Source organism: Sphingomonas sp. RS2018 (assembly GCF_054489605.1).
Genome location: NZ_JBTMWL010000006.1, coordinates 1 through 57671 on the forward strand (window position 1 = coordinate 1; position 57671 = coordinate 57671).

Below are 57671 nucleotides of genomic sequence, written 5' to 3' on the forward strand. Positions count from 1 at the left end.
GCAGGTCTGCTCATCGCGCTTGCCGCGCACCACCGCGTGCCCCTTCTTGCGCAGTCCGGTCAGCGCAGCGCGGGTCGTGTGCGGCAGCCAGCCGGTTGCATCGATGAGTTCGGCGAGCGTTGCGCCGCCGTCGCGCTGTAGTAGCGACAGCACCGTGCTGCCCTTGGTGACGCGCGGGGTTGCTACGGGTGTGGGGGCAGGGGCAGGGGCCATGATATCATCGGGGCCGTCATCGCAGGCGTCGATGCCGATCGCCGCCAGTCCCGCCTGGGTCACGTAGATGCCGTATCGCACCTCGCCCTCGGCTCGGTATGTGTCCGCCGCCTGGTCCGTCTCGCGCTCAACGAGGAAGCCGCGATCAACGAGGGTCGTCAGCGCCTTTGTCAGGCGTGCGCCGCTCGCGGTAATGGTCGCGGGCAGCGGATACACGCTGCCGCCGTCCTGCTGCGCAGCGCTCGACAAGAGGATGGTCTGGGTATCGGTGAGCCTGGTCATGCTGGTCTCCATCAACGGAGCAGCACGCTGCTGCTCCCATCAGCATCAGCCCCAGCCGACAGCATCGGTGGGGCGGGGCGCGGGGGACCGGCCCGCGACTCAAGGCTCAGCGCTGTTCGCTTCGCTGGCGATGAAAGTCGAGCAGATAAACAGGGAGGATCGCTGACGGAATAAGGGCGAGCGGCGTAACACGTTTTCTGTTGCAACGTGTTGTCAGAGCCCAACCACTTCGCAGGTTCGAACTGAGAACGATGACATAAGTTATAAATACGATAAGCACCGTTCCGGGGGATCACCTGACAATAAATTGAGCAGGTAGAGGCATCACTGGAGCCACGACCTGTTCCTTGCGGTGCAGGACATCGTAGATAAGCGAGCGGTGCCGGGCGACCGATAGCAGAGGGCGTGCCTGCTACCGTGCTTCGCCGCGCAGCTCCGTCAAACCAATTGCACCGTTCGGTGAGCAACGCGGGGTGGGGCCGGACATGCCTCGCCTTGGCAAGCCAGCCTCGCCGTTTTGCTACCGCACTCCGTTATCTGAGGTGATCCGGCTGGCTGTGCTAATGTACAGGCGGGGAAGAGCTTCACGCTGAGTACGCGTGTCCCGTTGTTTTGACAGCACCGTCTAGAACCTAATTTAGCTTTCCCCGATGCGTTTGTAAGGGAATCAGCGGCAGAGCCATTAGATTCGCCGACGAGTTCTCGCGAGTATTAGTGCGCCAAGTAGGCCGGAGCGATTGCCGAGACCTGCTTGGCGGATTAAATCCTCATAGCTGGCTCGATCATGACCGAAGTAGCCCCGTGCAAGCTCAGCCGTGGTGCAACGGACGCGTTCCAGCAAACCACGTGTTTCCATCACGCCACCGCCTAAGACGATCCGATCGGGCGCGATCATCGCCTGCTGCATGATTACCAGCTGTGCGAGATAGAAGGCCGTGATCTCATGCGCCTCGTGGTCCTGGGGCAGCTCGGACAGGGTAGCGCCCCACCGCGCCTTAATCGCAGGCCCGCTCGCCAGTCCCTCGAAGCAGGCGCCATGATAGGGGCAGACGCCTGCGAAGCCCGTGTCGCTAGCGTGACGACCGGGCATGGCGTGGCCCATCTCGGGATGGTTGGCGCCGTGGACAAGTCGCTCGCCCAGCACCACGCCGCCGCCTATGCCCGTGCCAACAGTTATATAAGTAGAAATCGAAGTGCCGGCGGCGGCGCCCCAATGTGCTTCGGCAAGCGCTGCGGCGTTCACGTCAGTGTCGAAGGCTACAGGGCAGTCGAGCGCGCGACCCACCGTCCCGGCCAAGTCGAACTGGTCCCAGCCCGGCTTTGGCGTCGAGAGGATGTGCCCCCATGTTCGCGATCGAGGATCGACGTCGGCTGGACCGAACGACCCGATCCCCACAGCCTCGAATTTTCCAAATTCGGCTTGGGCTTTCGCGAAGAAATCGAGACTTCGGCTGATCGTCTCACTGGGCGTGGTAGTCGGAATGCGCTCAACTCGGAGCACTTCGGCCTGCGATCGCGCGACTCCTACGACGAACTTTGTGCCGCCGGCTTCGATTAAAGCGAAGGAGCCTGTCATCGAGAGGATGAGGGTCTTGAGCGCATTATTATCCTCAAGTCATCAGTTACAAACGGCGATCGATCGATCGAGCTGGCTGCGCGTGGAACGAAAACCGCTTCCAAACGACTGCCGTAGATCAGGCTCGCTCGATAATCAGCGCCTGCCCACCAGCAGGTGCTAAGTGCAAGCTGAGCAGTTCCCCGGCCAGTATTGTCTCGGTAGTGACGGCCACGGGGGTTTGCCACGCAGCGCTGGCGGGCTCCCCATCCGCGAAGCGTCTGACGCGCCACGGCCCAGGCCCGAGCCGGTCTATCGAAACGGTCAGCGTATGTGGTGTTTCTCTGCTGGTGATCGCGCCGACGAACCAACGCCCGTCGGCCGCTCGTCGCGCAACAACGGCATGGTCGCCGATCGCACCCGACAACGCGACCGTCTCGGTCCAGGTCGTCGGACACTCATCGAAGAAGGCAAGCTCTGGCCAGTCGCGTCCCGCGTACTTGGTGGGCTCATCGTACCAGTAGAGGAAGGTCAGCGGATTGTAGTAGATCGAGGCCATCGCGAGCTGATGAGCATTGGTTGTCTTATTCTTCGGATTGGCGAAGCAGATCGTGTAGTCGATCGGCCCGGACAACGCCCGGGTGAACGGGAGGGTGCAGTTGTGCCTGGCCGTGGGAAACTGCTCGTTCCCACGAACGCCTTCCAGCGCGACGTAGTTGGGAAGCGTCCGCTCCAGGCCGGCCGGGCGGAGGTTGTCGTGAAGGTTGACCAGCAGTTTGTGGTCGCCACAGGTTTTCACCAGATCATAGATGAAATCGACGTCGGACTGGCGGCCTTCCCAGACGAACCCGAACTTGATGCCGGCGACGCCCCACGACCGGTAGGTTTTCACGATGGCATCGAGCTGACGCATCGCCGGCACGCGATCGACGTAAAGGATCATGCCCAGACCCTTGCTGCGGGCGTAGTCGATGACCCGGCGGATATCGATGGGCGGAATGGCGTAGGTCGCGTCGCTAGGATCGGTACCGTCCCCGTACCAGTGCGCATCCCATTCGACATAGTCGAGCTTGCGCGCGGCGGCGAAATCGACGGTATCGAGGCCGGCCTGCGTCGTGTAATTGCGGATGCGGATCGCGCGCCCAGGACGGATCCAGCTGGTGTCGCCCAGCCGGTTCGGGCTCGCGAGCGTCGGGATCAGATCTTGTCGCTCGAGGAGAGCGGATGCCGCCGGCGCGTGAATGACCACGCGCCAGGGCGTGTCGAATGGCACCGGCACGTTAAAACGATTTTCGGCAGGCGTATCGCCCGGACCGGAGTATCCCGTAGCGCGGCCTGGAAAGCGCATCAGATAAGTGACGAGACCTTTCGGTCCCGATCGGAGCATAAGCCGCGGGTAGTGCAGGCGATCGGATTCGCTGACGAGGAGCGCGGTTCCGTCGCGGAGTATCGCCGTGACGGGAGTGTCCGCCAGATCACCCTTGTCGCTGCTACCGGTCAGGTCGGGGTGCGGGGCGGGGGCTATGCGAGTTTGGACGGTGCGTTGATATTCGCCCTCGTCGCGACTGACGTACAATGTGGCGTCGGAGGGAAGTCGGAATTCGGTGCACTCGCCGGTCAGCGTCAGTTCGCGGGACGGTGCCGAGAGGAGGCGGTAGCGGATGGCTACTCCCGTGTCGTAAGCCCGTACCACGATCGCGAAACGGATGCGCTGTGCACGGTCGTCGAATTCTGCCACGAGTTCGTTACAATCGCCATCGTAGTGCTTCCGAATGCCGTACAGCGGCGTCCACGAACCCGCGATCCGTTGCCGCTTCGCCGAACGGAACGTCGCTCCCGCGCCGAGGGGCGCGCCGTCTGCGAGTGACAGCGCCAGCGGCGATGGTTCGATCACGCTGCGGCCTCCGACAGCGACCGACCATTTCGGTCCCGACGGATCGATTGTTACGACAGTGCGGCCATCGGGGGAGCTTACGCGGTGCACACCCGCGGACTTTACAGCGGCGGCGGTGGTGGTTGCGCCAGCGACGGAGAGGATCGCGGCGCTTTTCAGCACCGTGCGGCGGGTTGTTTCGGTCACCAGTACGGTCTCCAGTCATGGCGCAGTCGAACGAGCGCTTCGAGGTAAAAATAGTCGCCCCAGATGCAGCATTCGCTGACACCGATCCGTTTGGGCATATGATAGACGCCATCGGCGACGACGCCATTCGATCCGTCGAGCGGGGCGAGATGATCCCGGTCGATCACCCGGATCATGCCCCAGGCGGCGCGAGCGTAGAGGTCGCGCGCGGGTACGGCCTCGGCCAGCTGATCGACGATTTCCAACAGTCCGCAGGCGGCGATCGCCGCAGCGGACGTGTCGCGCGGCTCGGGTCCGTCGGTGAAGATTAGATCCCAGTGGCATACGAGGTCATCTGGCAGCCGATTGAGAAAATAATGGGCGAGCGTGACCGACAGGTCCAGAAGCGCATTGCGACCGCTGTGGCGTCGGCCGAGCGCGAAGCCGTAGATACCCCAGGCCTGCCCCCGTGCCCAGCAGCTGTCGTCCGAGAAGCCCTGATGCGTGGTCCCGTGCGAAGGCTCGCCGGTGCGGACGTCCATGTGAAACGTATGAAAGGTCGAGCCATCGGGTCGGACGAGGTGCTGCGCGGCGCGTGTCAGGTGCGCTTCCGCAGCGTTGCGGAACTTCTGGTCGCCGGTTTCCGCCGTCGCCCAGTAGAGCAGCGGCAGGTTGAGATTGCAGTCGATGATCATCCGACCGGCTTCGGCAGCATCGGTCAGGTCGCCCCATGCCTGTATCACGCCTGAAACCGGATCGAAGCGTTCGAGGAGCAGTTCGGCGGCCCGGATCCCGGTCCGCCTCGCAGCCTCGTCGCCTGTTAGCATGAACGCTGCACAGGCGGATGGCGTGTAGAGGAAACCGAGGTCGTGGTGCGCAACGTTTACGCGTTTTCGGGCGCGGCTATCGAAGCTACGCACCTGCATCTGCGCGGCATCGCGGAAACGGGCCTCCCCGGTCAATTCCCAGGCGAGCCACAGCATTCCTGTCCAGAAGCCGTTGGTCCATTCCACATTCTCGATGGCCGGATAAACCAGCATCTCGCTCGACGGCGCCGGGAAGCGATCCAGAAACTCGGGTAGGGCACGGTCGATGCGCGCGAGGACGTTCCCGATTGCGGAATCCAGTTCCTCGGGCGTAGGAAGGGAAATGTCCCGCAAACGTGCAAGGTCTGCGATCGGTTCGTGGACGACGGACATCAAGGCTCTCACGATCGGACGGGGGCCACGTCGGCCGCAGGCTGCGGCGTGGACGTGGCGGGAATGACGGGCGGATCGAGCGGGCGACCACGCGCATCGGTCCGCGGGGTCGCAGCCAGGCTAAACCATGATGCGATCCAAAAGATCAGGGCGCCGACGGCGATCATCAGATAGGTTGTCGGGAACCCGTAGGCGTCATAGCCGTGACCGACGATCGGCGACAGGATCGCAAGGCCCAGCGAATGGCCGAAGCTGACGCCCACGAGGTAGACGACCGATGCGAAGCGGGCGTCGAAATGATAGGCGATGTACCGGAAGATCGACACGGCCAGGATCGGCAATTCGATGGAGTGGAGCATCTTGCACGCCGAGATCGACAGCGGCCCGATCGCAAAGGCCGAACCGGTAATGCGGACGATCATGATGCCGCTCGCGATCATCAACCCCGTCTTGGCACCGGTGCGCATCACGATGAACGGTGCGATGAGGAGCATTCCCGCCTCCACGAAGATCTGCGCGGAGTTCAGATACCCGAACATCTCGCGTCCCTCCTCCGGTGACGGGTACATCGACGCGAAATAGACCGGGAACTGCTGATCGTAGACGAGGTACAGGTTGGTCACGCCAAAGATCAGCACCATGAAGCCCCAGAATCTGGGCTGCGCGAGGACCGAGAAGGACTCGCGCGGGGTCACGACGCGCTGGCCCGATGCGTCTTCCGGGTCCGGCGTGATCCGTGCCGCCAGGATGATCGGGATGAGCAGCAGGCCGGCGGCAGAGGCAAGAAAGAAGTTGATGCGTGGGTCGATGTTGTAGAGCCGGCCCGAGAAGACCGCCGCACTGGCGAACCCGAGCGATCCCCAAAGCCGTGCCCTGCTGTATTCAAAGCCGTAGCGACGGCCGACGCGGTCAACGTAGGATTCGAGCGCGAAGCTTCCCGCGACGAACGTCAGCCCGAGATAGAGGCCCCCCGCCGCCGCGCCGGCGATCAGGTTGGCGCGCAACAGCGGTGCGTAGGCGAAGGTGAAGAAGAGCCCGCACAGCGTGACCATGACCGCAAGGAACAGGGGCACATGGCGCTTCAGGCCGACGCGGTCGGAAATATAGCCGTAGAGCGGTTGGCACAGCATGGCGGCGATGAAGTTTGCGGAGAACACCGTGCCGGCACCCGCGCCGTCGAGGCCGATCGGCCCCTTGAGCCAAATGGCGAGAAACGACATCGCACCGGCTTGGGCGAAGAAGAAGAGGTAGAGGAAGGCGCTGAGCAGGACATAGTTGCGGCGCGCATCCGATCGGGTCTCGCTCGACATATCCTCTCCGGCACCGTTGCGGTTATCGTTATCAAGACAGCCTGCGCCTAGTGTTTGCGAGGCCGTTGCCGCGATCTTAGGTTCTTGACTGGTATCGTCAACAGATAGATTGTGGCACCGGGTTGGGTGTTCCGGGCAATCCAGTTACGTAACACCGGCGCCATTGCGGCGGGAGAGGAAACGCAGAGTGACAACGGGCTCGAGGGCGGAAAGCGAAATGCTGCGGGACGCCACGGTGACGTCGCCGTGGAAGCGAACGTCCGTCACCGTTCACGACGTGGCACGCGAGGCGGGGGTATCCTCGATGACGGTATCGCGCGTCGTCAACGGGACGAAGGTGCGCGAACCCCTGCGCATCCGGGTCCAGGCCGCGATCGAGGCGCTGAACTACGTGCCCAACGTCGCGGCGCGAGCCGCCCGGTCAGGTGCGACGCGGATCGGCGTGCTGTTCAGCAATCCTCGGTCGTCGAATCTGGGCGATTTCCTGATGGGCGCCTTCAGCCAGAGCGGGCGCGACGGCAGTCAGCTCGTGATCGAGCCGATCGCCGCGCACCCGGACCCGGTCGATGCCGTGCGAAAGCTGGTCGGTCTCGGCGTCGATGGCATGATCTTGCCGCCGCCCCTGTGCGATTCGCTCGAAGCACTCGACATCTTGTGGCAGGCGCGCATCCCGGCGCTCAGCTTCGCGACCGCCGACCCGCGATCGTACTCATCCGCCGTGCTAATCGATGATTTCGAGGGTGCGCGGGCGATGACCAAGCATCTCCTGAAGCTCGGCCATCGTCGGATCGCCTTTGTGCGCGGCGATGTTCGCCACTCGCCCGCGCTTCGCCGCGAAGAAGGGTTTCGTGCAGCGATGGCGGAGGCCGGGGTGCCGTTTGACTCGGTTCGAATGGTGCAGGGCGACTTCAGCTATCGCTCCGGCCTCGACGTCGGGCGCGAGCTGCTCGATCCGGCGGGCGGTGAGCGGCCAACCGCGATTTTCGCGAGCAATGACGACATGGCGGCGGCCATCACCGCCATCGCGCTGGGTCAGGGCTTGCGTGTCCCCGGCGACATCAGCATCGCCGGCTTCGATGACACGCCGATTGCGTCGCTGATGTGGCCGCAGCTAACGACCGTGCATCAACCCATCGCCGAGATGGCATCGACCGCGGTGGAAATCATGAGCGATACGCTCCGGCAGCGACGCAATAGTGGCGAAGGCGCTGCGACGGTGCGTCACCACGTCGCACCGTTCGAGGTCTGCGAACGCGGCTCGACTGGGCCAGCGCCGAAGTGAGCTTCGGGTCTGCAGTCGTCTTTCTGCTCGCCGGCGCGCAGGCGGGAACTGGACCGGTCGTCTATCCCGACCCCCCCGGCCTGAAGCACAACGACGACTTCACGGTTCGCGTACGCGCCCCCGGCGGAGCGTGGCGGGACCTGTTCGAGCACAGCGTGACTGTCGACCTCGACGCGCCGCAGCAGGCGTCAATGGTTCGATTCGACATGGCCGGTCCAGTCGAGGTGGAGGTGCGCCGCAACAATGGCGACGTCCGTTCGGTCGTCGTGCGGCCCGATCGTGCGGGGATTCGCTCGACGCTCGATGGCCGCACCGCGCGCTTTACGATATCCAAGCCAGCAAAGGTATCGGTCGAGTTCGATGGCGACCGGCTTCACAACGTCCACGTCTTCGCCCGCGCGGTCGACCGCGACATTCCGGATCGCGCCGATGCCAAGGTCATCTGGTTCGATCCCGGCATCCACGTGCCGCCGGATCGTCCGGGCAGCGTCTTCTCCTTCCCGTCCGACCGTACGATCTATCTCGCGCCGGGCGCGGTGCTGCGGGGCAAGATCGTCCTCGATCGCGTCTCGAACGTCACCATCCGCGGACGCGGATTGATCGACGAACCGGAACGGGGTGTCGAGGTAACCTACGCCAGGAACGTCGCGATAGACGGGGTCACTGTCGTTAATCCGAAGCATTACACAGTGTTCTGCGGCCAGTCGCAGGGCGTGCGGATATCGGATATGACCACGTTCAGCGCCAAGCCTTGGTCCGATGGCCTCGACTTCATGAGTTGCAGCGACGTCACCGTATCCGACGTCTTCCTGCGCACATCGGACGATGCGATCGCGATCTATGGTCACCGGTGGGGCTTCGCGGGCGACGCCCGGAACTTCGTCGTGCAGGACGCTGTGCTCTGGGCCGATGTCGCGCACCCGATCAACATCGGCCTGCACGGCGGCGGCAAGGACGCGCCGGAGACGATCGAGCGGCTGGCGTTTCGCCGCATCGATATCCTGGAGCAGGACGAGGACGATCGCGACTATCAGGGCGCGCTGGCGATCAGCAACGGCGACGACAATCTGGTGCGCGATGTCCTGTTCGACGACGTGCGCATTGACGAGTTGCAGGAAGGGTCGCTGTTCAACTTCCGCGTCGTCTACAATGCGAAATACAGCCTATCGCCGGGACGCGGCATCGTCGATGTCCGGCTGCGCAACATTCGCGCCGCGGGCGGGGTGTTGAACCCCTCGATCATCGCGGGCTTCGATGCGACGCGCGCGATCCGCGGCGTGAGCATCGAGGGACTGACCATCGGCGGGCGCAGGATCGCCGACGCCATCGGTGGCGACATCCGGATCGAGCCCTTCGCGGAAGATGTGACGATCCGCAAATGACCTGCGACCTGACGGTCAGTCGCCGATCCCGACCCAGTCGAAATCCGCATGGCCGGTGGTGTTCGCGGTGAAGGCGGGCGTTCCGCCAGTCGCCTGCGCGAAGATGCCGATCTGGGCGCCGACCCACCGTCCGGGCCGGCTGACGAAGCCATCGCCCAACGGCACGAAGCGGTTGCCGTCCAGGCTGTATTCGAACCGGATCGCGGCGTGCCGGGAGCGGAGCATCGACGGCCAATAGGGTGAGAAGTCGGGCGGCGGATTCCGCTCCGTCATCGGCCGTGCGATCATGCGCACCCACAAGGCGCCGTCGGCATCCAGCGCCGGGCCGGGCATGACCGTCTCCGTGGCGTCCTTGTCGGCATCGCGACGAACGACCTGGATAACGCGCGATCCCGTCACCGTGCGCTCGGCGCCGATCCATCCATAGTCGCTGCCAAACAGCGCGAGGCCGGCCCGCTCGCCGACGCGCACGGGCGTGAAGTTCATCCTCGCGGTCACGACGAATGACGCCCCCGGCAGCTTCTGAGTGAGCAAATTGCCGACCTCCCACAGGTTCGCGGAGGCGGGCACGGCGTTGAGCCGCAGCCACCCGGTCGGCCCTTGTCCGGTCCAGTCGCCGCGGGGGTTGGCGTTCCACTGCCAGGCGGCATTGGGGGCGCCGTCGAATGAGTCCCCGGCCGGAATGCCGTCCCGCACGGCCTGCAATCGCGGGGCTGCGTGATCCAACACCGGTTGCCCGATGCCGTCGCCGTCCGGATCGGCGCCGATGACCGGCCAGCCATCCTTCCATCGCATCGGCTGAAGGTGGACCTGTCGCCCGTAGCTGTCGGCGTCGGAGAAGTGCAGAAACCAGTCCTCGCCGGCGGACGTCGTGACCCACGCCCCCTGATGCGGACCGTTGACCGCGGTCGGGCCTTGGTCGAGCACGTCGCGCCCCTCCCAAGGGCCGGTCAGCCGGCGGGCACGGAATACGCCCTGCCAGCCGCCCTTCACGCTGCCGGAGGGGGCGAACAGCCAGTACCAGCCGTCCCGCTTGTAGAGCTTGGGCCCTTCCGTCGTCTGCCAGGGCCGCAGGCCGATGCTGGTCCGGACGGGCGGCAGCCTGTCGCCCTCGATGATGCGGACGCCGGCATCGAGGGTCTTCGTGCCGGCGCGGTTCATCCGCTTGAGCACGATGACGTTCTGGAATCCTGCGCGGCTGGCGGCGAAGGCGTGCGCCATCCACGCGGTCCCGTCGTCGTCCCAGAAGGGCGCGGGATCGATCGCGCCTCTGGCATCATCGACCAGCACCGGACGGGTCCAGGGACCGCGCGGATCGCGCGCGGTGACGACGAAGATCCCGCGGTCCGGATCGGGATAGTAGATGCGGAACAGCCCTGCCCGGTGGACGATCGCCGGCGCCCAGACGCCGCCCCCGCGTCGCGGCGTGGCGAAGTGATCGTCGGGCGACAATCGTGGCAGGGCATGGCCGATCAACGTCCAGTGGACGAGATCGGTCGAATGCAGAATCGGCAGGCCCGGAACGTTCGAGAAGGACGAGGCGACGAGATAGAAGTCGCGGCCGACCCGCACCACATCGGGATCGGAATAGTCGCCTGCCAGCACGGGATTGCGATAGGTCGCTTGCGACGGAGCGTCGGCGCGCACAGTCGTCGTGGCGGTGACGAACATGAGGATGGTCATGGCCGCGGTGCGGAAAAGGCGTATCACGTCGGACCTTTCGGAGAAGGCGGCGCCGTCAGCGCAAGGCCAGGTTTATCGCGATGGAGCGGCGCACGCCCGCGCTTTTGAACGGGTAGACGCAGTGGAGCATCCACGACGGCCAAAGGTAGAAGTCACCCACCGCGGGCTTCACCGTGAACAGGTTCTTCACGCCGATCGCCGAGCGGCTGTCGATGAACTGCAGGCAGCCGGCGGTGTTCTGCCTTGCCTTGTCCGCCGCGAACTCGGCGTCGTAGCCGTCTGGAATCCGCAGAAAGCCGACGCTGCTGAAATGGCAGCCCTGATGGAAGTGGACCGGGTTGTAGTCGCCCGGCAGCATGTCGTTGATCCAGCCTTCCTTGATCTCGATACGCAGCTTCGTGTCGCGCAGCCCTTGCGTTTCCTCATAATCGGCGAAGTGGAGCAGGGCGTTTTCGCAGCGGTAGGTGAAGGTGCGGGCGATGTCGTAGAGGAAGTCCGCGAAGACCGGCGTGGCATGGATCACGTCGGTGACGCGGATTTCTCGGCTGACCACGCCGGCGAGATAGCCCGACCAGTCGCGCGCCGCGACCTCATCCTCTCGCCCTGCGATCTCGTCGGCACGGGCATTGAGCGTGGCGACCGCCTCGGGCGGGATGGTCGCCTTCAAGATCGACGGGCTGAACGGCGCGACAAGCTGGAGATTGTGGTCGGTGGACATCGTTACCTCGGGCGGGGCGGCACACATCGACTGATCGCACGAACGCGAGGAAGCGTCGATCCGCCCCCTCGCGCCCATCTCACCCGTCGGTCATTTGAAATCCTGACGGACCGTCAGCCAGAAGGACCGCGGCTGGTTGCGCTTCAGCAGGAACAGCGATTCCGGGAGTTGCTGAACTACGTCGTACGCCTGGATGCCGGACGGCAGCGTGGTCTGCAGCGCGGCATCGTAGGACGAGATGTACTGCGTGTCGGTCACGTTGCGGATGTCGAACGTCACGCGGGTCGTGCGGCGCGGCTCCCACTGGATCGAGGCGTCCAGATTGTCCTGCGCGGGCAATCTCCGGAAATCGACCGTTCCCGTCGATAGACGGCGCGCCGACATCCAACGATGCCGCAGGTTGAAGCGGAAGTCGCCGAGGCGATAGGACGCGACATTGCTGATCGTCCATCGCGGGGTGCGCGACAGCTCACCAGAATCGATCCGCAGGACGTCGTCCGATGCGCCCAAGCCATTCGCGCCGGTGTTTAGCCAGACATAGGCCGCCTGCGTCCGTCCGTTCAGGAAGGTGACCGAAGGGGTCCATTCGAAACGCCGGCTCAGGCGCAACCTGGCCCACGCCTCGACGCCGCGCGTGAAATAGCGGTTGAAGTTTTCTGGAAGCAGGTAGGTGGTGACGTTGTCGCTATCGATCGCGGTCGGATAATCGTTTACCGCGAAGTTCTGCTTGAAATAGGTCACCGCACCGGAAACGAATCGGGTGTCGAAGGTGTAGGCCAGCTCATAGCCCTTCACGTACGCCGTGGGGCCCAAAGGCCGCACGAGCGTGGCGGGGGTCGAGTAGCGCGTGACCACGCCCAGCGCCGGCTGCTTGCCGTCCGTGTACCGCGCATAGAACTTGTGCTGCGGGCTCAGGTTGAAGCCGACGGATGCGGTCCAATTCAAGACGCCGACCGAGCGCTGCGCCTGAACGATGCGGCTCGGCACCAGAACGGTCGTGAGATTGTCGTAGACGGTTAGCGGATTGCCGTCGAGGCCGCCATTCGTCAGCGATCCCGCTGCGGAGTTTCGCTGGTCGTAGACGTTCGAGTTGGTCGTCGCCGAGAAGTGGTCGTACTTTGCCGCGACGTTGAAATCGAAATAGCGGTTCGGCGACCAGCTGAAATCGGCGCGCGGGGCGATCTCGGTGATGGTGGCGCGCTGGTTCGCGGTGCCGAAAGTGCCGGCACCGTAGAAGCCCCAGCCTTGCGCGTCCGTCAGCTGATAAGTGGTCCCGGCCTGCGTGACGTAGTTCACGACCAGGTTCTGGACCTGACCGTCGGCCCATGGAGCAAGGCCCTGTCCATTACCCCAGGTCTGATTCAACTGACGCGCGCGCGCGACGTAGAGGCCACCGTTGAAGCCGAACTTCTCGGAGCGGAAGCCGACGGTGAAATCGCCCATGATATCTGTAGACGACCGGTAGCTATCCTCCACGCCGGTACGCAGCAGCAAGTCGCGCGACGAGTTGCTCAGCGGAAGCGTCGCCGTCACGAACGTGCCGTTGGACTGCGCGACGGCGCCGGTGACGGTACCGCCACGCAGGTCGATGTCGCGATTGGGCAACCCGTTGTAGGTGACGCAAAGGCTGTTTGTCTGGAACGTCGTCTGCGTCACGCGAGGGCAGGCAAGCCCTGTGCGATAGTCGGTGCCGAGCTGCGACCCGTTCACGTTGTTGGCGACGCGAGCCATCAGCGAGCCGTTCTGGTCGCGGAACTCGTAGAAGCCCGGCGTACGGTCGAGGTTGTTGATGTTGAGGCCGTAGCGTTCACGCTCGGCTTGGGTCTGAGCAAGTGATACCGGGTTGGTAATCTTGAAGCCCTGACCACGATACGTCGAGCGCTGGCCGCGAACCGCGGCACCGAACGACCAGCCGCTGTCGGTGGTGTGTGTCCAGTTCATGTTCACCGCATCCTGACGGTACCGATAGCCTTTTGTCGGATCGAGAGTGTGCGTGCCGGAGTCGAAGTAGTTCGGCACCGTCTGGACCGGTCCGTCGAGGTACAGGTTGGCGGTCCGGCCGAAGCCTGCGATTTCCTCCTGAGCTTCGAGACCGTAGACCGGCTGGGCGTAGGCGGTCAGCTCGCCGTTGCGGTCGTCCAGGTGCTTGTAGCCCACCATGAACATGCCGCCGCCGTTATCGGTCGTATAGGTCTTGGTCCCGCGCAGACGGACTTGACCGCCGGCGTTCACGTCGAAGCCCGGATTAACCGGGCCGTTTGACCGGCGGTAGAATCCGCTGATACCGAGGCCGAAATCCCCTTCCTTGTTTGTCCACCCGTACTGTCCGTCGATTTGTTTCCAAGAGAGATGCGTGTCCTCTCCTTCGAAGCCGATGCGGACCTGGACGCTTCCGCCTGCCTTCACCGGACCTGTGATATAATTAAAAGTTGCGCCGACGGACGTCGACACCGACGTCGCGGTTGTGCCGCCACGAACCGCCTCGACGCGGCTGGTCGAGATGTCGGCCCGGTAGAAGTAGCCGTCCTGGAAGCCGCCGAACTTGAACGGTATGACGGGTAAACCGTCCTCTAAAATCGTTGTCCAAAAGTAGCCCGAGGTGTTCGAGCCCGTTCCGATCGTCATGCCACGAGTAAAGACCTCGTTGCGCGCGACGCCGTCGTTAGTTTCGACCACCACGCCCGGCATGTCGCGCAACATGTCGTCGGCGCTGATCGGGGTGAACTTCGCCATGTCCTCCTCCTTAAGGACGGAATAGGCGACGTTGGCCTTGCGAGCGGATGAAGCCGCCCCGACGCCGGTCACGATGATATCGTTGATCTGTCCCTCGCCAGAGCTTTCGCCGGCACGCTCACCATCGGCATTAACCTGCGAGGCGACCGGAACGGGTTCGGGAGCGGTTGTTGCAGCGGCCTGCGAGCGCGCCGACGCCGGCGGCACTGTTTGCGTGGAGGCCGTGCCGCCGTCCGCGACATGCGCCTGCGCCGTCTGAAGCGCGCCCATGGATACGGTCGCGAGCAGGAGTCGCATTGCGCGAGAAGCAGTCGCTTGATGGCGACCGAACGAACGACGCTGAATCTTCATGGCCCTTAAACTCCCCTCCATGGTGCCGTCCCTCCGTTCAGGGACGATATTTTCGCGGGTCCGAATCCACGGTCCTCCGCATTACAGATATCGTTACCCGCAAGTGTGGTGTCTTTGCAAGACGGTTTCCGCCGATATCCCCTTTGCTTAAACTTTCATCTGTAGCGATTAACTCTTTTCCATTGGCGCGGCGTCTGTGATATCGTTACCGAATGCAGTGCGACGAGGATCGTATTGATAGCGGGAGAGGGTCGGTGAAGAGCCTAGTGTGGAAGCATGTTCTGCTGGCCATCGTCGTGGTGGCCGCGACGCCAACTGTCGCGCACGCCTCCTCCGCCCGCCTCGCGTTTTCGGATGCAAACGTCGATCGCCTCAAGCGGGCGATTGCCTCTGATCCGGTGGCCGCCCAGCGCTGGAATGCGCAGCTGATGATCGCGAAAGCGGCGTTGGCGAATGCCCCGACCGCTGATCGACGTGTCGATGATTCCCTGAAGGCGCTGGCGCTGGCGTACCGCGTCACCGGCGAGGCGATATACGCGGCGGGTGCTCGAGATCTGCTGCTCAAGCGGGCGGCGAGGACGAGTTGGTTGACGGATCTGCCGCTCACCAGACGCGACCCGCCCTGGACCTCGGACTTAGGAATGGGCTACGCCGCGGCGGCCTATGGTGTCGCCTATGATGCGATCCGCGACACTCTGTCAGCGCAAGAGCGGCGGACGATCGTCGCCGGCCTCGTGCATGGTGCGATCGAGCCGATCCTGAACGACTGGATCGATGGACGGCGGCGCATCCATGCGCTGGATACGATGGGGCACAATTGGTGGGGCCATATCGTCTTCGGCGGAGGGGTGGGGGTTTTGTCGATCCTCCGCGACGATCCCCGTGCCGCGGAATGGGCACGACGCATCGACGCGGCCAGTGTCGAATGGTTCGAATTCGGCGGCTCGCGCTTCGAATCGAAGCCGCCGACCTACGGCAGTGACGGCGCCTATTCCGAAACGATCGGCTATGCGGAGCTTGGCCTGCACAGCCTCTTGGAGTTCCGACGCGCCTATGCCGAAGCGTTCGGCAAGCCGGCCTCGCCGATTCCGGCGCTTGCCCGCACCCCGAACTATTTCCTCGCGGCGGCCTATCCGCGCTCCGCCGGCTGGGTGTCCCTCAACTTCGGCGACAGTCGACCGCCGAGTTGCGGTTGCTTCACGCTCGCCGACCTCTGGATCATGGGCGATCGCAACCCGGCCTATCTCAGCTACATCGATGGCTTTGCAGGCGTCGAAGGGAAGGACGCGTGGGGCGACGCGATCAACCTGCCGTTTCTCCCGACACCTGAGGAGCGGGCGAAGGCGTCCGTAACCGACGTGTCCGGCGCCGCGATCTTTCGCAGTCAGGGCCTCGTCACGATGCGGGACGGCTGGCGGGACGACGCGACGATGTTCGCGCTGAAATCCGGATTCACTTGGAACCACAACCATGCCGACGCGGGCAGTTTCATCCTGTACCACCGCGGCCGGACGCTGCTCTCCGATTCCGGGCATTCGAGCTACGCGACGCCCGAATATGACGCCTATTACCGGCAGAGCGTCGCCCACAATGTCGTCACTATCGACGGAAAGGCCGAGCCGCAGCGCGACACCTATGACGGTTCCCATTTCATGGGGGCGGTCGACCATCTGATCGATACGCCGGGTTTCCGCTATGTCTGGGCCGACGCCACGGGGCCGACCGCGCGCAACTTCCAGCGCAACTTTCGCAACATACTTTGGATCGGCGACACCATCGTCATACTCGACGATGTGCGCAGCTGGGACATCGGCCAGTACGAGTGGCTGCTGCATTACGAGGGGTCGGCGAAGCGCGACGGACAGGTGGTCAGGGTGACGGACGGCGATGCGTCCGCCGCGGTCCGGCCGCTGTTTCCCCAGCCTCTGCCGGATGGCGGACTTCCGACCGACTATCCCGAGGCGATGCGACTGGTCGAACATCAGGGCCTGAAGGACGCCGATCCCAAAGTCGCGCAGACCTACCTCGGTTTCCAGCCGGCCGAGAAGCGCGAGCGCGAGAAGTTCGTCGTCGCGATCCAGCCGATCTCGCCGGGGCGCGTGCCGTCGCGCATCGAGCGGATGGAAGGCGCGAATTGGATCGGCGTTCGCATCACGGACGAAGCGCGGGTCACCGAGGTGTACTGGAATCTCCTAGCGGACGGTCGCATCCGTCACCGCAACGCCAGCACGACGCTGGGCGGGTACGACACCGACGCCTATCTGCTCGCGCTCAGCCGGCCCGCCGGGGCGGCGGCGGGATCGCGGCCCGACCGGATCTTCGTCGCGAACGGCAGCTACATCCGCAAAAGCTCCGAGGTCCTGCTCGATTCGCTCGCGAAGGTCTTCGCGCATGTGGACCGTACGACCGGCAAGGTCGCCATCTCGCGTGAGGGCAATGCGTCGATCCGCGTCGCCTGCGACCGGCCGGTCGAGGTCGATGGCACACGGCTGGCCTGTGCCAACGGAACCGCGACGATCTCGCGGAGCATGTGAGCGCCACACCGGCTCGAAATCCATCACAAGGGGGGAATGCAATGCGGCATCTGGCTTGGCTGGCGGCGACCGCCGCGACCTTCGCGATCCTGCCGGCGACGGCGCGCAGCCTCGATCACGTGCCCCTGTCGCGCGAGGCCGCGGGCGGAGCGCATGACGTGCGGATCGTCAACGGCAGCGTCTCGGCCGGGGGGCTCGGTCAGCCCGCTTTGCGGATAGCGGCACCTGCGGATGGCGGCTGGAAGGGCGGCGGCGTCGGCTTCCGGATCAAGGTCGATCCGGTGAAGACGACATTCTTCACGACGCGCCTCTGGGGCGGCGAAGCCGTGGACGGCAATCTCACCCTGATCTGCGACGGCAAGCAGGTCGGTGATCGGCTGCTTAGCGACTATGACCAACTCGACTTTGGCGCAAAGCATCCGCAGTTCGCCGGAGCCTTCTTCTACCGGACCTACCGCCTTCCCGATGCGGTGACGAAGGGCAGGACGTCGATCAACTGCATGATCGAAGCCAGCGGCGCGATCTTCTCCTATGCCAGCGAATTCGCCAAGTTCCAGGGTGCGATGAAGAGGCCGTCGCGGGGGCTCTACGACATCTTCACGCACGACGATCCGTGGCTCGACACGGGCGGCATGGTCGATGGTACGGTGACGGTGCCGGCCAAGCGCGAGGGCGCGGGCCGGATCGCGCCGAAGGTGCCCGGGTCGGAAGTGCTGGCCGCCATCCGCACGCGCGTCGAGACCACCGCCAACGGGTTGATCAGCGCACCGCGCCCTCTCGGCCAGCACGAGATCGCCTTCCTCGCCCATCTCCGGACGAAGGGCTGGACGAAGATGGCGAAAGATCCGCGCCTGGTCGCCGCGATCGTCAAGGGCATCGACGACTATATCGCGGCCTATGCCAAGTATCCCGACCTGGTGAAGTGGGACAAGACCACGTGGAATCCGGACTGGTTCGGCTTCGGCCCGCTGGCGGAGGCCCTCGTCACCGACCCGACGCCCTTCGTGCCGCTCCTGGATCGGGAGGTGGCGTGGAAGGACGGCGCGACGATCACGCGCCGCGCCGCGCTGACCGAGATGTTCCTGGCCAGCCGCGAATGGCTCCGCACGCATCGCCGCTTCTACACCAACCAGTCGATGATCGTCGATTGCTGGGGCATCTATTACGCCAACCGGGGCATCGCCGTGGTCGCGCCCGACACGGCGATGCCCGAGGACAAGGCGCGCCGCTACCTCTACGAGGCGGTCGGGATCGAGGAATGGCGCGGGGACGATCTGCCGGACGGCGGCAGTTCCTACGATGCCGGCGGTCCCGACGGGACGAAAGGGGCGCCCTACAAGGTCACCCACGGCTATCATCTAGTTACGCGAAAGGGCCTGACCCGCGAGCTCGGCTATGTCGGTAATTATGGCGAGGTCCAAGGTTGGGTCGGCGCGATCTACAACGCGACGCGTCCCGCGCCCGGACAGCCGGGCGACCCGAAGATCCAGGAACAGCTGGCGAAGATCGCCGCGGCGCGGGCGCCTTTCCGCTATCCCGCCACGGATGACGAGGGCTTCGCCGGAATGCGCAGCATGGTCGACATCGGCTGGCGCGACCTGAAGGCGCCCGGCGAACTGGCCTATGTCCAGGTCGGCCATTCGGGCCTGTCCAGTCCCATCGAGGCCGCCGTCCTGACGGCGGACCCCCGGCTGGTCGGCTATGCGCAGCAGATGGTGCAGGACAACCAGCTGTGGCCTTTGCTGGCGGCGGCGTCGACCCGTCCGGGATTTCGGGAAGCCTACGGCCTGCTCGACCTGATCGATCACGTCGACGCGCTCGGCAAGATGCCGCCGCAGGCCGCCCGACTGCCCATGACCGATGGCCAGCCGGACTTCGCCTTCGCCGATGCCGAGGACGGCGTCGTCGCGATCAAGCGTGGCGACGAGCGCTTCTACGCCTCGCTCTGGTGGCGCGGGAACCGCGGCGTGAGCAAGCTGGGCAAGGTCTGGATGAGCGGCCCGCGCGGAAATCGCATCGCGACCGTGCCGGTCGATACGCGGTTCGAGCCTAGCGGCGCGTTCTGGACGCGCCCGGACAAGACCGTGCTGCTGAAGGGCGAGTCCTTCAATAAGGACTATGGCCTATCGCTCGCCGAAGCAGGGGAGAAGGTGCCGGTAGCGAAGGCGCCCGCGGGCATCACGATCAAGCTGGGCGAGGACAGTATCTATGCCGGGCGCGGCGACAGCCACGTCATGTCCTACGCCGGCTACACGATCGCGATCAACATGAGCGACACCAAGCCGCTCGAATTCACGGTTCCGAAGCACGACGGCAACGAGCTTCTGTCGAAGCGGCCGTTCGAGGCCGGAACCGTGTTGCGGATGGCGCCGCGGACCGCCGCAATCTTCTTCGATCCGGCCGTGGCGGCGGGGCCGTCCGCCGCCAAGTGACGCAAGGGCGAGCAAGGCGCTGTCAAACCTAACGCATCGACCTTCAGAGTACCTCCGCTAACAGGTTCTTCAGGGGTGGTGAGGCACACCGGGCGTGCTGTCAGTGCCGCGAACCCGCTCGGCTATGTTCTGAGAACAAAGCCGTTCGCCTGCAGATGGGCAAGCGAACGGGGCATAAACTCGCATCTGGTGCGTCCGGTGCGGTTGCTTTGACAGCGCCCCCTGGCCAAATGATCCCTCAGCCCGCGCGGAGCGAACGCTTGTGCCGTCCGTTTGCCGCAAATGACCAGGCCGCCCAAATCAGACGTCGAGGACATCAAGGCGGCGGATGCGAAAGAGCTTCACCATGCGGTGCGCGAAGAAGGCCAGGTGGAGCTCGATCGGCCCGCAGCATCGCTATTGTGGTCGGGGATGGCGGGCGGGCTTGCCATTAATGCCTCGCTGGTGGCCGAGGGCGCACTGTCGCAGGCCGTTCCTCAGGGTTCATGGCATTCGCTGATCGTCGGACTTGGGTATCCGTTGGGGTTCATGATCGTCGTGCTCGGCCGGATGCAATTCTTCACCGAGAGCACGATCACCGCGATGCTGCCGCTGGCCACGCCGCCATCGTGGATGACGGCGCGCAGGACCATACGGCTCTGGCTGCTCGTACTGGTCGCGAACCTTGCCGGCACGGCCCTGGCCACGGCAGGTTTCGTGACGTTGCCGCTGGTCGGCGGGTCGCTGCGTGACGGCATGATCGCGGTATCGGCGGTGATCCTGCACCATGATGCCGTCGCCACCTTCTGGACTGCGATTCCCGCCGGCTTCATGATCGCGGCAATGGCTTGGCTGCTGCCCAACGCGCGCGAACAATCCTTCTGGCTGATCTTCGTCATCACCTATGTCGTGGGGATTGCCGGCTTCAGCCATTCGATCGTCGGATCGGCGGAAGCCTTCACGCTAGTCTGGGCAGGTAAGCTTGACGCGGCGTCGGCGCTGTTCGGATCGATCCTGCCGGCGGTTCTGGGCAATCTGATCGGCGGCGCGGGTCTGTTTGCGCTGCTGGCGCACGGACAGGTCCGACCAGAAATGACGCGGGGAGATCTCGATGCGCCGCTAGAATAGGGAAGGCCGGTCCGCCGTCGCTCAGCGTGCTCCGTCGTCGTCCCGCAGTGATCCCGTCCGCCACGTCGACAAGACCTTGTCCGATGTCGGGTCGGCGATCGCGACCTCCTCCAGCGATACTTGGAGAAGGCAGACCGGGCGCTGATCGGCCCCGCCCGGCTGCCGGCAGGCAACCGCGCTGCCGGTCGGACCGGCGACGACGCGACCTGAGAGACGCAGCCCCAGCCCGCGGCTTCCGTCGAATTCCGTCCGGGCCATCCTCAGCACCGACGCGTAGGCCTTGCTGTCGCGACGCCCCTGCCGCGCGTCGTCGGCACCAAAGACCTGTCCAATTGCGAGCGTCTGTCCCGCCAGCGTGATAGGCTCGGCTCCGGACGGCGCGATCGCCGTTGGCGCGGCCGGGCATACCTCGCTGCGCGTCCAGGGTCGAAGAATCCAGAAGCCTTCGATCGTCTCCGCTTTAGACGACGAACCATCAGCGAACCACTCGTCAGGTGACCACCTCACCGGCGTCACGTTCAGTCGCAGCGCGCCCGCTGCTTCATCGTAGCGCCAGTGCATCGGCGCCTCGCTGTCGGCGTCGACCGGCCCTTCGCAACCGAACGGCAGCGTGATCGCGAACGACTTGCCGACCGCATCGCGCACGCCGGCCGGCATCGCATCGCCGCGAGCAGCGGCATCGGCGGCTTCGCGGGCGAGCGTCAGCATTTCCGCGCGACCCAGTATTTCCGTGCGACCCGGTGCGGCGAGGGTATCGGCGGCGGGGGAGGGTGACGGCGCGGCACCGACCGCAACCGGTTGGACGGCGCTCTGCTGATCGATCGCCGAGCGCTGACCGAGCAGGAAGCCACCTCCGCCGACGACCGCTACAGCCATGACAGCGGCGGTCAGGGCCAGGCGACTGGCACGCGGGCTTGGTTCGTTCATGGATACGGCATAACAACTTCCGGCAATGGCTTCATCATCAACATGACGATTCCCGCACAGCCACCGCCGGCCGCGCTTCAGTGAACGTCGAACAGATCTTGACGCTGGTCGTGCTGGTCGCTGTCGTCGCGGCGCTGATCTGGGACAGGGTGCGGTCCGACGTCGTCGCCTTGGCGGGCGCCGCGGTGCTACTCATGACAGGCGTCGTCCGCCCGGTCGAGGTGCAGGGGGCCTTTGCCAGTCCCGCCATCATCGCCCTCGCCTCGCTGTTCGTCATCGCCTACGCGCTCGAGCTGTCTGGCCTCCTCGATCACGCGATCGAAGCGGCGGTCAGGATGTGCAAGCGGATGGGCGCGGCCGGGCTCTGGGTATTGCTGGGTGTCATCGGCTGCTTTTCCTGCTTCCTCAACAGCACGCCCATCGTCGTGATGGGGGCGCCGGTCATCCGCGACGTCGCGACCGCGTTGAAGCTGCCGCCTAAACGTTACCTGATGCCGCTGTCCTACATCACCGTGTTGACCGGCTGCTGCACGCTGATCGGAACGTCCACCAACCTGCTGGTAGACGATATGGCCCGTGTCGCCGGCCAGCCGAGATTTGGGTTGTTTGAGATTACGCCTGTCGGTCTCCCACTGGCGCTTGCGGGCGGGCTCTACCTCTTCCTGTTCAGCGGCAAGCTGATGGGACGCAGCCTCACTAGCCCCGCGATTGACCAGCGTGCTCCCGATTTCGAAGCGCCGGGAGCGCAGGTCGGCGATGTTGAGCTGTTCGCCGAACGCCGGGCGTTTCAGCCCGCGAAGGCGGCGATCGCGGGTGCGGTGTTCGTCGGTGCGATCGCCACGGCGGCGCTCGGCATCGCGCCGATCGCAGCGTCGGCGTTTGCGGGAGCGGTGCTGCTAATCTTGCTGCGGGTCATCACCGCGGACGAAGCGTACGGGGGTTTGCGGCCGCAGATCCTGATCCTGATCGCGGGCATGGTCGTGATCGGCATCGCGATGGAGGAGAGCGGCTTGGCCGCTGCCGCCACCGGCGCGCTGGTCGGATCGCTGCATGATTTCAGCCCGCTGGTCGCGTTGATTGTTCTGTACGGACTGACGATGATCCTGACCGAGCTGTTGTCGAATGCGACCGTGGCGGTGTTGGTAACCCCGATCGCGGTGGCGCTGGCCGAAAGCCTGGGAGTCAGCCCACGACCCTTCCTCGTCGCCGTGATGATGGCGGGAAGTGCGGCGTTCGCCACGCCGTTCGGCTACCAGACCAACGTCATCGTCTATCAGATGGGCGGATACCGCTACATGGATTTCGTTCGTGTTGGATTACCGTTGAACATAATTACCTTCGCCGTTGCGATCGTTGCTATCCGGGTGTGCTTTCCTTTTTAAAAGCGGCGGCCAGGGGCGTCCTTTCAACAGAAGGGAGTAAGTTTGACCAAGAGCTGCTCGCACAGCTCGGGTGAACCGGCGCAGCAATCTTGATGAGGAGCAGCGTCAGCGCGCGCCATCCGTCCAGATCCTCGTGATAGACGATTGAGCGGCTATCTCGTGCGGATCGGATCAAACCGCTTCGGGCAAGAAATGTCGAGATGCGCCGACATCGTATTTTGCGGCACGCCTAGCTGACGAGCAATTTCGCCTGCGGCCATACCGTCCGGTTCATGCCGTACCAGCAAGCGAAAGACGTTGAAGCGTGTGCCTTGAGCCAAAGCACCTAGCAAAGATAGCCGGGTCCTTTTCAATATATATTCAGCATAAAGGATGGATCATTGCTTGCCAGCTTCGTTTGCGGCGGGAGGGTTGTCTCGTTCCCGACCCGATGCGATAGCTGTTGGTGGGTGTTCTGTTCCGATCCTCGGGCAGGCAGGTTTTCACGCTGGTCGGGCCGCCAGCGACGCCAATCTGCGGGCACCGTGGCGCATGTCTGTGAGAACCGGGCAGCTGCTGAACTCTCGCTTTCATATGACGATCTTGCCGCACGCGACGGCGCGTTCCTGCTTCACCTCGGCCGACGCCCGCTTGAAAATGCTTTAAGCCAGTCAACAGGCGCTAAATGCAACTTTGTGCACTGCACAATGGTTCAAGATCGATGACAGCAAAACCAAACAAGAAATCACTGCCTTCAGTATCGAACGAGACTTCTTATACCGCTCGCCCTCGAAAAAATTCCGTTGCGTTCGCTTGGTTTGGCGCAACTGCCGCCGCGCTCGTCGCGACCGCAATATTCAATCGCGTGCAGACACGCCGCGCCGAGGCAGAGACGCCGCCGGTCGGCAAGTTCATGGAAGTGGACGGCGTCAGGCTTCATTACGTCGATCGTGGCACTGGGCCAGTCGTCGTGCTGCTCCACGGCAATGGCGTGCTGCTGCAGGATTACGAAGTTAGCGGCGTACTTCCGCTTGCCGCCGAGCGGAACCGCGTACTGGCTTTCGACCGGCCGGGGTTCGGTTATACCAGCCGTCCGCGAACGACGGCATGGACGCCCGTTGCTCAGGCCAAGCTCATCGCCGCCGCGCTGGAGCAGTTGGGCGTGAAGCAGGCTGTCGTGGTCGGCCACAGCTGGGGAACGATGGTCGCGCTTGCGATGGCACTCGATCACCCGAAACTGGTTTCCGGCCTCGTGCTGTTGTCTGGATATTATTACGGCACCGCCCGTCCCGACGTTTTGCCCGCAGCACTTCCGGCACTGCCTGGCGTGGGCGACCTGATGGCGCAGACGGTCCTGCCGATCTCAGCATTGCTTACCGGCCCGTTGGCCATGAAGGCGTCGTTCGCGCCAGCGCCCTTACCAGACAAGATGGCACAGTTTCCAATCGCCATGACATTGCGCCCAGCCCAGATGCGCGCCGCGGCAGCGGAAGGCGCGATGATGATCCCCGCCGCCATCCAGTTGTCGCGCCGCTATGATGAACTCAGACTACCGATCATCGTCATGGCCGGAGACGGGGACCTCATCACCCATCCGAGCAAGCATGCGGAACGCCTTGCTCGTGATGTCGCCCAGGCCGAACTGCGCGTAGTGGCCGGACAGGGCCACCTTCTCCACTTCGCAGTCCCCGAGCAGGTTGCGGCCGCAATCTCCGAGCTCAGCGGGCCGGCGGACACAGCATCGCCTCTGGCTGCGTGATCTGGCAGCCATGCGTCAGCATTCTCAGTCGATATCAAGTCGAACGATACATAGATCAAATTGTTCTTCGAGCAGCATTCACGGAAAATTGGCGCAGGGACGATCATCGAAAAAAATCTGACGGGCCCATATAGATCGCACCGGCGTTGCTTTGTCATTACCATCATCGTCGGCCGATCTCGATAATTGGCCTACGGGGCGGCGACCCTGCATAATAAAGGAAATAAGATGCCCGCTCCCCAGGATTTTCAGGAAATCTATATCGACGAGCTGAAGGATCTGTGGTCCGCGAACGACCAGATGCTGAAGGTAATCAAGAAGATCACCGGCAAGGCGAGTGACGCCGCGCTCAAGGATATGCTGGCCAAGTCGCACGAGGGCATTACTTCGCATACCGCAGTGCTTAAGGATCTGATCGCAGCCCATGACGAGAAGGTCTCGAAAGAGCATTGCAAGGGTATGGAAGGTCTCGTCGCCGAAGCCACTAAACATGTGCTGGAGGAAGGCCCCGAGAAAGGCCCGCTGCTCGACGTTCTGATCATCGCGCAGTACCAGCGCATGACGCATTACGGGATCGCCGGGTTCGGCACTGCCTCAGCCTATGCCAAGGCCCTCGGTTTCAAGGACGATGCCAAGGCGCTGCGCGCCGCCACCAAGGAAATTTATGGGGGCGACGAATACATGACAAAGCTGGCCGAGTCCGGCGTCAACCTTCAGGCCGAAGCCGCCTGATCGGATCGCCCGCCGCACACGCGCGGCGGGCGATTGCCATCCCATGTTCGAGGTGACGCCAGACGATGTTCCGCGCGATCCTCTTCGACATCGACGGCACGCTCGTCGACAGCAACGATCTGCACGTCCTCGCTTGGGAGGAGGCGTTCGCCCAATTTGACGCGACGGTTGATCGACAGGCAATCCACGATCAGATCGGCAAAGGACGCCGATATGCTGATCCCCACGCTGCTGCCCGGATGAAATGCGGTCGAACAGAGAGCAATGGGTTCCGCGCACGACGCCGCTTTCCGAGGCCATCGCGATCGAGTGCGTCCGTTTTCCCACGCGCACGACCTGCTCGCCCATGCGGTCGAGGTCGGACAGGCGGTCGTCTTGGCCTCATCTGCATCGCAGAACGATCTGGATTGTGCTGTCAAACCTAACGCACCGACCTTACGAGTATCTAAGCTAACGTGTTCTTCAGGGGTAGTGGGGCACGCCGGTCGCGCTGTCAGTGCTGCGAACCCGCTCGGCTATGCTCTGAGGACGCTGCGGCTTGCCTGCCGATAGGCGGGCTAGCGGGGAAGAACTTCGCGGTGAATGCGCGTGGTGCCGTTGCTTTGACAGCACCTCGACACACACTGTCGATGATGGCGAGCATGGATACGACTGGACAATACCGTCCCGCGTTGTCCCTGAAACTGTTAGACCGTTGCAAGACCACGAGGAGCGTAACGTGCCTAGCAAGACCCCTGCCACCCTCGAACTACGCATTGCCGTTCCAAGCGACGTTCCAGGCATCCTGACGCTGATCAGTCGCGCCTACCCCGGCATCGAGAATTACAGCGCAGGTCAGATCAGCGGCCAGATAAACAATTTTCCGCAAGGCCAGTTCGTTGCGGTCTTTGAAGGAGCGATCGTCGGATATTGCGCCTCTTCCCGAATCGATGAGGCGGTTGCACTGGCGCCTCACGACTGGGCGACAATCACCGGCAACGGCTTCGGCAGCCGGCACGACCCGACCGGTGACTGGCTGTACGGGATAGAGATGGCAGTCGACGAACGGCACCGCGGGCTGCGGATCGGCAAGCGCCTTTACGAAGCGCGTCGCGCGCTCGCAGAGCGATTAGACCTGCGCGGCATCGTTTTCGGCGGTCGGATGCCGGGTTTTGCCCGAGTAAAGGCCAAAGTTACGGGGCCGGACAATTACCTTACTCGGGTTGCTGCGGGCGAGTTCCGAGATCAGGTCATCGGCTTTCAACTTGCAAATGGCTTTACGCCTATCGGGGTGCTGAAGGGCTATCTGCCCTATGACAAGGCGTCGGGCGGGTTTGCGGCGCACATGGTCTGGCGCAATCCCTACGTAGATCCGAACGAGCCCCCTGCGTTCCGGGTGCCGCGTGACGTCGAGAGCGTGCGCCTGGCCACCGTCCAGCTTCAAGCCAGGGCGGTCGACGATTTTGCAGGCTTCGTGAAGAACATCGAATATTTCGTCGATGTCGCGGCCGACTATCGTTCCGATTTCGTCGTGTTCCCCGAGCTCTTCACCATGTCATTGTTGTCGTTCGAGCAGGACGCGCTGTCGCCGATGAAAGCGATCGACCGCATGACCGAACACCGCGCGCCGGTGGTCGCCGAACTGTCCCGGATGGCGCTGCGTTACAATATCAACATCATTGGCGGGTCGCACCCGACCCGCGTCGAGGATGGCAGCATTCAGAACGTCGCCTATGTTTGCCTGCGCGACGGATCAATCCACGCACAGGAGAAAATCCACCCCACCCCGAACGAAGCCTATTGGTGGAAGATCAAAGGAGGCAGTTCGGTCGACGTCATCCAGACCGACATCGGCCCGATCGGCGTGCTCATCTGCTACGACAGCGAGTTCCCCGAACTCGCCCGCCGCCTGGTGGATGAAGGCGCCCGGATCATCTTCGTGCCGTTCTGCACCGATAACCGCCAGGGCTATATGCGGGTCCGCTATTGCGCTCAGGCCCGGGCGATCGAGAACCAGTGTTTTGTTGTCCTGTCAGGTAACGTCGGCAACTTGCCCGGCGTCGATAATATGGACGTCCAGTATGCTCAGTCCTGCATCCTCACGCCGTGCGACTTCCCGTTCGCCCGGGACGGGATTGCCGCGGAGGCGAGCGAGAATATCGAGACGTTGACAATCGCTGACGTAAACCTTGCCGACCTGACCTGGGCCCGGGCCGAGGGCACGGTGCGCAACCTGGCTGATCGTCGCTTCGACCTGTATCGCATCGACTGGAAGACCGGCAACAATCAGGACGCGACGCCGTCGGAGAGGCGGCCCCGCGGCACCAAGGCGCCGGGCGGCGGCTGATTGCTGAAAGTAAACCGGTCAGGCGCCGGTGATGATCGCTACCGTCGGATTTCAGGGCACTCGGCGTCGACACAGGGCGTGGCGAGCTATCGGGGAGACCCGGAATCGGAGGTGCAGCCGCATGAAACTCGTCCCCGCGAGCGACCGTTCGTTCATCTCGACATGGGCTGGCACACAGGTCTGCGTCTTCCGCTTAGCAAATGCATACGGGAAATTAGCAATTTGTGCCCATGCTGAGCCGGATGGATGAGATCGCATGAGCGCGTGTGACGGTTGCCGGAAAGGGCAAAAGCAGTTCGACCTGGCGATGGCCTTTCAGCCAATCGTCGACGTGGAGACGGGGCACGCCTGGGCGTACGAAGCACTCGTCCGTGGAGCGGAGGGTCAAGGTGCGGCGGAGGTTCTAGCCTCCGTGAACAGCGAGAACCGCTACGCTTTCGACCAACAGTGCCGCGTCGCGGCGATCGAGCAAGCCGTAGAGGCAGGCATCATCGAGACCGGAGCACAACTGTCCATCAACTTTCTACCTAATGCGGTGTACTCACCGCTCGCCTGCATTCAGCTGACACTGAAGACGGCCGCGGCGGTCGGCTTTCCTGCCGAACGGCTGATCTTCGAATTCACTGAAAACGAGGAAATGGCCGACACTGCACACGTCGCCAACATCATCGAGACCTACCGCCGGATGGGGTTTGCGACGGCGCTGGATGACTTTGGCGCAGGCCACGCCGGCCTGTCGCTCCTGGCGCGGCTGCAGACGGACATCATCAAGCTCGACATGGAGTTGGTTCGTGGCATCGACATCAGCATGCCGCGTCGCATGATCGTCGAGGGCCTGGTTGCCATGTTCGCCCGCATGGGCATCACCACGGTGGCAGAAGGGATTGAAACGATCGCCGAGTACGAAGTGCTGCGTGGCATGGGGATTCGCTACATGCAGGGCTACCTGCTGGCTCGACCCGGCTTCAAAAGCCTGCCCGAGCACATCCTGCCTGAGGTGATGGCGTTTAAGCGTACCGCATAAATGCCCGCCAGACCTGGCAGCGGTTCGTGCCGCCTACGCAACAGCCGCGCCGCCGCAAGGACGCAAAACCAGTCATTTGGTGCTGTCAGCGTGATGCACCTACACCGCCGCAACCAGGGGCTGACGATATTTTCATCGGCGCTCGGGCATGCAGACGGAGCTGTCAGTGCTGCGAACCCGCTCGGCTATGTTCTGAGCACGCTGCCGCTTGCTGCCGATAGGCAGGCAAGCGGGGAAGAACTTCGCACTTAACGCGCGTACTGCTGTTGCTTTGACAGCACCCGATTCGAGCTTATCGCCCGGATCGGGCTTCAGGCTCAGTCGCGGGAGGACCCTATGCCTCTTTCGCGACCCCAAACAACAGCGCCGCTGCGGCGGTTGACCCCGATCTTGGCGTAGACGCGCGCGACATGATTGCGGACGGTATTGCGGGAGAGCGCGAGACGGTCTGCGATCATGCCGTCGTCCAAATTATCGCATATGAGTTCTAGGATTTCGCGCTCACGCGGCGTGAGATCGACGGCCGGCGCGGACGGCGCAGGCTGACGCAAGGTGGCCAACTTGTCGAGGATCGATCTGCTCAGCCAGCTGGCGTCTTTGAACACCGCATCGATCGCATCCGCGAGTTCCCGCTCGCGGTTCAGCCGCTTCGTCACGTCCTGCAGCAGCCAGAGGATCGAGTGCGTCCCGATCGTTTCGGCAGAGACCAGGCAGTCGATCGTCCCGCCATCCGTCGTCGATACGCGGATTCCGCGATCACGAAGCGTGCCTTGCTTACTCAACTCCTGCTGCAGGGCCGTTCCTTGCTCGCCGTCCGGCCAAAGGCTCAAACGAGCCGTTCCGGTAGCGTCGTCCGAATCTGACTTGGAACCCGTCAGCGCGCGAAACGCGGCGTTGGTCGCTGTAATCGAATGATCGACCCCTTTCGTGATCGCCATCGCAACGGGCGCCATTTCAAAGACCGCGGAAAGATGTCGCTCGCTTGCGGCAAGTGCCGTTTCGGCCAGCCGTCGCGGTTCAAGGTCGGCGAAGGTCATCAGCAGGGCATCGTCGTCCGTCACATCGACCGGCTGGCCAGCGAACACCACCAGGCGCCGTCCTCCGTCGGCGACCCGCAATTCAGCCTCGCTCTGGGCGACGACATCGCCGGCTTCGAGGCTGTGACGGGTCGTGTCCGGATCGGCGACGCCCCGTAGCAGATCGAGTGCGAACAGGTTCTTGCCGACCAGCTGTTCCGGCGGGAAGCCGGTAAGCGCGAGAAACCCCGGATTCACCTGCAGGATGCGATGATCGCCCATCCTCACGATGATCGCCGGCGCCGGGTTTGCGCGGAACATCGCTGCGAAGCGGGCCTCCGCATCGAAGCGGTCCGAAACGTCGCTGATGACGAGCGCGAGGCAATCCGGTTCGCCGCCGTCCTGGTCCAACACGACGTCGCGAACCTTATGCACCCATCGCACATCGTCTTCACCGGCCGGCGCGACCTCCACCGTAACGTCGGGCACGGAGTCGCCGGACAGCAGACGGAACAGCGGATATTCGCGTTGCTTGAGCAAGAGATGATCCGCGGACCACAGGGTGAATCGTCGGGCATAGTCCTCGGCGGTCGAGCCCAGCCCGGCCAGATCGGTGACGCCATGCATCCTGAGGGCGGCAGGATTGGCGCTGAGTATCACGCCCGACGGATCGATCAGGATCACGCCGTCAAGCAACTGCGCCATCAACTGTTCGAGATGACGGAGCGTCGGCTGGAGGCGGGGCGGAGACGGACTCATCACCGTCCAGCGCACCTCGCGGTCACCGGTTCCGCAGTCGAATACCACGTGTTCTGGTATTTCCGCACTATACCAAGCCTGCGCTGCCCATCGTCTGGATTGAACATCCGCGGTCGCCCGCTGGTTAGGTCGATCTCCAGTAACATTCGAAAGGGAGCAATCATGGGCCTCATCGTCCTTCTCGTCGTCGGCGGTCTGATCGGCTGGGTTGCCAGCCTAATCATGCGCACTGACGGGCAGCAGGGGATCATCCTCAACGTCGTCGTTGGCATCATCGGCGCACTGCTGGCCGGCTTCATCGTAACGCCGCTGATCGGCGGCGCACCGATCACCGGTGGCGTCATCAGCGTTCAGTCGGTGCTCGTATCGCTGGTCGGCGCAGTCGTCCTGCTCGCGATCATCAACCTCTTTCGTCGCGGCACTGTCCGCTAACTTAAGGAAATCCGAACATGACACAGTTGGTATCAGCAATTTTCGACAGCAATGCAGAAGCACAGGCGGCAGTCGCCGACCTCCGCAACGAAGGCGTGTCCGATGGCGCGTTGTCGGTCGTCACTCAGCAAGGCGGCGTCGCCTCGACGGTCGACGGCGACGGTGAAGCTGTCGGCGAGGAGCACGGCAGCGTCCTCCGCGGCATTCTCGGCGGTGGTGCTCTGGGCGCCGGACTTGGCATCGCGGCACTCGCGATCCCAGGCGTTGGTCCCTTGGTAGCGGCTGGCGCGATCGCCGCCGCGGCGGTCCCGGGCGCTGCGGTTGTCGGCGCAGCCGTCGGTGCCGCGGCCGGAACGCTGAATGAGACGCTTGTGAAGCACGGCGTCAGCGAAGACGACGCCAGTTATTATGGCGAGCGGCTCGGCGGCGGTGGGGTGTTGGTGACGGTCGATACGGGACGAGACGGAGTACCTGCGGCGTCAGTCACCGATCTCCTTTACCGGCATGGCGGACATAATACGTCAAAGGCCCGCGTCGCAGCCTATTGAGAGTAACCTGACGGAGGGGGCCATGTCCCCTCCGTTCTTGCTTGTCTGGCTCGACAATAAACAAGCGTCGTGCTGCGGGTTCGAGGCTATCAATCACAACCTCGGCTGTCGCAGGAACGCTTGACCGACAATGTCAGTTACCGCGCCGAAGGGGACAATGATGAACGCAGGTCCGAAGCTGACGATGTTGACCCGGCTGGGGTTTGCCGCGCGCGGTATATTGTACCTCGTCATCGGCTTTCTGATTATCGGCACGGGCCGCACCGAGGACACCTCCGGTGCGCTTCAATATCTCGCCAGTGGGGGTGGTCGCGTTCTGATGCTCGTCATGGCGGCCGGATTGATCGCCTACGGCGTGTGGCGGCTGGTTGACGCGACGCTCGACATCGAACGACATGGCCACGATCGCAAGGGCGTGTTGGAGCGTGCCGGCGCCGGACTGAGTGGCGTCGTCCACCTGGTTCTGGCCTGGCAAGCGGTACAGTTGATCCGCGGAATCGAAGCGACCGGCGGTGGCGCGCAGGGCGGCGCTCGGGCCGCGCTCGACATACCTGGCGGCCATATGCTTCTGATGCTTGTTGGCGTCGTGCTTGCTGCGTTGGGCGTTGTGCAGTTGGTCAAGGCCTGGAAGGCGAAGTTCCTGCGCTATCTGGAACCTCAGGTCGCGAACCGGGCATGGGCGCTTTGGAGCGGGCGCGCGGGCTATGCGGCACGCGGTTTGGTGTTCATGATCAGCGGCTATCTGCTGCTTCAGGCTGGGCTTCACAAACGCGCCAGCGAGGCGGGGGGTATGGAGGAATCCTTGACATTGCTGTCGAGCCCCGCCGATGTCGTCATCGCTGCTGGGCTGTTCTGTTTTGGCGTCTTCAGCCTAATCGAGGCGCGGTTCAGAATATTGCATGATGTTCCCGTCGACAGCCTTGCACACAAGGCGATTGGCGTAAGATAACGATGGGCGCTGTCAAACGTACGGCACCTACGCCGCCGCGACCGGGGCTTACGATTTTTTTATCGGCGTTCGGGCATGCAGACGGAGCTGGCAGTGCTGCGAACCCGCTCGGCCTTGTTTTGAGAACGCTGCCGTTGCCTGCCGATGGGCAGGCAAACGGGGAAGACTTTCGCACTGAGTGCGCGTGGTGCCGTTGCTTTGACATCCCCTGCTGAGGTCTGTGATCACAACCGACCTGCCGTCGTCACCTCGCACGAGGAGAGCGCCCTCTATCTTGGCGTCTGCCCGCTTCTCATGACGTGGATCGGTTTCCAGCCAGGTCGGCAACGTGCTTCATGAATGCTCCATGCCGGCATGGTCGCCCGCAGCACTGACGAATCCGTCAATGCTGGGCCGTGCCACTGCGCCGGTGGCTTTAGACTTCCCAGCAGGCAGGCCGGTTGATCAGGTTTAATGCTGCCAGCATGGTGGTTGGGTAGCTTGCGATATTCGAGGGCAGGGGGTGCTTTCGATGGAGGAAGCCATGCGCGAGGAAGACGTCGCTTACTATGCGAAGCGAGCCCGGCAGGAACGGGAAAAGGCCAGCGCCTGCCACGACAACGCGATCGCGCTGGCGCACCTGCGGATGGCTGACGGATACGATCGAATGCTCAGGGGCGAACCCCGCGAATCGTTTCTATTGCAGCAGAGAGGCGATCCCGCAGCCTATCCCATACAGCAGCGACCCGCTGACCAGCACGGTTAGGATTCAAAACTCAATCGCTACATGCTTCGGTGTCGGCTTCATTGGCTCATTGGAGCAGGAAGCGCACGTGTAGTACAGAGGGCTCCGTCAAACCAAATGCACCGGTCGGTAAGCATAGCTGGGTAGGGGCCAGACATGCCTCGTCCCCGCAAGCCGGCCTCGCCGTTCCGCTACTTCAACTCGTCCCCTGAAGTGATCCGGCTCGTGGTGCTGATGTACGTGCGTTTCCCGCTGTCGCTGCGGAACGTGGAGGACCTGCTGTTCGAGCGCGGGATCGACATTTGTCATGAGACGGTGCGGCTCTGGTGGAACCGGTTCGGGCCGCTGTTTGCCGGCGACATCCGCCGGCAGCGGGTGAGCCGCATGCGCGGCTTCCGGCATTGGCGCTGGCACCTGGATGAGATGTACGTGAAGCTGAACGGCGAGATGGTCTACCTCTGGCGGGCGGTGGATCACGAAGGCGAAGTGCTCGAGAGCTACGTCACCAAGACCCGCGACAAAGCGGCAGCACTCGGCTTCATGAGGAAGGCGCTGAAGCGCCACGGCTCGCCGGAAGCGATCACGACCGACGGCCTGCGCAGCTACCGCGCCGCGATGAACGAGCTCGGCAATAGCGAGAAGCAGGAGATCGGCCGCTGGGCGAACAACAGGGTGGAGAACAGCCATCTGCCGTTCCGACGAAGGGAGCGGGCGATGCTCCGCTTTAGGCAGATGAAGACGTTACAGAAGTTCGCCTCCGTCCATGCCAACGTCCACAATCACTTCAGCCTGGAGCGTCACTTAATCGATCGACAAACCTACCGGGAACGACGCTCCGCCGCGCTGGCGGAGTGGCAGGCGCTCGCCAGCTAGGCTGCCATCCTCAAAGCCCGAGGCGCATCCTGTGGAGAGCAGTTCGCTTTAGACTGACAGCACCGCAGCGCTTCCTCGGCAGCGAGACCGTGCTGACGGAACGGCCCCTGCGGCTCGTCCTTGACCGCCGACCCTTTATCTGACGCCCGATGGAGCCCCAAATTGCGACTGATCTTGCCCCCTGCCCTCGTCCTGCTCGCCACCGCTGCGTCCGCGCAGACAACCGGGCCAAGCATCGGCGCGAAGCCGCAGCTGCCCGCCCCCTATGCGACCGGATCGGTGGTCAACACACCGAACACAACGCCGTTTCACCCCGGTGCCGAGCTGAAGGTACCGGCGGGGATGACGATCAATAAATTCGCGGACGGGCTGGATTCGCCGCGCAACGCAGTCGTGCTGGCGAACGGCGACGTGCTGGTTGCGGAAGCGCGGACTGAGCGGAAAAACGAGGACTCGACGTTCCGCGATGTCGGCAAGAACCGCATCCTTCTGCTGCGCGACACCGATGGCGACGGGCGCGCGAACATGCGCGAGGTGCTGATGGCCGGTCTGCAGCAACCTTATGGTATGCAGCTGATCGGCAAGCGGCTGTACGTTGCGAATGCGAACGGCGTGTTCTGGATACCCTACACGCTAGGACAAACGACCATCGCGGCGGATGCGACGAAGACGTGGATCACCCGGTTCGACCCCACTGGCTACAACAATCACTGGACTCGCAACCTATTGGCCAGCCGCGATGGGCGCACGCTCTACATCGCGGTCGGATCGGCCAGCAATGTTGGCGAATATGGCATCGCGAAGGAGGAGCGCCGCGCCGCGATCCTCGCGATCGATTTGAAGACCGGCCGCGAGCGCGTCTTCGCTAATGGCATCCGTAATCCCGTCGGCATGGCGTTCGAGCCCGTCACCGGCAATCTGTGGACATCGGTCAACGAACGCGATGAGCTGGGCGACGATCTGGTACCCGATTACATCACTTCGGTGAAAGAGGGCGGTTTCTACGGCTGGCCGTACAGCTATTGGGGAAAAACACCCGACCCGCGGCTGAAGGGGCAGCGGCCCGACCTGGTCGCGCGCGCAATCACCCCCGACTTCGCGGTCGGCGCGCATGCGTCCGCACTCGGCATCTCGTTCGGCGCGGATACGAAGCTGCCGGCGCATTACCGATCGGGGGCGTTCGTCGCGCGGCACGGCTCGTGGAACCGCTCTACCCTGCTCGGCTACGACGTCGTGTTCGTGCCGTTCCGAAACGGTCGTCCTTCGGGTGTGATGGAGCCGTTGCTTACCGGCTTCACCGACGGCCCGGGCCATGTCCACGGCCGCCCGCGCGCGCTGGCGACGGCGGGCGACGGATCGTTGCTGGTCGTCGACGACAAAGGCGGGGTCATCTGGCGGGTCGCCGCCGGGGCGACGCGAGGAAACTAGGGCGCGAGAACACCCGACAGGCTTGAGAGGAATCAATGATCGTTAATCGCCGGACCACCTGTCATCAACCTCTGGCGGCGGCGCTCGCCGCGGTGCTGGTCGTCGGCGGGATACCGGCGGCGGCACAGCCTGGCACTCGGCAGGTGACCACTGCCGAAGCGGCCGATGCGCTGAAGTGGGCGCGGCGTGTCGCCGACTGGCAACTGGCGCGCCGTGGCGACTTCACCACCATCCCACGCGCAGGCCCGGAAACCAAAAGCGCGCGCGATTGGCAGCAGGCGGCGTTCTACATCGGCCTGACCATGCTGGCCGACCGGACGGGCGAGCGGCGCTATGTCGATGCCGTGCTGGCGAACGGACGCACAAATCGCTGGGGCCTCTCCCCGCGGACCTTTCACGCCGATGACCAGTCGATCGCCGCGACCTATATTTGGGCGAGCCGCCACGGCGCCCCGCCAGAGGCAGTCGTCGCGATCCGCGCGCGCGCTGATGCGATCATCGCCGCCGCGCCAAAGGACGACCTGACCTTTCCCGAAGCCGAGGGTCAGCCCGGATGCCAGCGCCGCTGGTGCTGGTCCGATGCGCTGTTCATGGCGCCGCCGGTATGGTTTGCGCTGACCCGGGCGACGGGCGACCAGCGCTACGCCGACTATGCCGACCGCGAGTTCCGCACGGCGACCGCATTCCTTTTCGACCCGCAAGACAGGCTCTACTACCGCGACAGCCGCTTCTTCACACGTCGCGGGGCGGACGGGGAAAAGCTTTACTGGGCGCGAGGCAACGGCTGGGCGTTCGCCGGGCTGACCCGCATTCTGGACATCCTGCCGCCGCGCGATCCGCGGCGCGGCTATTACGAGGCGCTGTTCCGGACGATGGCGGCGCGGCTGATCGTTCTGCAAAAGCCCGATGGTTATTGGGCACCGTCGCTGCTCGCAACCGGTGTGACGGCGCCGGAATCAAGCGGTACCGGCTTCTTCGTTCATGGTCTCGCTTGGGGCATCAACCACGGGCTGCTCGACCGCCGCGCGACCCTGCCCGCGGTTGAGCGCGGCTGGCAGGCACTGACCCGCGCGGTGCAGACGGACGGAATGGTTGGCTGGGTGCAGCAGGTAAGCGACCGGCCCGACGCCGTGGCAGCGACCGACACGCAGTATTACGGAGTGGGCGCCTTTCTGCTCGCTGCTACTCAGGTTGCCGACCTGTCGCACAACGGGGGCCGCAGGTGAAAGCAACGTTTCGCTGCCTGATTGCCACGACTGCAGTCTTAGCCGCCGTCGCCACGGCCGCGCAGACCCCGCCGCCGAAACCTGTTGCTCCGCTGTCGCGCGAGGCGACCCGTTTCCCCCCCGACCGACTGCCCGATCCGGCCCGCGTGCTAGCGTTGCTAGACCATAGCGCGGCTGCGCAGATCGCAGTGCTCAAGGCCCGGCCACACGCAGTGCCTCAGCGGGGGCCGGGCATCAGCGCCAACTGGATCACTGCGACCTTCCTGATTGGGCTCGGCAAGCTGTCGGCCGTATCGGATGCGTCGGGCGCGCGGCAATATGTCCGCGACGTTGCCGAGCATTATAATTTCGGCATGCTTGGCGGCTGGTCGCCGCGCAACATGATCGACGCCGATAATCTGGCGATCGGTGCCGCCTATCAGGACCTCTACGCACGCAGCGGAGAAGAAGGCGAGATTGCGCCGCTACGCCAGCGGCTCGACTATAACGCGCAATATCTGACGATGACGCCTCCGCCTAAAAAGCTGGTGTGGTGGTGGTGCGATGCGCTGTTTATGGCGCCGCCCGTATTCGCGCGAATGACGGTGCAGACGGGTGATCCGTCCTATTTACACGCGATGGATGTGCAGTGGTGGCGCACCTACGACCGGCTGTGGTCGAGCGAGCACAGGCTGTTCTGGCGCGACGAGCGGTTCCCCACGCGCCGCACGCGGAACGACAAGCCGGTGCTGTGGGCGCGGGGCAACGGCTGGGTGGTTGCGGGCATCGCGCGCGTGCTGGAAACCATGCCGCAGGATTTCGCGAGTCGCCCGCGCTACATCGCGGTGTTCCAGACGATGATGGAATCCCTGTCGAAGCTGCAACGCCCCGACGGACTGTGGCCCGCCAGCCTGCTGGACCCGAACGACCCGCCAGGCGGAGAGACGACGGGATCGGCCTTCTACACCTATGCGATGGCATGGGGGATCAACCACGGCATCCTCGATCGCGCGGCGTATCGGCCGCGCGTGCTGCGCGCGTGGTCGGCGCTGGCGGACAAGGTACAGTCGAACGGCCTGCTGGGCTTCGCGCAGCGTGCCGGGGACCAGCCGGAGCCTAGCACCGCGTCCAATCACGAGCTGTATGGCAGCGGTGCGCTGCTGATGGCCGGGGTGGAGATGATGACGTTGGGTCAGCCGGTCCGTGCGCTACCGGTCGCCGAACCACAGCGCGACCCGCCGGGGCCGGTGCGCCTGCCGATGGCGATCCTCGTCGCGCCGCCCGGCGCGACACCGCAGCAAATCGCCGGTATCGCGCGGCACCAGGCGGAGCGGCAGGCGATGGCCGACCTCGGTTACGACCCGCGCGAGGATGCGCCGCCCGCCACATCCTTCAGGAGGCCCCGACCATGATCCGCCGCATCACGCTGATCGCTGCTTGCGCGATCGTGACCCCGTCTGGCGCGCAGACGGCTGGCGATCCGGAGGGGTTGAAGCGCCACCCGTTCCTCTATTGCGGTGAATATGAGAAGGATGCCGACCAGCAGACCATCCACCTGATCCGCGGCGGACAGCAGGTGTGGTCGCACAAGATCAAGTTCCGCGTGATGCGCGGCGGCAAGCCCGACATTCAGGAACTCGGCGACTGCACGCGGCTGTCGAGCGGCAACATCATCTTCACCACCCGCTTCGGTGCAGCGGAGATCACGCCCGACAAGACGATCGTCTGGCAATATATCGCGCCCGACGGGACCGAGATCCACTCGCTGCAACCGCTCGGGCGCGACCGCGTGCTGCTGGCGCAGAACGGGAAGCCCGCCCTCGCACTCGTGATCGACAAGCCCACGAACACGATCGTCCAGCAACTGGAGGTGCCCGTCGCGAAACCCGACGAGGTTCACGGCCAGATGCGGCGCGTGCGGATGACGGCGGCGGGCAACTGGCTTGTCGCGCACATGGACAAGGGGACGGTCGTCGAATACGATTCCGGCGGAAAGCCGGTCTGGTCGGTCGATGTGCTATCCCCCTGGGGCGCCGTCCGGCTTAAAAACGGCAACACGCTCATCTCCTCGAACAAGGGCTTCGTTCGCGAGGTCACGCCGGCGGGGATCACGGTGTGGGAATATGGTCGCGCGGAGGCGAAGGCGGCGGGCATTGACCTGTATAATGTGCAGGAGGCGCAGCGGCTGGCGAACGGCAACACGGTCTTCACCAATTGGGTGGCAAGCGCGATGAAGCCTGAAGAATGGGCCGGAACGGTGCAGGCGCTGGAAGTGACGCTCGACAAACGCGTCGTGTGGAAACTCTCCTCCTGGTCGAAGCCCCGGCTGGGGCCGGCCACCTCAATCCAGTTGCTCGACGAACCAGGCGTACCGGAGGACGGCGCTTTGCAGCGGTAGGGCGGGCTCCGTCAAACCAAATGCACTTGTCGGTAAGGAAGGCAGCTTAGGACGCCGACACGCTCGACGACATGGGCGAGACTTTGCGGCGGTGGCTGACCGGGCAGTTGACGACCGGGTGGTTGGTACCACCCGGTCGAGTTTTGTTAAACCGTTGCGGCCCGTGCCTGCGAAGAGGAATGACCGCCATTACGATATAGGACGTCCTGAGCTTGGCTTCGGTCAACAGCGCCGGAATTCACAGTGACCAGAACGCCACCACTTTTCAGGTGATCGCCGTAGTATGCGGAATCTTCGTCGCTCACGCCGTGCTTTTTCAGCGTTTCATTGAAGGTACCTGCTGCCGCGCCTGCGACCGCACCAATCGCAACCGCTTCAGGAATTGCAGAAGCCGCGATCGCACCGATTGCCGCAAGCGGGCCAACTCCTGGAATAGCCAGAGCCGCAACACCGAGCCCCGCACCAAGGGCGCCACCGCCGAGAATGCCGCGTAGATAGCTAGTGTGCTCCTCGTCAGTGACTTCACCACCGCCCTCACGGGTTGTCATCGTGCCCTTCGATTGCGCGATCATAGAAAGGTCGGAATCATTTACACCGTGCTGGCGTAGCTCCGCCACCGCGGCTTCCGCTTCTGAGTTGCTGTCGAAGATCGCCGATATGACCCCGGTTCCGCCTTGTAAGCTTTGCTCGGTATGGTCTGCTTCCATGGCGCCAGACAAACCGCCGCTATGGCCGGTGGCTGCGTTTGCCGCGCGGTCTAGAGGGCCGCGATTGGGGTCGTCGAAGCCAAATGCACTTTTCTCATTATTGCTATCGTTCATAGCTTCTCTCCTTGTACGCCTACTTGCCGCAGGGTTGCGAACCTTCGGCGTTTCATGCCGGTTGGTCGCTCTATCGGCGAGTTCTGAACTCGCGACGATGCGCAAGGTTCAGCGAGTTGATACGGGTTGGTCACTAACTGCCGGCCCCTAATAAATCTCTGGGCATCTCATTGAAAAAATTGGCTTTATTGGGGTGAGATTAGTTGTTTCCCGAATGTCCAGCTCTCTGGGATCACGCGAATTAAACGTTGACGCGCTGTCCGTCGGTCTCGATGAACGTCCCGTGCGCTACGGCGATCGCCATCGCCGCATTGATCGCGGTCAGCAAGCTGCCGCGGATACCGATCAAGCCCGCCGGGATGAACCGCAGAGGGTACTGTCAAACGCGCACCGTCCTTCCGAGCACCTGAGCTAACGTGTTCTTCAGAGGTAGTGAGGCGCGCCGGTCGTGCTGTCAGTGCTGCGAACCCGCTCGGCTATGTTCTGAGGACGCTGCCGCTTGCCTGCCGATGGGCAGGCAAGCGGGAAAGAACTTCGCGCTGAATGCGCGTGGTGCCGTTGCTTTTGCAACCCCATCACTCGTGATCAGCCGAGCACTCGACTGGCAAACCGCGTCGCCTTTTCGAGGCCATCCTGACCCACGCTATGCGCGATGCCCGTAGAGGCGTGCGTCTGTACCGGCACCCCTTCGGCTTCGAGAGCCTCCGCAGCCAGAGCCATCGAGCGAAACGGGACGACGTCGTCCTGGGTGCCGTGGATCAGCAGGACGGGTGGTCGACTGCGGATCTCCGCCGGCAGCACGTCCGGCGCGACGAGCATGCCGGAGATGCCAACGATCCCCGCGACGGGCTTCTCACGGCGCAGACCCACATGGAGCGCCATCATCGTCCCCTGGCTGAACCCGACGAGCAGCAGGCGATCGCTCGTCAGTCCGGCCTTCCACAGCTCGTCCGAGATGAACTTGTCGAGGACGGGCGCCGCCGCCGCGGCGCCAGCCGCGCGCTCGGCCATCGAGAACGTCTCGATCGGCCACCACTGGTGGGCGGCGGCTATATGCGGGATCCGCGATGGCGCGTTGGGCGCGACGAAGGCCGCGTCCGGCAAAGCCGGGCGGATCATGGCCGCAAGCGAGATCAAGTCGTCCCCGTTCGAGCCGTAGCCGTGGACGAGGACGATCAGCGATTCGGGTCTACCACCTGAGAGCGGAGCGAGGCGTGGGCCGTCGATTGGCACGGTAATCCTTCCGGTTCGGGATCAACCTGCTTTGCGTCATGCGCCCCTTAATGCACACGGGGCAGATGAAGGTCTTCCTCGATTTCGAAGCATCGTCTCTAGCCGACCGGAGCCACCCGATCGAGGTGGCTTGGGTGTTCCAGAGCGGGCGCCACGAAAGCCACCTGATCGCGCCGGCGCCCAACTGGACCGACTGGGACGTGCGCGCCGAGGCGATCCACGGCATCAGCCGGGATCAGCTGGCGAGCGAGGGGGAACCGCACGACGAGGTCGCCCGTCGGGTCGTCGAGGCGCTGACGGGCCACGACTTGTTCGCGAGCGCGCCGTCCTGGGACGGCAAGTGGCTGAGCGCGCTGCTCCGCTCCGCCGACCTTCCACGCCATGCGCTGCGATTGCGAAATACCGACGAGGCGTTGCGCGAGGCGGCAGGCGAAATCCTCGCGGAGGTGTGCTCCGGGCATCGCCTCGACAAGGAGGTGCACAACCTCGTCGCCACGGTGGCGTCTACCGTGACGGGACCGGTTGCCCACCGGGCGTTGCCCGACGCGGTGGCGGAATATGACAAGTGGGTCCGCATCCGGGAAGCGGCCCGGGCGCTGGTCATCGCCGAAGGGTGATGCGGCCGAACGGCACGACGGCCAGCCCCGACGGGCCGCCTTGCCACCCGCTGGCTGCGCACCACCTTAGCGGCGCAAAGCCTCGGAGACCGGAACCGTGACCCAGAACCTGAAGATCGACTTCGTCTCCGACATCTCCTGCCCGTGGTGCGCGGTCGGGCTCGGCGGGCTGGAGACCGCGCTTGAAAGCATGAAGGACGAGGTGGCCGCGGACATCACCTTCCACCCGTTCGAGTTGAACCCGGCCATGCTGGCGGGTGGTCAGAATGGTTTCGAGCACATCGCGGAGAAGTACGGCATGGCGCCCGCGCAAATCCGTGAAGGCCGAGAGGCGATCCGGGAACGAGCTGCGGCCGTCGGTTTCGCGATGAACACTTCGGACGACAGCCGGATCTACAACACCTTCGATGCCCATCGGCTGCTGGCCTGGGCCAAGGAGGACAACCGCCAGATCGAACTCAAGCGCCGCCTCCTAAAGCTGAACTTCACCGATCAGGCCGATCCGGGAAACACCGAGGCTCTCGTCGCGGCCGCGGAACAAGTCGGACTGGACGGCGCCACCGCCCGCGAAGTGCTCCAGTCGGATGGCTACGCCGATCAGGTGCGCGCCGAGGAGGAGCTGTGGCGGGGTCGCGGGATCAACAGCGTCCCGGCGGTCATCGTAAACGACCGCTACCTGATCTCCGGTGGACTGCCGCCCGAGGAGTTCGAACGGCAGCTCAGGGGCATCGCCGCCGAGATGGCGGCGGCCTAGGGTCAGGACTCGTTGATCACAGCCAAAAGATGACGGTGGCAGCGAGGGCGACGGCGGAGAAGAAGGCGGTAGGGCAGCGGTCGTAGCGCGTGGCGACCCGGCGCCAGTCCTTGAGGCGGCCGAACATGATCTCGATGCGGCTGCGGCGCCGATAGCGGCGCTTGTCGTACCGGACCGGCTCGTTGCGCGACCTGCGGCCTGGGATGCAGGGCTGGATGCCTTTGGCCTGGAGGGCGTCCCTGAACCAGTCGGCGTCGTAGCCGCGATCACCAAGCAGCCACTGCGCCTTCGGCATGTCACCGAGCAGCGCTGCCGCGCCGGTATAGTCGCTGACCTGGCCCGCGGTCATGAAGAAGCTCAAGGAGCGCCCGTCCGCATCGGCGATGGCGTGGAGCTTGGTGTTCATGCCGCCTTTGGTGCGGCCGATCAGGCGGCCGAGATCCCCTTTTAACCCGCAGGCTCGATGCCGTGCGGTGAGCCTTCAGGTAGGTTGCGTCGATCATGACCGTCTGCGGCTCGGCACCAGCTGCAGCCAGACCTTCCATCATTCGAGTGAACACACCGGCCGCGCCCCAACGCTTCCACCGATTGTACAGCGTCTTGTGCGGGCCGTACTCGCTGGGTGCATCTCGCCAGCGCAGCCCATTGCGGTTGACGAATACGATGCCACTCAGCACCCGCCGGTCGTCTACCCTCGGCCTCCCGTGGCTCTTGGAAAAGAACGGCCGCAGTCGCTCGATCTGCTCATCCGTCAGCCAAAACAGGTCACTCATCCCGGTCTCCTTGCGGAGCCTGAATCAGATCGCGACGCTCACATCAATGGGTCCTGACCCTAGGTCGACGGCGGGCCACCGTTTTGGTGGTGCGGGGCAGCGCGATTGTTTGCCATTTTCCGTCAACTGCCTTGATCCGCCAGGGCGGGATTCGATAATAAAGCCTCTAAGTACATGACCGGTGAGCCCTTCTCGGTATCACGTCGGCCGGTTGGACAAGCGTTGATAGCACGAAGCGTTAAACGACGTGTATGGGTGCGTTCGGTTTCGCCTTCGCACGAGGGCATAGCTGACGCAGGTCGGACGCAAGTCCAGGGAAGCTCGGGTGATCCACGTTCGAGGATCGGCGCCGGAGCCAGATAGGCGGCGGTCCGTTGCCCGGCCCTACGTCCTAAGCGCGACCGGAAGTGCGATACTTCCGGTCGCTCATCGAAGTTAAAACCCCGTGGTGCGCGGGTTGCTTACGTTGTGCCCACCGTTACGGCGCAAGATGCCGCTGACGTCCGCTCTTGACGATGATCCGCTAACCGTGACGAGCACACCGCCACCGGTCAGGTGCTTGCCGTAGTAGGAAGCGTCTTCGTCGCTGATCCCGTGACCCTTCAGAGCCTCGTTGAAGGTGCCTGCTGCCGCGCCTGCCGCGGCGCCGATTGCCATGGCTCCCGGCACTGCTGAAGCCGCGATCGCACCAGCCGCTACGAGCGGTCCGACGCCTGGGATCGCCAGCGCAAGCACACCGAGACCTGCACCAAGAGCCCCACCGCCAAGGATACCGCGGGCGAGGTTCTCGTGATGCTCATCGGTCACTGCCCCATCGACATCACGAGTGGTCGTCGTGCCGTTGCTGCGGGCGATGACCGAGAGCGCGTTCTCTTCGACGCCGGCACTGCGAAGATCTGCCACTGCCCGCTGTGCTTCAGCCTCGCTGTCGAACATCGCTGAGATGGTGGTAGTGCCGAAATCATCGGCGGTTCCGCCGGTTGTTGCTGCCGCGACCCCGCCCGCGCCGCCGGTCACGCCATTGGCTGCGCGGTCGAGCGGCCCGCGGCTGGGATCATCGCGGCGCAAGGCTGCGCCGACGCCGCCAGTGCCGCCGGTGATGGCATTCGCTGCACGGTCGAGCGGGCCACGATTGGGGTCATCATGCCCATCGAGGGCGCCGGCCGTGCTTCCCGAGAGGTCACGTTCCGAGGCAGTATCCCCGTAGCCGCTTCGATTGCCATCACTCATGTCATCTCTCCAAGCCGGTTTATACTTCCGAGCGGGAAGCGATTGATGCGCCAAGGTGCATCTTCTTGGTTCCGCCCGGGACCCCTCGAACGTTCGGGATAGTGCATGGTTCACTGTATATGGCCAAAAGTCTGTAGAGCCCCAAGGCGAACGCTACAGCTTGCCCTCTTTCGTGGGGATCGCCGTTGCCGTTTCACCCAGCGCCTCGCCAATGATTCTTGGTGCGACATCAGCCTACGTCGTGCATGCCACACGCATCGCAGGGGAGGATGAGCAATGGAGGACGACGAACTCTCGATCGTGGAGGAAGTTCGGGCTGTGATCGATCTGGCTGCCGCGGAGCTGGGCGTCTCGAGCGAGCAGTTGCTCACGACGACGATAATGCGGCATCTCTCCGGCGGTGACGATGCGCCAAACGTGCTACGCAGCCACTCTCGCGAGATACCGACGCATAGCGACCGTCTAGGTCGCCTGACATCGGCTTTGGATGCAAACTGCTGAGGCGAGGTCGCGCCGTTGACTGCCCATTGAGCTAAGGCCGTCTTCGTCCCGGCAGCGGTAGCCTGCAAGGGCGTCCTACTCGGTCGCCATGAGCTGGTTGATGCTCGCTGCGAGCGTCTCGAGCTTGTATGGCTTGCGCAGGATCGGGAACTCGCGCTGGTCCTTCGGTATGAACTGCTTGCTGCTGTAGCCGCTGGCAAGAAGCACAGGGACTCTGCTGCCCGCTTCCTTGAGCCTGGTCGCCAGCTCGAAGCCGTTCATGACCGGCATCACGATGTCCGAGAACACCAGGTCGACCTCATGCCCTTCGCTTCGCTCCAGAGCTTCTAGACCGTTAGAAGCCTCGATGACGTCGCAGCCCAGGTCATCGAGCAGCTGACGCGCGAAGTAGCGTACGTGTTCGCTGTCTTCCACCAGCAGTACGCGCAGACCTCTGGGAATGGTGATGCGAGCATCAGTTGGGATGTGGCGTGTCGCTTGCTTGCTCGTGCGGGGAAGCCAGAGCTCGACAGTGGTGCCTTCTCCCCTCTTGGACTGGATCGTGGCCGTTCCGCCGGACTGTACGGCGTAGCCATGGATTTGAGAGAGGCCGAGCCCCGTTCCCTTGCCAGCAGGCTTGGTCGTGAAGAACGGCTCGAACACGCGCTTGAGCGTTTCGGGTTTGATGCCTTCACCCGTGTCCGCGATGGACAGGAGGACCCCGTCGCCTTGCGGCAGCGAGGAATTCCTGGTCGTGATAGTGATGCGACCACCTTCGGGCATGGCGTCGCGGGCGTTAAGGACCGCGTTCAGCAGGGCCGCTTCCAGACCAGTGGGATCGAGCTCGACCAGCCAGAGCTCCGGAGTAAGATTGAGCTGCAAGTCATACAAGCTGCCAAGCGTGCGCTGAAGCATCTCTCCCATTGCATCGAGGCGGACGCTGAGGTCGATGACTTCCGGCTCTAGCGGCTGGCGGCGGGCGAAGGCGAGGAGCTGCGAGGTCAGGCTCGTCGCGCGTTCGGCTGTCTCGAGCATGACGTTAAGGTAGCGGTTGCGCTTCTCGAGCGGCAGGTCCGGCTGCTTCAGCAGGAAGTCGGCCGAGCCGCGCATGACGGTCATCAGATTGTTGAAGTCGTGCGCGATGCCGCCCGCCAACTCGCCGAGCGCCTGCAGCTTCTGCGACTGAAGCAGCGCCTCCTGGGTTTGACGGAGCTCCTGCTCCGCCTGCTTCCTCTCGTCGATGTCGCGCGTGATCTTCGCAAAGCCGACATGCTCGCCGGCCTCGTTGAAGATAGGGTCGATCAGCACATGCGCCCAGAACAGGCTTCCATCCTTGCGCACGCGCTGAGCTTCGGCCTCGAACTTGCCTTCGCGCAGGGATGTCGCAAGGGCCGCTGCTGGTGCCCACCGTGCGCGGTCCTCTGTCGTGTAGAAGAGCGAGAAGTGTTGACCGACGGCCTCTTCCTCCTCGTAGCCCTTGATCGCTCGCGCGCCTGGGTTCCAGCTGGTGATCGTGCCGTGGGTGTCGAGCATGTAGATGGCGTAGTCGCGCACCCCCTGCACCAGCATCCTCAGTTGCAGTGCGCTTTCATAGTTGGCCTGCTCGAGGCGACGCTTCTCGGTGATGTCGCGGGTGATCTTGGCAAAGCCAACGAGACTGCCGTCGTCGTCGTAAATGGAATCGACGACCACGTGCGCGAGGAATTTTTCTCCGTCCTTGCGCAGGCGCCAGCCTTCCATCTCGAAGCGCTTTTCTTCTGCCGCGGTCTTGAGGATGCGAGCGGGCAGACCCTCCCGCCGGTCCGCGGGAAGGAAGAAGCGGGAGAAATGCTGGCCGATGATCTCGTCGGCCTCGTAGCCCTTGAAGCGACGGGCGCCGGCGTTCCACGTCGTCACATGGCCCTGCAGGTCCAGCATGTAGATGGCGTAGTCCTCGACGGAGCCGACGAGCAGTTGAAATCGACGCTCGCTCTCGCGCAGCGCACGCTCCCGCTCCTTCCGCTCCGTCACGTCACGCGTGATTTTGGCAAAGCCCAGCAGCGACCCGTCTTCGTCACGGATGGCATCGAGAATGGCGTGCGCCCAAAACCGACTGCCATCCTTCCGGACGCGCCAACCTTCGGCTTCGAACCGGCCCTCGCGGGCGGCAGCCGCAATTACGTGGGCGGGAAGGCCGGCGTCGCGATCCTCCTGCGAGAAGAAGCGCGAGAAATGCTCGCCGATGATCTCGTCCGGCGCATAACCCTTGAAGCGCTCGGCCCCCGAATTCCAGGTTACGATCCGACCATCCGGATCGAGCATGTAGAGAGCGTAGTCGGTGATCGCGTCGACGAGCAGCTGGAAGATTTCTCCAGAAGGCTGCTGCCTGGCTTCGAGTGAATGCAAGACCTGATCCCGTGCTGGCCCCCCGGCTCTGACCACAGCCCAAAGTCCATATCGAAGAAGGGGAAAGGCGCAACAGGATTCGGTGCGGCATCTGAGAAGTCGGTGCGAACGAGGACCGTTAGAAGCCCGCCTCGATAGCTAGGCGCATCGCTTCGGCAGGCGTTGCAACGCCAAGCCGCTTCACGAGCGCCCCGCGGTGCATCTTGATCGTCTTCTCCTTGAGGCCGAGTTCCTCGCCGATCTGCCGATTGCGCAGGCCGTGCGCCATTAGCCTAAGGACTTTTTGTTGCTGCGACGTGAGCGCGGCGACCCGAGCTGCCGCAGCGGCCCGAGCAGGATCATGCAGTTCCGGATCGACCGCCATTTGGCTCCCGACGAAATAGACCAGTTCCCCCTCCTCGTTCAGCACGGGGGCGATCATCACAGCGTTGACGAACGTGCTACCATCCTTGCGATAGTTGAGCAGCTCAGCAACCACTGGCGTTGCATTGGCAACGGCGTCACTCAGGGCGGCAAGCGCCGCTCGATTCGTTTCCGGGCCTGCAAGGATCCGGCAGTTGCGCCCGACGAGCTCATCCTCCGTATATCCGGTCAGACGTTCGAATTGCTCATTGACAGCGATGATGGGATTGTCGGCGGCATTGGGATCGGTGACGATGGAAGCGATTGGCGAGAGCCGGATCGAGCGGATCAGCTCCTCTCTGTCGTCACTTCCCACTGCCAAGTCGCTTCTCTTCTTAATCCTGTTCGTAGCTCCTTAGGCCATCCCTGCACGGCAGTGCTACTGTTGTCGTGAGCAGCCCCCACCGGGTGGTCCGGGTTTGTTAGTTAGTGCATTGTCGTCTTGAGCCTCACCCCTTCTCTGGTCCGGTCTATATGAGAAAACCGGCTCTCTTTTCGTCAGGGCAGGCATGCCTGCCATGACGACAAAGCACGCTCCATCGGGGTCTGGTTGCCGAGGGAACTGTGCGGACGGTGCTCGTTGTAATCGCGCCGCCACGCCTCACATTTTACCCGTGCGTCGTCCAAGCTCAAGAACCAGTATGCGTTGAGGCATTCGGGTCCGCACCCGGCCATTGAATGCCTCCGCGATTGCATTGTCGGTGGGCTTGCCAGGACGGCTGAAGTCCAGCACCACATCATAATGGTACGCCCACATGATCGAGATCCTTCGAGATGAATTCCGGGCCATTATCCAGACGAATGCGCTTGGGGAGACCGTGTGCCGCGGCAATGCGGTCGAGGATATCGACCACGTCAGAGCCGCGGTAGCTCGTCCGTACGTCGAGCGCTGGCGACACACGGGTGATGTTGTCGACGATCGACAGCACCCGGATTTAGCGCCCGTCGAACAGCTGGTCCGACAGGAAATCCATCGACCAGCACTCGTTGGGCGCCGTCGCCGGCGTCCGGTCAAAGCGCAGCTTTGCTTTCACCTTGCGCTTGGGTGTCTTGTTGCGCAGCTGCAGCCCGAGTTCGCGATACAGCCGATGAGGGCGCTTGTGGTTGATCTCCCAGCCCTCCCGCCGGAGCAGAACATGGATGCGTCGATACCCGTGAGCCGAACACGGGTCGCAGCCAACTCCTTGATCCGCATCTTGAGGCCGGCCTGATCGAGGCGGCGGGACTGATAGCGCTGGGTCGATCGATTGATCAGAAACGCGCCGCAGACTCGCCGTCGCTGACCTGGTAGCGCGCCTGCAAATAGCCGACGATCTCCCGGGCTCGATCAGGCCTTACACTTTTCGGCGGATGACATCATGCAGCATCCCTTTGTCGAGGCTGAGGTTGGCCACCAGCCGCTTCAGCCGGACGTTCTCCTCCTCCAGCACCTTGCGGCGCTTCATCTCCGACGGCATCAGCCCTCCGTATTTGCTGCGCCATCAATAGTAGGTCTGGATGGAAATGCCCGCCTTCCGGCAAACCTCCTCGACGGTTGTTCCATCCTCAGCCCGCTTGAGGATGAACGCTATCTGCTGTTCGCTGCACCTCGACTTTTTCATCGGTGAATTTCCTCGTCCGGCAACTGCCAAAACGAACCGGGAATTCCCACAAAGAACGGACCAATCTGAAGGGCTCAGGTTACATCACAGCCGCTATTTCAGTCCTAGATTAGAAAGGTTACTGCCACGAGATACGAAGACGCGAGTTCGCCGCGACATCGAACGTGCGGCTGCCTGTTGTCGTCGTCCCTTTCATCATTCCATCCGGGTCAACGATGACTTCGACACCCTTCAGCCCTGTATCGGCTTTATCCATAAGCCTTACCTCAGCACGACCCGCCGGGTCGCCGCAAAGTTGTATCGTCAGCGAACACTCCCCGGTCCGATCGCTCGCAAGCAAGAACGTGTCGCAGAAGAGGTCGAAGGGGGCGTCGTCGATCCTGTGGAACGCGCGCGACGCGAACACGAACGCGGCCCCCGCGCCGTATATTTCCTGCCCGACCTGCCCCGCCACATCGCCGCCCACGTAGAGGTCCTCCAGCGGAAACGAGAGATCGGCATCGATATGGCCGTTCCGCGGCTTGGCGCACAGCATCTCGGCGGGTAGCGCATCGGGATAGTAATACCAGGCCCGGGTCAGCGCGAAGCGGCAATAGTCGCTGACCATCCGCCGTACGGCGGGATCCAGATCGGGACCACTATCCTTTAGATAGCGTTCGAACGCCCGGAAGCTGTCGAAACACTCGTACAGCGCCATGTACGGACCGTCATGAAGCGCGCTCACTGCAAGGAAAGTCTGATAATTCGTTGCATCGCCGATCTGCGAATTCCAGAGCACACTGTTGTGGAAGAAGCTCGCAAGATAGACGTAGCTCTGGTCCAAATAGCGCCGCTGGTTGGTAATCCGCCACAGTCGCATGCATGCCGCCGCCCCCCAGGCCGTCAGATTTGCCTGATAGTTCAGGTCGAACCGCATGCCCCGCGCTGCGTCAATGGCGGTGCGCGCTTCCGCCAGATATTTTGGATCGTCCGTTAGTTCGAACGCCAGCAGCATGACATGGGCATAGATGCCACCGACGTCGGTCTGGCCTAGGTCGGTATCGCCACGCGCCTGGGTGATCACCGAAAAGTCCGTAACTTTGTATTGGATCGGCCATCGATAGTCGAAGTGGCGCGCAGCGCGGATCGCGAAGTCGAGCGACCCCTGGAATAGCCGTCGCGCTCTCGCATCACCACCCAGCGCCAGCGTGCCGAGCCCGATCAGCGGATGGTACAGATACCAGCTGTCCACCGCGTCGCGATCCTTGTCGTCGCCGACATTGGGAAGATAGCGTCGGATCGACGGCAAGGCGGGATCGAAGAACCGGTTCAGCCCCGCAGCGAGTTCCGCCGCAAGCGGCACGTCCTCGCCACGCCACAAACCATAGTCGTATATGGCGGCGAGAAGCGACACCTGCACCATCGAATCCGGGTATTCGGACGCGGTGTAGGGATGGACGTACAAATGGCCGTAATGCCGGATCGTCGCCGCCGGCGACTCAGCGAGGTCGCGCAACGTCCGTTCAGCTCTCCCGGGCCAGTCGTGGAATTCGGGCGCTGGCTGGTCGAGAAGCGGATAGATGCTGCCCAGCAGTTGCAAGAATAGTCGCGCCGAATGCACTTCATTCAGCGGCGGATCGCGATGGAAGGCGATTAGCGCATCCGACAGGCAGACATCTTCGCCGCCTTGTAGCGGACTGGTCGGCGGCGTGCCGCTTTGCGGCGGTACCGGGGGCAGATAGCCGAGTTCCGGCCATTCGCCGCCGACCGCGCCGTCCGGCTTGGTATCGGTGTCGTTGTAATAGGGGTTCATCGCGGTGAGGTTCTGGAGATACAGGAACGTCCCCGGTGTCGGTCCGTCGAGCCGGGCGTATAGCAGTCCCCCGTTCAGGCCGCGCTGCGCCGCTTCGACATGGCCCCGCGCTGTCAACGGGTCGTCTTCCGGCCCCAGCGGATAGAGATCGCGCGGTAGATAGGGCACCAGCAGGTCCTGCGACGGGGTCAGCCGGGTCGTGATGCGCAGCACCGGATGAGCCGTGGTGTCGACACTGAACGTAACGACGTGCCGGCCGATCGCGCTGGTCAACGCCACACGCATTGACTCGCCCTTTCGCGGCTTGAGCCGGCGCGCCTTTAGCCCCCCGGGGCTGTATGCCGTGCGGATCGCCATCCGCGCGCTATCGCGGCCGCCTATCGCCCAGAGTGAATCATGGCCAAGCGCGACAGTGATCGCATGCCCTTCGACGTCGAAGGTTCCGATCGTCCGCATGCGTCCGCTGCGCAACTCCGCACGCAACGCCAAGACGCATGGTCCGGCAGCGGGGGGCGTATCGACAGTCACATGATCCTCCAATCCAATCTGCCGCCGATGCGAACGCTGTTTGACGGCGACGGTTGCGACGGATCGGAGGGAGCACGAGACGTTCGGCGATGCTATTGTTTTATCGGGCGGAACTTCGCGCCTGCGCGCGACTTGGCACGTCGACCAAAAAGGAGACGCTGATGCCCCCCGTCGCCGATATCACAAGCGAAGTCATCCCTGTGCAAGGCCGCCGCGCGATCGTTACCGGTGGCACGACTGGGATCGGTCGCGCCATCGCGCGGATGCTTGCAGTCGACGGGGCGGATGTCTTCATCTGCGGACGCGACCCTCAACATCTGCAAGATGCGCTGGCGGATGTCAGCGCCGTGAGCCAGGGAAAGAGCAAGAGCGACGGCATCGCGATCGACTTGGCCGAAGCCGATAGCACCGGCCGCCTCTTCGACGCAGCGCAAGTTAGCATCGGCACGCCGGACATCGTCGTCCTCAATGCCGCCATCGCGGCCGGTGCGCTCGGCGAAACCAGCGAAGCCGACCTCCGCTATGCCATCGCAACCGATTTCACCGCCTACCTTCTCGGCGCGCGGATGGCGGCCGAGCGGTTGGGCGAGCGCGGGGACATCGTCTTTATCGGTTCGATGAGTGCCTACGTCCTCGGGCCGGGATCAACGGTCTATGCCGGCATCAAGTACGGGATCCAGGGCTTTACCCAGGCGCTGCGACGCGAACTCGGGCCGAAAGGCATTAGGGTCAGCAACATCGAACCCGGCAAGACCGGATCCGACATGCAACTTCCCGACATTCCTACCGAGCAGCAGTGCGCGATGATCGAAGCCGAGACGATGTTGCGCGCCGAGGACATTGCAGCCGGCGTTCGGTTCGTCCTTACTCAACCGCGGCGGTCCGTCGTCCAGCAACTCACTCTCGCGCCGCGCATGGAGGCCGGCGAATGACCTATGGCGTCGACAAGCTGATCCTGGTCCCGGACGACATCGACTTGTCTCGGTCGCCACTGGCGGGGCAGTTGGGGGTCGAGACCTATGTACTGGGCGCGTTCAATCCGGCATTGACCCGGCTGCCCAACGGCAACCTGTTGATGATGGTTCGCGTGGCCGAGGCGCTACGCAAGCCGATATTCGACGGCCATGTCCACAACATCCGCTGGGACGATGGCCGATATGTGCTCGACGCCTGGCCGCTCGGTGCGGCCAATACCGCCGATCCACGCAAATTCCTTCTCCAGGGCAGCGGCTGGAAGGTGATGGCGCTGACTTCGCTCGCCTGGCTCTTGCCGGTCGAGTTGACTCCGGACGGACTGGCCGTGGTGACCCATCACTATGACAAGGTGATCGCGCCGCACGCGGATTTCCAGATGTATGGCTTGGAGGACGCGCGGATCAGCAAGGTGGAGGACCGCTGGCTGATGACGACCTGCTCGGTCAGCCCCGAACGCGATTCGACGACGCTTTATTCTTCCGACAACGGCCTCGACTGGACTTTCGAGGACATCGTACTCGATCATCAGAACAAGGACATGCTAATCTTCGAAGGACGGATCGACGGTCACTATTGGGCACAGACGCGGCCGCTCGGTGACCTCTATTTTGCTTATCCGCCGGGCAGCAAGTGGCGCGCCGGGCCGTCAATCAATCTGGCCTCTTCCCCTGACGCCCTACACTGGAAACCGTATCGCAAGCCCGGCATCCGCGCGCATGCTGCCACGGTCGCGACCGCCCGCATGGGCGGCGGGACCCCGCCGATCCTGACCGATCGCGGTTGGCTGACCCTGTGGCATGGCGTCGAACCGAAAGAGATCGTCGGCGTGTATCGCACCTATTGGTCGATCCTCGATCGCAATGATCCCGGCATTACGGTCGCAACCGATCACGTACCTTTACTCGAGGCCGATCCAAAGCTCACCCGCCCGATCGAGCATCAAATGTACGTGCGCGACGTGGTCTTCACCACGGGCATCGTGGACGGCGGCGACCACTATATCGTCGCGTCCGGCGAAGGCGATCTGGCCTGTCGGATAACACATATTCCAAAGGCCTTTTTCAGGTGAGCGTGGCGACTGGGGCGGTCTACGCGGTCGTGCCTGGCCGTCCGACGTGTCAAAAACTTCGATCGTCTGAGCGAACAGCAATCTGCATCAACCAGAAAGATATCAACCTAAACGCTGTCCCGGAGTTCTACCCCCACGAACGACGTCATCGGTCGAAGCGCATTCCCGGCCGTCACCCGTCGTCCATTTAGGAGAAGAGACATGAGCACCCGTCCAGAAATCCTGCACGAACTGTTCGTCACCGGTCTGCGTAACGCCCATGCGGTCGAGAAGCAGGCGCTTTCGATCATGACCCCGCAAGTCGAGCGAATCACCAATTATCCCGAGGTCGCCGATCGCCTGCGTTTGCACATCGATGAGACGCATGGCCAGATCGCACGGCTGGACGAGATCCTCGCCGACATGGATTCGTCCGGATCAGCCCTCAAGGACGCGGCGCTCAGCCTTTCGGGCAGCATGGCGGCAATCATGCACAGCGTCGCCGGGGACGAGATCGTCAAGAACAGCTTCGCCAATTACGCCTTCGAGCATTTTGAAATTGCCGCCTACAAGTCGCTGCTAACACTGGCCGACGATGGTGGCTTCGAACAGGCTACCGCGGCGCTGCGCAAATCGCTGGCGGAAGAAGAGGCGATGGCGGCCTGGATCGACGATTCCTTGCCGATGGTAACCCGCCGCTACTCTGCATTGCGCGCCGAGCAGGGAACCCACGAGGCGAAGGTTTGACCACCGTCCGTTGGCCAAAACAATTGTGGATCGTGCGTCATGGCGAGAGCGCGGGAAATGTCGCGCGCGACCGGGCGCACGCGCTCGGCGTCGACCGCATCGACCTCGCGGCCCGCGACGTCGACATTCCACTGTCGGCACTCGGTAAGGAACAGGCGCGGGCCCTGGGGCGGTGGTTCGCGGACCGGCCTGCGGCGGAGCGACCCGACGTGCTGTTCGCCTCGCCATATCGTCGAGCGCTGGAGACAGCGCGGTCGCTACGATCGGCAGGCGGGCTTGATGGCGATCCGGCGATCTGCATTGACGAGCGGCTGCGCGAAAAGGAATTCGGGATACTCGACGGTCTGACAACCAGCGGTGTGGCGTCCGTCTACCCGGAACAGGCCCACCTAAGGCGGCTTCTCGGAAAGTTCTACCATCGACCGCCGGGCGGCGAGAGCTGGTGCGACGTAATATTCCGTCTGCGCTCGTTGCTCGACACGATCGCGCTGCATCACGCCGGCCAACGGGTGATGATCGTCGCGCATCAGGTGGTAGTGTTGTGCCTGCGCTATGTCGTCGAACGCCTGACCGAACAGGAGATCTTGGCGATCGACGCCGAGGGCGATGTGGCAAATGCCTCCGTTACGGAATATCGCTTCGATCCTGCCGCCGGCACTCATGGGTCGATGGCCCTGGTCCGCTACAACGCGCTGCCGCATTTGGCCGGCGACGATACGGCGTCCGTCACGAGCGAGCCCGAACGCACGCCAGGCGTACGGGGATGAGCAAAGATCCGATCCGGCTGGACAGTGAATGGATCGCGGCGAACCCGCCCCCAGTGCACGGGCGGGGCACGACGAAGAACAGTCGCGGTCGCGTGCTGGCGATTGGCGCGTCTCGGCAGGTCCCCGGCGCCCTGCGGTTGACCGGAGAGGCGGCGCTGCGGGTCGGCGCCGGGAAACTGCAGCTGGCGGTGCCGACATCGATCGCCTTGCCCTTGGGGCTGCTCACGCCGGAGGCCGGGGTGATCGCGCTCGCCGAGAGTATCTCGGGCGAAATCGATATGGCGGCAGCGCCGGCCATGCTCGACGCGCCTCTCGACGCCTGCGACTCTGCGGTGATCGGGCCGGGCATCAGCGATCCCGGGACGGCGGACGGGCTGATACGGTATGTCGCTGGCCGTAACACCGCGGCGATGCTCGTGATTGATGCGATGGCGATCGGCTGCCTGCGTGACGTGCAAGCCGAAATTGCGGCGTTTGCGGGACGGATCGTCCTCACGCCCCATTACGGCGAAATGGCGCTGCTAACCGGCATGTCGGAGGAGCAGGTAGCGAATGATCCGGTCACAACGGCCGTAGTTGTCGCAAAAGCATATGGCGCGATCGTTGTGCTGAAGGGATCGGACACGCTCATAAGCGCGCCCGACGGAACGTCGCTCCGCTATGGCGGCGGCGGAACGGGGCTTGCCACCGGCGGTTCGGGCGACGTCCTCGCAGGCGCGATCGGGGGGCTAATCGCTCGTGGCGCAATGCCACTGATCGCTGCCTGCTGGGGGGTCTGGTTGCACGGGCAGGCAGCGAGGAGGGTAGCGACGGTCCGCGGACCGATCGGCTTTCTTGCGCGAGAGCTGGCCGGCGAATTCCCGAAAATTCTGCCTCAATAGGACGCCTCTGGTTGGTGAATTGGTTACACTAGGAGGAAAGTGGACGAGGCCCCGTTGCGCCGGGTTTGCGGATGATGCTTGCGCCCGGGGGGGCTCGGTCGACCCATTTGGTACACAGCTGAAGCCGAGCCACCTCGGAATTTGGCATAAACTTCGTGCTATACCGGTCCGGTGAGGGATCATCTCGGAGGGTACCCAGTACGGTCAAGATGCACGGAGACGCATTTACGAAAAGCTGGCAAGTCTCTTCGTTATCACCCGGCAATCAACATGGCGCTTTGGCGAGCCAAACTTATCGAGGAAGCGATCCTGCGAAAGTGGCTGCTGTTTTCGACGAACGCTAGAGCCACGGTCGCCCATCTGCTTTGCGAATTATACGTGCGGGCCGCGATCGTCGGCCTGGCAGATAACGGTCGATGCGAGGTTCCGCTCACTCAGGAGGAGGTGGGCGACGCGCTCGGCCTCACGGCCGTCCATGTAAACCGCGTACTCAGACGGCTTCGCGAAAGCGGTTCTGTCGAACTGGCGCATCAGGAACTGCTGATCAAAGATGCGAAACGCCTCACCCATGAAGCACGGTTCGATCGAGCTTATCTAGAACCCTGGCTGAGCGAGAACGACGTTTCGACACTTGTCGATAGCCTTACCGTGCCCCTAAACCATGCCGCTTCTGTGACTTCAAAATGATAAAAACGTAAGACCTATGCACTCAGGTCTATGGTTATTGTCCGGACTAGAAACGGTGCCGCCGCTAGGTCGGCGGCAGAATTCCTCTTCATCGAGACCGATGATAAATTCGACCTTCCTATTGATCTGTGTGCGGCCAGTGTCGAACCAACCTGGTTACCCCAGTTCGAATGGTCGTACGAAGGTGCGGGAGGGTTCGGATTCCAGAACTATGTCCGAAGGTTCCCCATGGGCGCGGTCTGTGGTCCGTGTTCCTTCTTCCGCCGCGGTGAGCGGCTCCGCTTTGACGCCGGCTGCTCGGCCGCAAGCCGTATCCAAGTTGGGGCATGGTCGCTGGTCTTCTCCCAGCCACGCACCTGCCTGTCCACCTGCGCATCCCCCAGCCGATCGGCGAGGGAGGGACTGAGCAACAGATGATCGATGCGGAGACCAGCGTCCCGCCCATAAGCGTTTCAGAAATAGTCCCAGAAGGTGTAGATCGTCTCATCGGGGTGAAGTGTGCGGAGCGAGTCCGTCCAGCCCTGGTCGACGAGCCGCGCGTAGAGCGCCCGGACCTCGGGTGCAAAAAGGGCATCTTTGGTCCATCGTTCCGGTTTGTATACGTCGGCTTCGGTCGGCATGACGTTGAAGTCGCCGGCGAGCACCACCG

The 57671-nt window shown here is 63.5% G+C and carries 47 protein-coding genes and 3 pseudogenes (1 of these 50 running past the window's edge); 29 read left to right on the forward strand and 21 right to left on the reverse strand.

Annotation, left to right across the window (positions count from 1 at the left end):
- The 5 genes from ACX40P_RS14515 to ACX40P_RS14535 form a co-directional block, all read right to left on the reverse strand.
- The coding region (locus ACX40P_RS14515) for a DUF3489 domain-containing protein (protein ID WP_459127080.1) at positions 1 to 495 on the reverse strand (495 nt) is incomplete at its 3' end.
- A 682-nt stretch (positions 496 to 1177) separates the two neighbouring features.
- The gene (locus tag ACX40P_RS14520; protein ID WP_459127081.1) at positions 1178 to 2071 is read right to left on the reverse strand and encodes an ROK family protein; all 894 of its coding nucleotides are present in this window, start codon (positions 2069 to 2071) and stop codon (positions 1178 to 1180) included.
- A 118-nt stretch (positions 2072 to 2189) separates the two neighbouring features.
- Positions 2190 to 4130 (reverse strand): glycoside hydrolase family 97 protein, encoded by a 1941-nt coding sequence (locus ACX40P_RS14525; RefSeq protein WP_459127082.1) that lies wholly within the window; start codon positions 4128 to 4130, stop codon positions 2190 to 2192.
- Positions 4127 to 5308 (reverse strand): glycoside hydrolase family 88 protein, encoded by a 1182-nt coding sequence (locus tag ACX40P_RS14530; RefSeq protein WP_459127083.1) that lies wholly within the window; start codon positions 5306 to 5308, stop codon positions 4127 to 4129. The genes ACX40P_RS14525 and ACX40P_RS14530 overlap by 4 nt, the downstream gene beginning before the upstream one ends.
- 8 nt (positions 5309 to 5316) lie before the next feature.
- Entirely contained in the window at positions 5317 to 6618 is a 1302-nt protein-coding gene (locus tag ACX40P_RS14535; protein ID WP_459127084.1) for an oligosaccharide MFS transporter, read from the reverse strand.
- Positions 6619 to 6835: 217 nt separating this feature from the next.
- On the opposite strand from ACX40P_RS14535, the gene ACX40P_RS14540 reads away from it, so the two are divergent.
- Together ACX40P_RS14540 and ACX40P_RS14545 are read left to right on the forward strand one after the other, a co-directional pair.
- On the forward strand, positions 6836 to 7900 hold the full coding sequence (locus tag ACX40P_RS14540; RefSeq protein ID WP_459127085.1) for a LacI family DNA-binding transcriptional regulator: 1065 nt from the start codon (positions 6836 to 6838) through the stop codon (positions 7898 to 7900).
- Positions 7897 to 9282, forward strand: coding sequence for a glycosyl hydrolase family 28 protein (locus ACX40P_RS14545; protein WP_459127086.1), 1386 nt, complete (start codon positions 7897 to 7899; stop codon positions 9280 to 9282). Before ACX40P_RS14540 ends, ACX40P_RS14545 begins: the two co-directional genes overlap by 4 nt.
- 15 nt (positions 9283 to 9297) lie before the next feature.
- On the opposite strand, the gene ACX40P_RS14550 is transcribed toward ACX40P_RS14545, so the two are convergent.
- The 3 genes from ACX40P_RS14550 to ACX40P_RS14560 all read right to left on the reverse strand — a co-directional run bounded on the left by ACX40P_RS14550 (position 9298) and on the right by ACX40P_RS14560 (position 14713).
- Complete coding sequence (locus ACX40P_RS14550) at positions 9298 to 10965, reverse strand: glycoside hydrolase family 43 protein (RefSeq protein WP_459127087.1); 1668 nt, start codon at positions 10963 to 10965, stop codon at positions 9298 to 9300.
- Between the two features lie 55 nt (positions 10966 to 11020).
- Positions 11021 to 11683 (reverse strand): putative 2OG-Fe(II) oxygenase, encoded by a 663-nt coding sequence (locus ACX40P_RS14555; RefSeq protein ID WP_459127088.1) that lies wholly within the window; start codon positions 11681 to 11683, stop codon positions 11021 to 11023.
- A 90-nt stretch (positions 11684 to 11773) separates the two neighbouring features.
- Entirely contained in the window at positions 11774 to 14713 is a 2940-nt protein-coding gene (locus ACX40P_RS14560) for a TonB-dependent receptor plug domain-containing protein (protein WP_459127089.1), read from the reverse strand.
- 308 nt (positions 14714 to 15021) lie between these two features.
- Between ACX40P_RS14560 and ACX40P_RS14565 the strand changes: the two genes are divergently transcribed.
- The 3 genes from ACX40P_RS14565 to ACX40P_RS14575 all read left to right on the forward strand — a co-directional run bounded on the left by ACX40P_RS14565 (position 15022) and on the right by ACX40P_RS14575 (position 20840).
- A complete protein-coding gene (locus ACX40P_RS14565; RefSeq protein WP_459127090.1) occupies positions 15022 to 17301 on the forward strand; it encodes a heparinase II/III domain-containing protein in 2280 nt (759 codons plus the stop codon).
- A 41-nt stretch (positions 17302 to 17342) separates the two neighbouring features.
- Positions 17343 to 19733, forward strand: a complete 2391-nt coding sequence (locus ACX40P_RS14570; RefSeq protein WP_459127091.1) for a hypothetical protein — start codon at positions 17343 to 17345, stop codon at positions 19731 to 19733.
- 282 nt (positions 19734 to 20015) lie between these two features.
- Positions 20016 to 20840 (forward strand): formate/nitrite transporter family protein, encoded by an 825-nt coding sequence (locus ACX40P_RS14575; RefSeq protein ID WP_459127092.1) that lies wholly within the window; start codon positions 20016 to 20018, stop codon positions 20838 to 20840.
- A gap of 21 nt (positions 20841 to 20861) precedes the next feature.
- Here the strand turns inward: ACX40P_RS14575 and ACX40P_RS14580 are convergent, their stop codons facing one another.
- Complete coding sequence (locus tag ACX40P_RS14580) at positions 20862 to 21716, reverse strand: hypothetical protein (protein WP_459127093.1); 855 nt, start codon at positions 21714 to 21716, stop codon at positions 20862 to 20864.
- A gap of 131 nt (positions 21717 to 21847) precedes the next feature.
- Here ACX40P_RS14580 and ACX40P_RS14585 point away from each other — a divergent pair, with 131 nt between their 5' ends.
- Positions 21848 to 23149 (forward strand): SLC13 family permease, encoded by a 1302-nt coding sequence (locus tag ACX40P_RS14585; protein WP_459127094.1) that lies wholly within the window; start codon positions 21848 to 21850, stop codon positions 23147 to 23149.
- Between the two features lie 23 nt (positions 23150 to 23172).
- Here the strand turns inward: ACX40P_RS14585 and ACX40P_RS14590 are convergent.
- Positions 23173 to 23505 (reverse strand): annotated as a pseudogene (locus ACX40P_RS14590) (ArsR/SmtB family transcription factor).
- A gap of 344 nt (positions 23506 to 23849) precedes the next feature.
- Here ACX40P_RS14590 and ACX40P_RS14595 point away from each other — a divergent pair.
- Positions 23850 to 24887, forward strand: a complete 1038-nt coding sequence (locus tag ACX40P_RS14595) for an alpha/beta fold hydrolase (protein ID WP_459127095.1) — start codon at positions 23850 to 23852, stop codon at positions 24885 to 24887.
- 228 nt (positions 24888 to 25115) lie between these two features.
- Positions 25116 to 25619: a ferritin-like domain-containing protein gene (locus tag ACX40P_RS14600; RefSeq protein WP_459127096.1), complete on the forward strand. Its 504-nt coding sequence runs from the start codon at positions 25116 to 25118 to the stop codon at positions 25617 to 25619.
- Here the strand turns inward: ACX40P_RS14600 and ACX40P_RS14605 are convergent.
- Positions 25601 to 25846, reverse strand: coding sequence for a hypothetical protein (locus ACX40P_RS14605; protein WP_459127142.1), 246 nt, complete (start codon positions 25844 to 25846; stop codon positions 25601 to 25603). The two genes, ACX40P_RS14600 and ACX40P_RS14605, sit on opposite strands and share 19 nt — an antisense overlap.
- Here ACX40P_RS14605 and ACX40P_RS14610 point away from each other — a divergent pair.
- The 3 genes from ACX40P_RS14610 to ACX40P_RS14620 all read left to right on the forward strand — a co-directional run bounded on the left by ACX40P_RS14610 (position 25739) and on the right by ACX40P_RS14620 (position 28969).
- Complete coding sequence (locus tag ACX40P_RS14610) at positions 25739 to 26044, forward strand: hypothetical protein (RefSeq protein WP_459127139.1); 306 nt, start codon at positions 25739 to 25741, stop codon at positions 26042 to 26044. The two genes, ACX40P_RS14605 and ACX40P_RS14610, sit on opposite strands and share 108 nt — an antisense overlap.
- 293 nt (positions 26045 to 26337) lie before the next feature.
- The gene (locus tag ACX40P_RS14615; protein ID WP_459127097.1) at positions 26338 to 27945 is read left to right on the forward strand and encodes a GNAT family N-acetyltransferase; all 1608 of its coding nucleotides are present in this window, start codon (positions 26338 to 26340) and stop codon (positions 27943 to 27945) included.
- Between the two features lie 256 nt (positions 27946 to 28201).
- Positions 28202 to 28969 (forward strand): EAL domain-containing protein, encoded by a 768-nt coding sequence (locus ACX40P_RS14620; RefSeq protein WP_459127098.1) that lies wholly within the window; start codon positions 28202 to 28204, stop codon positions 28967 to 28969.
- Positions 28970 to 29286: 317 nt separating this feature from the next.
- Here ACX40P_RS14620 and ACX40P_RS14625 read toward each other — a convergent pair whose 3' ends face one another.
- Positions 29287 to 30744, reverse strand: a complete 1458-nt coding sequence (locus ACX40P_RS14625) for a PAS domain S-box protein (protein WP_459127140.1) — start codon at positions 30742 to 30744, stop codon at positions 29287 to 29289.
- A 162-nt stretch (positions 30745 to 30906) separates the two neighbouring features.
- Here ACX40P_RS14625 and ACX40P_RS14630 point away from each other — a divergent pair, with 162 nt between their 5' ends.
- From ACX40P_RS14630 to ACX40P_RS14670, 9 genes are all read left to right on the forward strand, one after another.
- Positions 30907 to 31176 (forward strand): GlsB/YeaQ/YmgE family stress response membrane protein, encoded by a 270-nt coding sequence (locus ACX40P_RS14630; RefSeq protein WP_459127099.1) that lies wholly within the window; start codon positions 30907 to 30909, stop codon positions 31174 to 31176.
- Positions 31177 to 31193: 17 nt separating this feature from the next.
- A complete protein-coding gene (locus tag ACX40P_RS14635; protein WP_459127100.1) occupies positions 31194 to 31724 on the forward strand; it encodes a hypothetical protein in 531 nt (176 codons plus the stop codon).
- Positions 31725 to 31884: 160 nt separating this feature from the next.
- Positions 31885 to 32673, forward strand: coding sequence for a DUF1206 domain-containing protein (locus ACX40P_RS14640; RefSeq protein WP_459127101.1), 789 nt, complete (start codon positions 31885 to 31887; stop codon positions 32671 to 32673).
- Between the two features lie 523 nt (positions 32674 to 33196).
- Complete coding sequence (locus ACX40P_RS14645) at positions 33197 to 33418, forward strand: hypothetical protein (RefSeq protein ID WP_459127102.1); 222 nt, start codon at positions 33197 to 33199, stop codon at positions 33416 to 33418.
- Positions 33419 to 33553: 135 nt separating this feature from the next.
- Positions 33554 to 34270, forward strand: coding sequence for an IS6 family transposase (locus tag ACX40P_RS14650; RefSeq protein WP_459127103.1), 717 nt, complete (start codon positions 33554 to 33556; stop codon positions 34268 to 34270).
- 162 nt (positions 34271 to 34432) lie between these two features.
- The gene (locus ACX40P_RS14655; RefSeq protein WP_459127104.1) at positions 34433 to 35698 is read left to right on the forward strand and encodes a PQQ-dependent sugar dehydrogenase; all 1266 of its coding nucleotides are present in this window, start codon (positions 34433 to 34435) and stop codon (positions 35696 to 35698) included.
- Positions 35699 to 35733: 35 nt separating this feature from the next.
- Positions 35734 to 36924 (forward strand): glycoside hydrolase family 88/105 protein, encoded by a 1191-nt coding sequence (locus ACX40P_RS14660; RefSeq protein WP_459127105.1) that lies wholly within the window; start codon positions 35734 to 35736, stop codon positions 36922 to 36924.
- 212 nt (positions 36925 to 37136) lie between these two features.
- Positions 37137 to 38315: a glycoside hydrolase family 88/105 protein gene (locus ACX40P_RS14665; RefSeq protein ID WP_459127106.1), complete on the forward strand. Its 1179-nt coding sequence runs from the start codon at positions 37137 to 37139 to the stop codon at positions 38313 to 38315.
- Positions 38312 to 39301: a beta-propeller domain-containing protein gene (locus tag ACX40P_RS14670; RefSeq protein ID WP_459127107.1), complete on the forward strand. Its 990-nt coding sequence runs from the start codon at positions 38312 to 38314 to the stop codon at positions 39299 to 39301. The genes ACX40P_RS14665 and ACX40P_RS14670 overlap by 4 nt, the downstream gene beginning before the upstream one ends.
- Positions 39302 to 39447: 146 nt before the next feature.
- Here ACX40P_RS14670 and ACX40P_RS14675 read toward each other — a convergent pair whose 3' ends face one another.
- A complete protein-coding gene (locus ACX40P_RS14675; RefSeq protein ID WP_459127108.1) occupies positions 39448 to 40122 on the reverse strand; it encodes a hypothetical protein in 675 nt (224 codons plus the stop codon).
- A gap of 585 nt (positions 40123 to 40707) precedes the next feature.
- On the reverse strand, positions 40708 to 41355 hold the full coding sequence (locus ACX40P_RS14680) for an alpha/beta hydrolase (RefSeq protein ID WP_459127109.1): 648 nt from the start codon (positions 41353 to 41355) through the stop codon (positions 40708 to 40710).
- Positions 41356 to 41420: 65 nt separating this feature from the next.
- On the opposite strand from ACX40P_RS14680, the gene ACX40P_RS14685 reads away from it, so the two are divergent.
- Positions 41421 to 41972, forward strand: coding sequence for a 3'-5' exonuclease (locus tag ACX40P_RS14685; protein WP_459127110.1), 552 nt, complete (start codon positions 41421 to 41423; stop codon positions 41970 to 41972).
- Positions 41973 to 42069: 97 nt separating this feature from the next.
- Positions 42070 to 42726: a DsbA family oxidoreductase gene (locus ACX40P_RS14690; RefSeq protein WP_459127111.1), complete on the forward strand. Its 657-nt coding sequence runs from the start codon at positions 42070 to 42072 to the stop codon at positions 42724 to 42726.
- Between the two features lie 16 nt (positions 42727 to 42742).
- Here ACX40P_RS14690 and ACX40P_RS14695 read toward each other — a convergent pair.
- Positions 42743 to 43499 (reverse strand): IS5 family transposase gene (locus tag ACX40P_RS14695; protein WP_459127112.1). Its coding sequence is split into 2 segments (ribosomal slippage): positions 42743 to 43163 and positions 43162 to 43499, totalling 759 coding nucleotides; the frame shifts between segments, so codons are not numbered across the junction.
- Between the two features lie 435 nt (positions 43500 to 43934).
- Positions 43935 to 44729: a hypothetical protein gene (locus tag ACX40P_RS14700; protein ID WP_459127113.1), complete on the reverse strand. Its 795-nt coding sequence runs from the start codon at positions 44727 to 44729 to the stop codon at positions 43935 to 43937.
- 276 nt (positions 44730 to 45005) lie between these two features.
- Here ACX40P_RS14700 and ACX40P_RS14705 point away from each other — a divergent pair, with 276 nt between their 5' ends.
- Positions 45006 to 45230: a hypothetical protein gene (locus ACX40P_RS14705; RefSeq protein WP_459127114.1), complete on the forward strand. Its 225-nt coding sequence runs from the start codon at positions 45006 to 45008 to the stop codon at positions 45228 to 45230.
- 75 nt (positions 45231 to 45305) lie between these two features.
- Here ACX40P_RS14705 and ACX40P_RS14710 read toward each other — a convergent pair whose 3' ends face one another.
- From ACX40P_RS14710 to ACX40P_RS14725, 4 genes and pseudogenes are all read right to left on the reverse strand, one after another.
- The gene (locus ACX40P_RS14710) at positions 45306 to 47594 is read right to left on the reverse strand and encodes a PAS domain S-box protein (RefSeq protein ID WP_459127115.1); all 2289 of its coding nucleotides are present in this window, start codon (positions 47592 to 47594) and stop codon (positions 45306 to 45308) included.
- A gap of 118 nt (positions 47595 to 47712) precedes the next feature.
- Positions 47713 to 48312: a response regulator transcription factor gene (locus ACX40P_RS14715; protein WP_459127141.1), complete on the reverse strand. Its 600-nt coding sequence runs from the start codon at positions 48310 to 48312 to the stop codon at positions 47713 to 47715.
- A gap of 182 nt (positions 48313 to 48494) precedes the next feature.
- Positions 48495 to 49597 (reverse strand): annotated as a pseudogene (locus tag ACX40P_RS14720) (IS3 family transposase).
- Between the two features lie 118 nt (positions 49598 to 49715).
- On the reverse strand, positions 49716 to 51674 hold the full coding sequence (locus ACX40P_RS14725) for a hypothetical protein (RefSeq protein ID WP_459127116.1): 1959 nt from the start codon (positions 51672 to 51674) through the stop codon (positions 49716 to 49718).
- Between the two features lie 404 nt (positions 51675 to 52078).
- Between ACX40P_RS14725 and ACX40P_RS14730 the strand changes: the two genes are divergently transcribed.
- From ACX40P_RS14730 to ACX40P_RS14755, 6 genes are all read left to right on the forward strand, one after another.
- Positions 52079 to 52849, forward strand: a complete 771-nt coding sequence (locus ACX40P_RS14730; protein ID WP_459127117.1) for an SDR family oxidoreductase — start codon at positions 52079 to 52081, stop codon at positions 52847 to 52849.
- Positions 52846 to 53961: a glycoside hydrolase family 130 protein gene (locus ACX40P_RS14735; RefSeq protein WP_459127118.1), complete on the forward strand. Its 1116-nt coding sequence runs from the start codon at positions 52846 to 52848 to the stop codon at positions 53959 to 53961. Before ACX40P_RS14730 ends, ACX40P_RS14735 begins: the two co-directional genes overlap by 4 nt.
- 201 nt (positions 53962 to 54162) lie before the next feature.
- On the forward strand, positions 54163 to 54687 hold the full coding sequence (locus ACX40P_RS14740; RefSeq protein WP_459127119.1) for a ferritin-like domain-containing protein: 525 nt from the start codon (positions 54163 to 54165) through the stop codon (positions 54685 to 54687).
- Positions 54684 to 55454: a histidine phosphatase family protein gene (locus ACX40P_RS14745; protein ID WP_459127120.1), complete on the forward strand. Its 771-nt coding sequence runs from the start codon at positions 54684 to 54686 to the stop codon at positions 55452 to 55454. The genes ACX40P_RS14740 and ACX40P_RS14745 overlap by 4 nt, the downstream gene beginning before the upstream one ends.
- Positions 55451 to 56335: an NAD(P)H-hydrate dehydratase gene (locus ACX40P_RS14750; protein WP_262829130.1), complete on the forward strand. Its 885-nt coding sequence runs from the start codon at positions 55451 to 55453 to the stop codon at positions 56333 to 56335. The genes ACX40P_RS14745 and ACX40P_RS14750 overlap by 4 nt, the downstream gene beginning before the upstream one ends.
- Before the next feature lie 270 nt (positions 56336 to 56605).
- On the forward strand, positions 56606 to 57022 hold the full coding sequence (locus tag ACX40P_RS14755; RefSeq protein WP_459127121.1) for a Crp/Fnr family transcriptional regulator: 417 nt from the start codon (positions 56606 to 56608) through the stop codon (positions 57020 to 57022).
- Positions 57023 to 57231: 209 nt separating this feature from the next.
- On the opposite strand, the pseudogene xth reads toward ACX40P_RS14755, so the two are convergent.
- Positions 57232 to 57671, reverse strand: a pseudogene (gene xth, locus ACX40P_RS14760) (exodeoxyribonuclease III); it runs 421 nt beyond the window's last position.

Bases quoted from the DNA above. Each gene is read 5' to 3' on its own strand.
- ACX40P_RS14520 (WP_459127081.1), bottom strand. From the start codon at position 2,071: ATGACAGGCTCCTTCGCTTTAATCGAAGCCGGCGGCACAAAGTTCGTC.
- ACX40P_RS14530 (WP_459127083.1), bottom strand. From the start codon at position 5,308: ATGTCCGTCGTCCACGAACCGATCGCAGACCTTGCACGTTTGCGGGAC.
- ACX40P_RS14535 (WP_459127084.1), bottom strand. From the start codon at position 6,618: ATGTCGAGCGAGACCCGATCGGATGCGCGCCGCAACTATGTCCTGCTC.
- ACX40P_RS14540 (WP_459127085.1), top strand. From the start codon at position 6,836: ATGCTGCGGGACGCCACGGTGACGTCGCCGTGGAAGCGAACGTCCGTC.
- ACX40P_RS14550 (WP_459127087.1), bottom strand. From the start codon at position 10,965: ATGACCATCCTCATGTTCGTCACCGCCACGACGACTGTGCGCGCCGAC.
- ACX40P_RS14555 (WP_459127088.1), bottom strand. From the start codon at position 11,683: ATGTCCACCGACCACAATCTCCAGCTTGTCGCGCCGTTCAGCCCGTCG.
- ACX40P_RS14560 (WP_459127089.1), bottom strand. From the start codon at position 14,713: ATGCGACTCCTGCTCGCGACCGTATCCATGGGCGCGCTTCAGACGGCG.
- ACX40P_RS14570 (WP_459127091.1), top strand. From the start codon at position 17,343: ATGCGGCATCTGGCTTGGCTGGCGGCGACCGCCGCGACCTTCGCGATC.
- ACX40P_RS14575 (WP_459127092.1), top strand. From the start codon at position 20,016: ATGACCAGGCCGCCCAAATCAGACGTCGAGGACATCAAGGCGGCGGAT.
- ACX40P_RS14580 (WP_459127093.1), bottom strand. From the start codon at position 21,716: ATGGCTGTAGCGGTCGTCGGCGGAGGTGGCTTCCTGCTCGGTCAGCGC.
- ACX40P_RS14595 (WP_459127095.1), top strand. From the start codon at position 23,850: ATGACAGCAAAACCAAACAAGAAATCACTGCCTTCAGTATCGAACGAG.
- ACX40P_RS14600 (WP_459127096.1), top strand. From the start codon at position 25,116: ATGCCCGCTCCCCAGGATTTTCAGGAAATCTATATCGACGAGCTGAAG.
- ACX40P_RS14620 (WP_459127098.1), top strand. From the start codon at position 28,202: ATGAGCGCGTGTGACGGTTGCCGGAAAGGGCAAAAGCAGTTCGACCTG.
- ACX40P_RS14625 (WP_459127140.1), bottom strand. From the start codon at position 30,744: ATGAGTCCGTCTCCGCCCCGCCTCCAGCCGACGCTCCGTCATCTCGAA.
- ACX40P_RS14630 (WP_459127099.1), top strand. From the start codon at position 30,907: ATGGGCCTCATCGTCCTTCTCGTCGTCGGCGGTCTGATCGGCTGGGTT.
- ACX40P_RS14635 (WP_459127100.1), top strand. From the start codon at position 31,194: ATGACACAGTTGGTATCAGCAATTTTCGACAGCAATGCAGAAGCACAG.
- ACX40P_RS14640 (WP_459127101.1), top strand. From the start codon at position 31,885: ATGAACGCAGGTCCGAAGCTGACGATGTTGACCCGGCTGGGGTTTGCC.
- ACX40P_RS14645 (WP_459127102.1), top strand. From the start codon at position 33,197: ATGCGCGAGGAAGACGTCGCTTACTATGCGAAGCGAGCCCGGCAGGAA.
- ACX40P_RS14650 (WP_459127103.1), top strand. From the start codon at position 33,554: ATGCCTCGTCCCCGCAAGCCGGCCTCGCCGTTCCGCTACTTCAACTCG.
- ACX40P_RS14660 (WP_459127105.1), top strand. From the start codon at position 35,734: ATGATCGTTAATCGCCGGACCACCTGTCATCAACCTCTGGCGGCGGCG.
- ACX40P_RS14670 (WP_459127107.1), top strand. From the start codon at position 38,312: ATGATCCGCCGCATCACGCTGATCGCTGCTTGCGCGATCGTGACCCCG.
- ACX40P_RS14675 (WP_459127108.1), bottom strand. From the start codon at position 40,122: ATGAACGATAGCAATAATGAGAAAAGTGCATTTGGCTTCGACGACCCC.
- ACX40P_RS14685 (WP_459127110.1), top strand. From the start codon at position 41,421: ATGAAGGTCTTCCTCGATTTCGAAGCATCGTCTCTAGCCGACCGGAGC.
- ACX40P_RS14700 (WP_459127113.1), bottom strand. From the start codon at position 44,729: ATGAGTGATGGCAATCGAAGCGGCTACGGGGATACTGCCTCGGAACGT.
- ACX40P_RS14705 (WP_459127114.1), top strand. From the start codon at position 45,006: ATGGAGGACGACGAACTCTCGATCGTGGAGGAAGTTCGGGCTGTGATC.
- ACX40P_RS14725 (WP_459127116.1), bottom strand. From the start codon at position 51,674: ATGCGTGTGGCGTTGACCAGCGCGATCGGCCGGCACGTCGTTACGTTC.
- ACX40P_RS14730 (WP_459127117.1), top strand. From the start codon at position 52,079: ATGCCCCCCGTCGCCGATATCACAAGCGAAGTCATCCCTGTGCAAGGC.
- ACX40P_RS14735 (WP_459127118.1), top strand. From the start codon at position 52,846: ATGACCTATGGCGTCGACAAGCTGATCCTGGTCCCGGACGACATCGAC.
- ACX40P_RS14740 (WP_459127119.1), top strand. From the start codon at position 54,163: ATGAGCACCCGTCCAGAAATCCTGCACGAACTGTTCGTCACCGGTCTG.
- ACX40P_RS14750 (WP_262829130.1), top strand. From the start codon at position 55,451: ATGAGCAAAGATCCGATCCGGCTGGACAGTGAATGGATCGCGGCGAAC.
- ACX40P_RS14755 (WP_459127121.1), top strand. From the start codon at position 56,606: ATGGCGCTTTGGCGAGCCAAACTTATCGAGGAAGCGATCCTGCGAAAG.